This is a genomic window from Bradyrhizobium canariense (genome assembly GCF_019402665.1).
Taxonomy (GTDB): domain Bacteria; phylum Pseudomonadota; class Alphaproteobacteria; order Rhizobiales; family Xanthobacteraceae; genus Bradyrhizobium; species Bradyrhizobium canariense.
Map to the genome: position 1 here is coordinate 56,436 of NZ_VSST01000003.1, position 47,823 is coordinate 104,258.

Below are 47,823 nucleotides of genomic sequence, written 5' to 3' on the forward strand. Positions count from 1 at the left end.
CGCCCTTCGTGTGTCTGGCAGGTAGCGAGATTTACTCGCCGGCCGCTTCGCGCGCGGGCTGCTGGCTCTCGCCCTTGCCCTCGAGGTCTTCGCCGGTCTCCTGGTCGACCACCTTCATCGACAGGCGGGTCTTGCCGCGGTCGTCGAAGCCGAGCAGCTTGACCTTGACCTTGTCGCCTTCCTTGACGACGTCGGAGGTCTTCTGCACGCGCGCCGAGGCGAGCTGGCTGATGTGGACGAGACCGTCCTTGGAACCGAAGAAGTTCACGAAAGCGCCGAACTCCATCACCTTGACGACGGTGCCGTCATAGATCTGGCCGACTTCCGGATCGGAGGCGATCGACTTGATCCACTTGATCGCGGCCTTCATGGCCTCGCCGTCGTTGGAGGCGACCTTCACGGTGCCGTCGTCCTCGATGTTGACCTTGGCGCCGGTCTTCTCGACGATCTCACGGATCACCTTGCCACCGGTGCCGATCACTTCGCGGATCTTGTCGGTGGCGATCTTGAAGGTCTCGATGCGCGGCGCGTATTCGCCGAGCTCGGCACGGGCGTTGGTCAGCGCCTTCGACATCTCGCCGAGGATGTAGATACGCCCATCCTTGGCCTGGCCGAGCGCGACCTTCATGATCTCTTCGGTGATGCCCTCGATCTTGATGTCCATCTGGAGCGAGGTGATGCCCTGCTCGGTACCGGCGACCTTGAAGTCCATGTCGCCGAGATGGTCCTCGTCACCGAGGATGTCCGAGAGAACCGCGAAGCGCTTGTCTTCGAGGATCAGCCCCATCGCGATGCCCGCGGTCGGCCGCTTCAACGGCACGCCGGCGTCCATCAGCGCGAGCGAGGCGCCGCAGACCGAAGCCATCGACGAGGAGCCGTTGGATTCGGTGATCTCCGATACCACGCGCGTGGTGTAGGGGAATTCGTGGTGCGGCGGCAGCACCGGGTGGATCGCGCGCCACGCGAGCTTGCCGTGGCCGATCTCGCGGCGCTTGGTGCCGCCGAGGCGGCCGGTCTCACCGACCGAGTAGGGAGGGAAGTTGTAGTGCAGCAGGAACGTCTCTTTGTACGTTCCCGACAGCGCGTCGATGTACTGCTCGTCCTCGCCGGTGCCGAGCGTGGTCACGACCAGCGCCTGGGTCTCGCCGCGGGTGAACAGGGCCGAGCCGTGGGCGCGGGGCAGCACGCCGACTTCGGCGACGATGTTGCGCACGGTCTTGGAATCGCGGCCGTCGATGCGCTTGCCGGTGTCGAGGATGTTCCAGCGAACGATCTTGGCTTCGAGCTCCTTGAACACGCCGCCGATGCGCAGCTTGTCGTATTTCGGCTCCTGGCCTTCCGGGAAGTAGTGCGCGATCACCTTTTCCTTGACCTTGCCGACCGCGGCGTAGCGATCCTGCTTGACCGGAATGGCGTAGGCGGCGCGCAGTTCCTGCTCGACCATGCCGAGCATTTCCTTTTCGAGCGCCGAATTGTCGATCGTGGTGACCTCGCGCGGCTCCTTCGCGGCCTTTTCGGCGAGCTCGATGATCGCGTTGATCACCGGCTGGAAGTGGCGGTGACCGAACATCACGGCGCCGAGCATGATCTCTTCGTTCAGCTCCTTGGCTTCCGATTCGACCATCAGCACGGCGTCTGCGGTGCCGGCGACGACGAGGTCGAGCTGGGTGTCGACCATCTCGTCGAGCGTCGGGTTGAGGATGAACTCGTCATTGGCGAAGCCGACGCGCGCGGCGCCGATCGGGCCCTTGAAGGGAGCGCCCGACAGGGTCAGCGCAGCCGACGAGGCCACCAGCGCGACGATATCGGGATCGTTCTCCATGTCGTGCGAGAGCACGGTGACGATCACCTGGGTCTCGTTGCGCCAGCCGTCGACGAACAGCGGACGGATCGGGCGGTCGATCAGGCGGGAGACCAGCGTTTCCTTCTCGGTCGGACGACCTTCGCGCTTGAAATAGCCGCCGGGAATGCGGCCGGCTGCGTAGGTCTTCTCCTGGTAGTCGACGGTCAGCGGCAGGAAGTCGACGCCTTCGCGCGGTGACTTCGCGGCAACGACGGTGGCGAGCACCACGGTCTCGCCGTAGGTCGCGACGACGGCGCCGTCGGCCTGGCGGGCGATCTTGCCGGTTTCGAGCTTGAGAGGGCGTCCACCCCAGTCGATCTCGACTGAATGCTTATTGAACATAGAGGTCTTCTTTCATGGGTTCTCGAAAGAAGGACGGGTCGAAAAACAAAAACCATGCGCAAGATTGCGGGACGTTGATCGAAGCGGGCGATCAGCGTCCTGCGATCCTGCCATGGTTTTTGGATTTCGGATGGCGTCCATCCCTTCGGGTCATACGGGCGCCTTGCCCGTTGTGCCCAGCCGCCGGATTGCTGCTGGACTGTCAGTCGGCACGAACGCGAACACCGAAGCGCGGTGTTCGCCCATCATGCCCGGATGCTCGCCGTCAACGGCTCGCATCCGACGCGCACGCAGCCTCGACGAAAAACCTTTAAACAAACGCTTTCGTTCGAAATCACGCGCGAAAACGCGCGCCGGTTGGCGCGCGCAAGAACTCTTAACGACGAATGTTGTGCTTCTCGAGCAGCGCCTTGTAACGCGCCTCGTCCTTCTTCTTCACATAGTCGAGGAGCGAGCGGCGGGTCGAGACCAGCTTCAAGAGGCCGCGACGCGAATGGTTATCCTTCACGTGGGTCTTGAAATGGTTGGTGAGGTTGGCGATGCGTTCCGACAGGATCGCGACCTGAACCTCTGGCGAGCCGGTATCGCCGGCCTTGTTGGCATTCGTCTTGATGACTTCCGCTTTGCGTTCTGCGGCAATCGACATCGGTCAATTTCTCTCGTTGCGATCGGCGCTGGCAGTCAGGCCGGTCAGGTTGAACACACGCTTGGGGATGATTTCGCCATTGCCGACTTCGGCAAGCGCGAGAAGCCGGCCTGCCACCGTGACATAGACTGTGCCGCTACAAGTGGGCGCATCCCGTCCGCGCAACAAAACGGCTTGGCCCCGATGGAGCCTTGCCGCATCAGCCCGAGTGACGGCCAGTGCCGGGATGTCGTCCAGCGCGGTCTCAACGGGCATAAGCGCGTCGGCGAGGCTACCCTCGCCGGACGCGGCTCTATCGCACAAAGCCTCCAACTGATCCAGCGGAATCATGTCGTTCTCGCCAAATGGGCCGACCAGGGTCCGCCGCAGCGCGCAGATATGGCCGTAAGTGCCGAGAATCCGGCCCATATCGCGGGCCAGCGCGCGGACATAGGTGCCCTTGCCGCACTCCGCCTCGAACACGGCCCGGTCGCTATCCGGTTGATCTACAAGGCTTAAGCGGTGAATTTCGACCGGCCGGGGGGCCAGTTCCACGATCTCGCCGTCGCGGGCGAGGTCGTAGGCGCGCTCGCCCTGGACCTTGATCGCGGAATAGCGCGGCGGGATCTGCTGGATCACCCCGGTGAAACGGGGCAGCAGGGCCTCGATGGCCTCCCGGGTCGGGCGCTGGTCCGAGGTTGCGGTCGCCCGGCCCTCGATGTCGTCGGTGTCGCGCTCCTCGCCCCAGCACACCGTGAACCGGTAGCGCTTGCGGCCGTCCATGACGAAGGGGACGGTCTTGGTGGCCTCGCCGAGCGCGATCGGCAGGCCGCCGGAGGCGAGCGGATCGAGCGTGCCGGCATGGCCGGCGCGCTTGGCGTTGAACAGGCGCTTGAGCACGGCAACAGCCTGCGTCGAGGTCATGCCGATCGGCTTGTCGAGCACGACCCAGCCGTGGACGTCGCGGCGATCGCGGCGCGGCTGGTTGCCCTTCTGCTTGTTGGCGCGCGGATCGTTGTTGACGCGGCGCGGCTCCTGGTGCGGCTGAGAATTGCCGCTCACATCCGCAAAATTATTTTTCTGCACGTCGAGCTGATCGGCCTCTTCGCCGCCGATCGTGCCGTGAGCCGGGTCCATCGTCATCGTTCTTCTTCCCGATCCGTATCCGGATCCTGTTCCAGGTCCTTCTGCACCGCGGGTGTTCGCAAAAGCTTCTCGATCCGTTCCGCTTCGTCGAATCGTTCGTCGACGCGGAAGCGAAGGTCAGGTGCAAATTTCAGGTTAACGCGCCGCGCGACCTCGCCGCGCAGGAATTTCTTGTTGCGCTCGAGCGCAGCGAGGACGACCTCGGTGTCGCGGCCACCGAGCGGCATCACGTAGACTGTCGCGAGCTTCAGGTCGGGCGACATCCGCACCTCCGGCACGGTGATGATGTGGCCTTCGAGGTCAGCATCATGCACGCTGCCTTGCGCCAGAATCTCGGCTATCGCATGGCGAACCTGCTCGCCGACCCGCAACTGACGTTGCGAGCCGCCGGACGCGGAACTCTTTTTCTGATGATGGCGGGGCATGGTCTGAAAATCACCTCGTCATGCCCGCGTTTGGGACACGGGCATTGTCATTTGTCTTGCTGAAACGAAGAGGGGTGGATGGCCGGAAAAAATCCGGCCATCGCACTCCCGCAATTCAGTTCAAAAAAGATCCAGGCGCTTCGGTAAGATTTGGACTTACAGGGAGCGCTGGATCGTCTCCACGCGGTAACACTCGATGACGTCACCGGCGCGCATATCGTGATAGTTCTCGAAGGCCATGCCGCATTCCTGACCGGACTGGACTTCCTTCACTTCGTCCTTGAAGCGCTTCAGCGTCGACAGCTTGCCCTCGTGCACGACGACGTTGTCGCGGATCAGACGCACGTTGGCGCCACGTTCCACGGTGCCATCGGTGACGCGGCAGCCGGCGACCTTGCCGACCTTGGAGATGTTGAAGATCTCCAGGATCGCGGCATTGCCGAGCATGGTTTCCCGCAGGGTCGGCGCGAGCAGGCCGCTCATGGCCTTCTTCACGTCGTCCACGAGGTCGTAGATGATGTTGTAGTAACGGATCTCGATGCCGTTGCGCTTGGCGGCCGCAGCGGCCTCCTTGTTCGCACGAACCGAGAAGCCGATGATCGCGGCGTTGAAGCCTTCCGCGAGCGTCACGTCCGATTCCGAGATGCCGCCGACACCGGCATGCAGGATACGCGCGGCGACTTCGTCGGTGCCGAGCTTCTCCAGCGAGCCGAGGATCGCTTCCAGCGAGCCCTGCACGTCGGCCTTGATGATCAGCGGGAATTCCTTGCGGCCCGCCGTCTTCAGCTGAGACATCATCTGCTCGAGCGAGCCGCGCATGCCGGAGATCGAGGCAGCCGCGTTCTCGCGCTTCTGGTGCGCGCGGTAGCTGGTGACCTGGCGGGCGCGGGCTTCGTTCTCGACCACGGCGAGACGATCGCCGGCTTCCGGCGGACCGTTGAAGCCGAGCACCTCGACCGGCACCGACGGACCTGCCTCCTGCACCGTCTCGCCCTGATCCGAGATCAGCGCGCGGACGCGGCCCATTTCAGCGCCGGCGACGATGATGTCACCGACACGGAGCGTGCCGCGCTGGACCAGAACGGTCGCGACCGGACCGCGGCCACGATCGAGCTTGGCTTCGATCACGGTGCCTTCGGCCGGACGATCCGAATTGGTCTTGAGGTCGAGGATGTCGGCCTGGAGCGCGATCATCTCGAGCAGCTTGTCGAGATTGGTCTTGTTCTTCGCCGACACTTCGACGTCGACGACTTCGCCGCCGAAGGATTCCACCTGCACCTCGTGCTGGAGCAGCTCGGTGCGCACGCGCTCGGGCTTGGCGTCGGGCTTGTCGATCTTGTTGATCGCAACAATGATCGGCACCCGCGCCGCCTTGGCGTGGTTGATGGCTTCGATCGTCTGCGGCATCACGCCGTCGTCGGCCGCAACCACCAGCACGACGATGTCGGTGACCTTGGCGCCGCGGGCGCGCATCGCGGTGAACGCGGCGTGGCCGGGCGTGTCGATGAAGGTAATCTTCTTGCCGCTTTCGGGCGACAGCACCTGATAGGCGCCGATATGCTGGGTGATGCCGCCGGCTTCGCCGGAGACGACATTGGCATGACGGAGCGCGTCGAGCAGCGAGGTCTTGCCGTGGTCGACGTGACCCATCACGGTCACCACCGGCGAGCGCGGCTCGGTGTCGGTGGAATCGTCGATGGCGTCGAACAGGCCTTCTTCAACGTCGGACGCGGCAACGCGCTTGACGGTGTGACCAAGCTCCTCGGCGATCAGTTGCGCAGTGTCGGCATCGATCACGTCGGTGATCTTGTGGATCGCGCCCTGCTTCATCAGCATGCGGATGATTTCCACCGCGCGCTCCGACATGCGGTTGGCGAGCTCCTGGATGGTGATCGCTTCCGGAATGACCACCTCGCGGATGAGCTTTTCTTTCGGCTCGTTCGCGGCATGGCCCTTCAGGCGCTGGGTGCGACGGCGGAACGAGGCGATCGAGCGCTCGCGGACGTCGTCGGCATTGAAGGCGGTGACGACCGTCAGGCGGCCGCGCTCCTTCTGCGGGCCGGGCTTGTGGGTGGGCTTGGGAGCGACCACAGGCCGCGCAGCGCCGCCGGGGCCGCGACGGATCTGGCGCGGACCTTCGTCCTCGTCCGGTCCGGCTGCGACAGCGGGGGCGCGGCCCACCGGGCCTCCCGGCCGCTGCGTGGTCGTTCCGGGCCGCGCGGTCGTTGTTCCCGGGCGTGCCGTGGTGGTTGTACCGGGCCGCGCCATCGGCGCTCCGGGCCGCGCTGCAGGAGCGGCCGAGGTCGCCGTTGCAGGGCGGGCCGCGGATTGCGGTTGCTCGCCTTCGCCAAAACGCTTCTTGGCCTCGGTTTCGGCCTTCCGCTTGGCTTCCTCTTCGTGGCGGTGACGCTCCTCCTCGGCCTTGCGACGGGCCTCGGCGGCCTCGCGATCGGCACGCTCGGCGCTTTCGCGGACCGCGCGGCGCTGGGCCTCTTCCTCGGCATGGCGGCGCTCTTCGACTTCGCGCACCTTGGCATCGGCCAGCGCGCTGGCGCGGGCGGAACGTTCGTCCTCGGTCAGCGTACGCAGCACCACACCGGAGCCGGCGTTGCGCGGCGGCGCGGGGCGGGCCGGAGCAGGCTTGGGCGCGGCGGCGGCCGGCGCGGGCTTCGCCACCTCGGCCACCTGCGGCTCGGGGCTGCCGTCGACACGGCGCTTGCCACGCTTCTCGACCACGACCTGCTTGCTACGGCCATGACTGAAGCTCTGGCGCACGGTGCCCGTTTCGACGCGCGGCTTGAGCGATAGCGTCTTGCTCGGAACGCTCAGCTTCTTGTCGCCAGGGGTCTTGGTATCAACCATTAAGCAGTCCTAATCCTGATCTTGTTGTCTTGTGCGTTGCCGCACCGTGCTATCGGGTGGTCGTTGTCTCTCAGAAATCCTGGCCGGGCTTTTCGGCAGTCCTGTCAGCGTCCGCCATCCGGTATCGGACCAGCATCTGGCTACGTGACAGGAATGACTTGCTCGCCGGGCCCGCGAGCAGGGCAGCATGTATCACATTTGACCGGGTAAGTGCCAAATCCAATTCTGTCGATTTTAGTGCGGTGACGACGGGAATCGGCGGCTTGGCGCCGCGATTTCCCTCATTTTGACGCGCCAGCATGTCCAATTTGCGGATTCCGTCCGCGGCCCCGTCGCTGGCATGGATCAGGACCTCGACCGTACCTTCCCGAAGCGCGCTTTCGACCTTGCCGAAACCGGCGATGATCTGGCGCGCCTTGGCCGCAATCCCAAGGGCTTCGACCACGCTCCGGACCAGGAGCGCCTCGAGGTCGGCGGGAAGCGTCTGAGGGATGCGCAGCTCGCGCTTGAAGGCTTTGGTAAAATGGTGACGCCGAACGGCTTCCGCAACCACCTCGCGCGAGGCGGTGACCCACATGCCGCGTCCGGGCAGCTTGCGCTTGAGATCGGGAACTATGTGCCCTTGGGGCGAGACGACGAAGCGGATCAGCTCGTCGATCGGCCGGACCTCGCGGCTGACCGCACACATCCGCATGGTCGCGGACCTTTCGGTCCGCGGTCCATGGTCGAGTTCGGGGTCAGTATCGGCGAGCATCCGGGTGACATCCTCCTTCGCCCTAAGCCGGCTGATCTTCGGTCGCCTCGGCCTCTTCGGCGGGCTTGGCGAGATCGGCCTCGGTGATCCAACCGGCCTTGACGCGGGCCTGCATGATCATCGCTTCAGCATCGTCACGGGAAATTTCGAGGCCGTCGAGCGCGCCCGGATATTTGGTCTGCTCGCCGCCTTCCTTGCGCTCGGTCCAGCCGACCAGATCGTCCGTAGCGCAGCCAGCGAGGTCGTCCACCGTCTTGATGTCGTTCTCGCCGAACTTCACCAGCATCTTCGAGGTGACGCCGGGCACGTCCTTGACGGCGTCCTCGACCCCGAGCTCCTTGCGCCTGGCCTCGAGCTCGGCTTCCAGCTGTTCGAGATATTCACGGGCGCGGTTCTGGAGCTCCTGCGCGGTCTCCTCGTCGAAACCTTCGATGCCGGCGAGTTCCTTGACGTCCACCATCGCGAGTTCCTCGACCGACGTGAAGCCTTCCGACGCCAGCAATTGGCCGACCACTTCGTCGACATTGAGAGATTCCATGAAGACGCGGGTGGAGTTCTCGAAATCGGCCTGGCGGCGCTCCGATTCCTCCTGCTCGGTCAGGATGTCGATGTCCCAGCCGGTGAGCTGCGAGGCCAGTCGCACATTCTGGCCGCGGCGGCCGATCGCCAGCGAGAGCTGGTTGTTGGTGTCGGGCACGACGACCTCGATGCGCTCGCGGTCTTCGTCGATGACGACCTTGGAGACTTCGGCCGGCGCCAGCGCGTTGACCACGAAGGTCGCGATGTCGGGCGACCAGGGGATGATGTCGATCTTCTCGCCCTGCAATTCGTTCACCACCGCCTGCACGCGCGAACCGCGCATACCGACGCAGGCGCCGACCGGATCGACCGAGGAATCACGGGAAATCACGCCGATTTTCGCGCGCGAGCCTGGATCGCGGGCAACCGCCTTGATCTCGACGATGCCGTCATAGATCTCGGGCACTTCCTGCGCGAACAGTTTTGCCATGAACTGCGGATGGGTGCGGGAGAGGAAGATCTGCGGGCCGCGGGTCTCGCGGCGGACGTCGAAGATGTAGGCGCGGACGCGGTCGCCGTTGCGGAACACTTCGCGCGGCAGCATCTCGTCGCGGCGGATGATGGCCTCGCCGCGGCCGAGATCGACGATGACGCTGCCATATTCGACGCGCTTGACGACGCCGTTGACGATGTCGCCGATGCGGTCCTTGAATTCCATATATTGCCGGTCGCGCTCGGCTTCGCGCACCTTTTGCACGATCACCTGCTTGGCCGACTGCGCGGCGATGCGGCCATATTCCAGCGGAGGCAGGGTGTCGGCGATGGTGTCGCCGACCTGGGCACCGGGATTGGCGCGCTGCGCATCCACCAGCGAGATCTGGTTCGAATGGTTTTCGACCGTCTCGACCACCAGCATGTGGCGCGACAGCCGAAGCTCGCCCTTCTTCGGGTCGATCTCGGCGTGAACGTCGGTCTCGCTGCCGTAACGGGCCCGCGCCGCCTTGGCGATGGCATCCTCCATCGCCGCGATGACGATGCCGCGGTCGATCGATTTCTCGCGCGCAACGGCGTCGGCGATCTGAAGCAATTCAAGTCGATTGGCGCTGACTGCCATGGCTAGTCTCCTTCGTCAGGATCGATCTCGCCCCGCCGCGCGCGTTCGGCGGCCAAGCGATGTTTCTTGGTATTGGTCGGAGCCGGCTTTTTCGTCGCGGCCGGCGCCGGCTTCTTGGTCGGTTTGGTGTTCTTGGTCGTTTTTTCGCTGATGCTGGCGTGCGGCGCCGCCGGCGGCTCGAGGCCGAGATTGCGGCGCATCTCGCGTGCCTGGGCCTTGCCGCGGCGCATGGATTCCGCGATCAGCTCGTCGGTCAGCACCAGCCGGGCCTCGGCGATGTCTTCCATCGTCAGGAGAACGTCGGCAGTCTCGCCCGCCTTGACGTCGTCGCGATGCAGATGCACGCGGTCGCCTTCGACGGGGCCGATCGTGCCGCGGAACCGCTTTCGGCCCTCATGGGCGACCGCCATCTCGACCTTCACCAGATGGCCGACATAACGCTCGAAATCGGAGCGGCGCACCAGCGGGCGGTCGATCCCCGGTGAGGAGATTTCCAGCCGATAGGCGCGATCGACGGGATCGGCGACGTCGAGCACTGGCGACAGCGCCCGCGAGATCGCCTCGCAATCCTCGATCTGCATGGAGCCGTCCGGCCGCTCGGCCATAACCTGCACGGTGCAGCCGGATTCCCCGGAAATGCGGATCCGCACCAAGCGGTAGCCCATGCCTTCGAGCACCGGTCCGGCGACCGCGGACACCCGTGCCGCCACGCCCGGCTCGACTACGAGCCTCGGCTCGGCCAGCAATTCGGCATCCGTGGAACCAGGGTTCGGTTCGGTCATGGCAGAGGTCAAGGCGCTCGATATGGTTAAGGCTTGGTTTAAGATCTCAAAGCTCGCTTCGGAACTCTCCCGACAGATCGCCGGGCCGCACATCTTTCACCAAGCCGCGTTCAGGTAATAAAAAAGAGCGGGTCCTTTCGGGCCCACTCTCACTACGCGGATCGTATGAGAAGATGAATTAGCGCTGATATAGCCCTTTCCGTCTTCCCGGACAAGGCCCATGCAGGGCAGGCTGGGCTTTTTGCGCCCTGCCTGCGGCCCCGCGCAACGCTTCCTTCACCTCCGAGGCCTAAATTCCCCGATTGTGGGGCGGCTTGGACCAAGGGCGCACCCGCGGCGTGCCCCGTACGAGTTTGCGTTTTCATGACCGTTGCCACGTCGCTCATTCCCGGACTGGACGATATCGTCAAACGCGGCGACCCGCGGCGTCGCGGCGAGATCGCGCACGCCATCTCCCAATTGTTCTTTCAGGACGCCGAGAACCTCCGTCCCGATGTCATCGATCTCTTCGACAATCTGCTGATCGATCTCGTCCCGCATGCCGAGCTTGCCTCGCGCGTCGATCTCGCCGAACGCTTCTCACGCCTGAGCAACGCGCCCCGGCATCTCGTGAATCAGCTCGCGCGCGAAAACGAAATCGCGGTGGCGGGTCCCGTGCTGCGCCATTCCCCCGTGCTCGACGACGATGCTCTCGTCGAGATCGCGCGACTGAAGGGCCAGGGCCATCTGCTGGCGATGAGCGAGCGCCCCACGCTGTCGGCTGTCATCACCGACGTGCTGGTCGAGCGCGGCGATCGCGACGTGGTGCGCCGCGCCGCCGGCAATTCCGGCGCGGAGTTCTCGCCTGGCAGCTATTCCGAGTTGATCAAGCGTGCCGCGCAGGATGGCGTGCTGACCCTCAGGATCGGCCAGCGTAGCGATCTTTCGGGCGAGAACCTGAAACAGCTTCTTGACGGTACGCTCGACGTCATCCGCCGTCGCCTCTCGAGCGTGGTCAATCCCGTGCGCCAGGTCGAGATCAAGCGCGCCATGGCGGCCATCGAGGAAGCCACGCTGCCGCCGGGCCCGCGTCGCGATTTCTCGGGAGCGCAACGTACGATTCTGGCCTTGCATCGCGGGGGCCATCTTGGCGAGAGCGCGCTGTTTGGCTTCGCGAAGGCCCACAAATACGAGGAGGCGATCGCGTCGCTCTCGGCGATGTCCGGCGTCCGCCTCTCTGTCCTCGACCGCCTGATCACGGGTGACCGCTACGATCCAATTCTGGTTCTGGCACGTGTGCTGAATGTCAGCTGGCCGACGGTGCGGGAGCTGATCCTGATGTGGTACGGCCCGAATCGCACGCCAGCCGATGCCGACCTTGAGCAGGCGCGCGCGAACTTTACTCGGCTGATGCCGACGACCGCAGAGCGCGTCGTGAATTTCTGGCGCAACCGGCAGACGATCTAGACCCGCCTGAATCGCAGATACGCCGCCTTGCGGCCTTCGCGCGTGGCCTTTCGGCCGTAGCGCGTCATCGTGTATCCGTCCCACGGCAGGCGAAAATCATCGGCGCGCTCCGCGAGCCAGACAAAGTCCTGCGAACGCGACAGATGCGACAGCGTCCAGGCGCAATAATCGTCGATGTCGCAGACGAAACGAAATTCGCCGCCGGCTTTCAGCACGCGCGCCATCGCGGCGATGGTCCGGTCCTGCACGAAGCGCCGCTTCCAGTGCCGCCGTTTCGGCCAGGGATCGGGATGGATCAGGTCGATCCGCGACAGCGAAGCCTTCGGCAGCCAGGCCAGGAGCTCGGCGGCATCGCCTGCGAACAGGCGGATGTTGCCGATCTCGGCGGCCTCGATCTGCGCGAGGATCTTCGCCATGCCGTTGACGTAAGGCTCGCAGCCGATGAAGCCGGTTGTGGCGAAGTTTTGCGCTTCTGCCGCAAGATGCTCGCCGCCGCCGAAGCCGATCTCGAGCCGCAAATCGTCGACGGCGGGGCCGAAGAGCTCGCGGGCATCCGCCGGTGCTTCGCGGTCGATGGCGAGCGCAAGGCGCGGCAGCAGATGATCGATCAGCTCGGCTTGGTGCTGCCTGAGCTTGTGGCCCTTGCGGCGTCCGAAGAAGGCGCGCTCGCTGTCCTCGCGATCGGGATCTGATTTGCGCTCACTCATCGTAGCGTCTGGTACAGGCGATGGAGCAGCCGCGCGCGCGGTTCGAGCGACGAGACATAGAGCTGCTCATAATGGGTGTGCGCGCCCTTGCCGTCGACGCCGAGCCCGTCGAGCGTCGCGGTGTGGGCTGCGGTGAAATTACCGTCCGAGCCGCCGCCGGTGTGAACGTCGACCAGCTCGAAGCCGATCTCCGTGGCCACGGTCTTTGCATGTTCGTACAGCGAGGCGCCTGCATTGCTCTTCTCGTAGGGCGGACGATTGAGCCCGCCCGTGACCTTGACGGTGACGCCATCCGTCTTCGATGTCAGGGCGAGGATCTTGCCGACGAATTCATCCGCGTCCTTGAAGCTCGGCACGCGCAGATCGATTTCGGCATGGGCTTCTTCCGGCGTCACGTTGGGCCGCGTGCCGCCGCGCACCACCCCGACATTGACGGTGACGCCGCGCGCCAGATCGTTCATCGCTTCCAGCGCCAGGATGACATTGGCGAGCTCGCGGATCGCGCTGCGGCCATCCTGGGGCCGCGTGCCGGCATGCGCGGGCACGCCCTTGATGAACACTTCGAATCGCCCGACGCCCTTGCGGCCGGTGACGATCTTGCCACCGTCGCGGGCCGGCTCCGTCACCAGCACGTATTTCGCCTTGCGCCCTTCGGTCTCGATGAGTGCGCGAGAGGTGGGGCTGCCGATCTCCTCGTCGGAGGTGAACAGATGGGTGATGCCGAGCGGCGGGCGATCGGCCGTGGCACAAAGCGCGCGAAAGGCGTGATGGGCGATGTAGGCGCCGCCCTTCATGTCGTAGATGCCGGGACCGAACGCGCTGTCGCCTTCGACCTTGAACGGCAGGCGCTCGATGAATCCCATGGGATGAACGGTATCGAGGTGGCTCAGCACCAGGATGCCGGGCCGGTCCTGGCCCCAGGTCGAGCGCGCTACGAGATGATCGCCGCAACCATCGACGCCGGCGATGCGCTCGAGCGTAACAGGGAGATCGCGGTATTGCTCCGCGACCATCGAGACCAGCTTGTTGACCTGTTCAGGCGTGTCCGTTGGCGTCTCGACCTCCACCCAGCGGCGGATGCCATCGAGAATAGTTTGGGAATCGAACCAATTGGAGCTGACCATGAGCGCATCTGTGCCTTTGAATCGCATCATCGAGGAGGACGCGCATCAAAGCGCGGCCGCAAATGACGACATAGGCCAGATTTGACGCAGTCTCAAATCGGATTGAGAGGGCGCGTCAGCGCTTGTCGGGGCCTTCGCGGGCCGCGATCTGCTCGACGAGATCGACGATCGAGCGGCGCATCTTCGAATCCGTGATTCGGGTGAACGCTTTGGTCAAAGCGAGTCCTTCGGAAGTTGCGAGGAAATCCGAGACGTAAGACGGCGATGCGCCTTCCGCGAAGCCGTCCGGCCCCGCCACGCCGCTCGGACCGCCCTCGAACAGGAAGGACACCGGCACCTGGAGAATTTCGGCAATTTGCTGGATGCGGCTCGCGCCGACCCGGTTTGTGCCCTTCTCGTATTTCTGCACTTGTTGGAAAGTCAGGCCCAAAGCTTCACCGAGCTTTTCCTGGCTCATGCCCAACATGATGCGGCGCATCCGCACGCGACTGCCGACATATTTGTCAACAGGGTTGGGCGCTTTCGACATTTCCTCAGCCCTCCAAACATCACCTTCGGCGCAATCAGGAATGCCTCAGGTGTAAGCAACGTCAAAATCAGACCCTGTTATTGGAAAACATTGCGGAGAAATTTAGCAATGCCCACTGTCTTTTGCAGCCGGTGCAGAATGAGGAGGCCGCGTGCAGTCTGTCAACCGTGGGACTACGGTTGTCAAAAGTTATCGGCCGCGGCTGCGTGATCAGGGGCGCCGCTTGGCAACACGTCGGCGGACCGCCAGAAACACGGCGAGCGCGACGAGCATGGCCGCGGGGACATCGCCCACGCGCGCATAGATGGTCGGCGGGATCGCGGCGGGCAGATTTGCATCCAAAACGCCTTCGATCCCGAGACCGAGGCTGGCGACGATGCGTCCCACCGGATCGATCACTGCGGAAACGCCGGTATTGGCGGAGCGAACCAGCGGCAATCCGAGCTCGATCGCGCGCATCCGCGCCTGTTCGAGGTGTTGGTAGGGGCCGGTCGAGATTCCGAACCAGCCGTCATTGGTGAGGTTCACGATCCAGCCCGGACGCTCATTGCGTCCAGCCACCTCGCCGGGAAAGATTGCTTCGTAGCAGATCAGCGGCAGCGCGGACGGTGCGCCGGGGACCGGTAGCGCATGCCGCACGGTGCCGGGAATGAAGCCACCGCGCACACGCGTGAGTTGCTCGAAACCGAGCTTCTCCATCAGACCCTGGTAGGGAAGAAACTCGCCGAACGGCACCAAATGCAGCTTGTCGTACATAGAGAGCACGCTGCCGTCGTGGTCGATCACGTAGATCGAATTATAGGCGCGGGTGATCGGCGTGCCCCGCGGCAGGTCGGGCGCGCGGACCGAGCCCGTGATCAGCACCGTGCCCTTGGGCAGAAGCTCCGCGATTTGCGCCATCGCATCGGCTTCGCGAGTGAGGAAGAACGGAAAGGCGGATTCCGGCCAGATCAGGATGGTGGCATCGCGCACGCCGGTCGATTGCGGCCCGGAGGCGCGGTCCGACAAGGCCAGATATTTCTTCATCACCTCCGCCTTGGCGGCGTAGTTGAATTTCGCGTCCTGCTGGAGATCCGGCTGCATCAGGCGCAACTTGGTGCCCGCGACCATCGTGGTCGGATGCAGCGACAGGCGGATCGCGCCGAAGATACTCATGACCAGCAGGAGCGCCAGGGCCGCGGCCGGTGCGCGCCACGCCAGGCGGCGATCGGGCGTGCGGTCGATCAGCGCCGCGGGGCTTGCGAAGATCGCAACCGTCAGGAACGTCATGCCCCAGAGGCCGATCAGCGACGCCGTTTGTGCCAGCGGCAGCGGCTCGGACAGCGCATAACCGAACGCGTTCCAGGGAAAGCCGGTCAGCGCATGACCGCGCAGCCATTCGGTGATGGTGAGACTTGCCGCGAGCGCAAGCACGCGCGTGGCGTTCTTGGTCCAGAGCAGGCGGGCGAGCGCAAAGCCCATTGCCGTGAAGATGGACAGATAGGCCGGCAGGCCCAGCACGGCGAACGGCGTCAGCCAGGCGAACACATCGGCATCGACGAAGAAGGCGTAGCCGATCCAGTAGAGGCCGGGCACGAAATAGCCGAGGCCGAACCAGTAGCCGGTCAGCGCCGCGGCGGGGACGCCGCGATATCGGCCGGCGCCGGCGCCGTCGATCAGCCAGACCAGCACCGGGAAGGTGATGAAAAGCACCGGGAAGGCGTTGAACGGCGCCAGTGCCAGCACCGAGAGCGCACCGGCAGCCATCGCGACGAGCGCGCGCTTCCATCCCCAGGTCAGGATGATGGCAAGCGCGATCTGGCGAAATCGCTGGAAAGGGCTCACTGCGGACCGGTCCCGTCGCTTGGCGGCGGGGTGGGCGTGTCGCTGGCCGACGGCTGGCTGCCATCCGGCGCAGCCTCGCGGCGCCGGCTTTCGCGCTGGGTGCGCGGCGCGGGGCGCTCCTTTCGCGTCGAGATCCGCAGTCGCTTGACCCGGCGCGGATCGGCATCGAGCACCTCGATCTCGTAATGGCCGGGGCCCGAGATCACCTCGCCGCGCACCGGCAGGCGCCCGACGAAGCTGACGAGATAGCCGCCCAGCGTCTCCACTTCCTCGCCGGCCTCCCCGGTGACGAAGTCCTCGCCGATCACGGTGCGGACGTCGTCGAGGCTGGCGCGGGCGTCGGCGATGAAGGCGTTGTCGGGCAGCCGCACGATCGAAGGCGGCTCGTCGCTGTCATGCTCGTCGTCGATCTCGCCGACGATCTGCTCGACGATGTCCTCGAGCGAGACCAGGCCGTCGCTGCCGCCATATTCGTCGACCACCAGCGCCAGATGGATGCGAGTGGCCTGCATCTGCGCGAGCAGGTCGATCGCCCGCATCGACGGCGGCACGTAGAGCAGCTTGCGGATGATGCGCGCTTCTTCGAGCGGCAGCGCGAGATCGACCGTACGCAGATCGAGCCCGGCCGGCAGCGGCTTCTTGCGCTTGGCTTTCGTGACCCCCGACACGCGCGCACGCGCGGTCATGAAGGCAAGCAGATCGCGGATATGGACGATGCCGACGGGATCGTCGAGCGTCTCGTTGTAGACCACAAGGCGCGAATGGCCGGCGCTCTCGAAGCGGTCCATCAACTCGCCGAGCGGGATGTCGCGCTTCACCGCGATGATGTCGGCGCGATGCACCATGACATCGGCGATGCGACGCTCGTGCAGGCCGAGGATGTTGCGCAGCATGGTGCGCTCGACCGTCGAGAAGCCGGTGTCGTCGGGCGTCGTGGCGTCGAGCACGACCTGGAGGTCGTCGCGTACCGAACCCGCCTTCCAGCCGAACAGGCTGCGAATGGCACGCAGTAGCCAACCTTCCGCGGTCGGGCGCATCACCTCGCCTGAGGTCACCACGACCGGTAAATTGGCCGTGTTGCGCGGATTGTCGTGAATCGGGTCCGAATCCGGCATCTCAATGCGTCCCTGGGCGGTCGGCATAGGGATCGGGAATGCCGAGATGAGCCAGGATCTCTCGTTCGAGCGCTTCCATTTCCTCGGCGTCGTCTTCGTTTTCGTGGTCGTAGCCGACCAGATGCAGGAAACCGTGCACGGCGAGATGGCTCAAATGATGATCGAACGGCTTTTGTTCCTCGTCCGCCTCACGCCGCATGGTCTCGTAGGCGATCGCGATGTCGCCGAGCATGCGCGGCGCATCGCCCGGTTTCCATTCGCCTTCCGGCTGCAGCGCGGGAAACGACAGCACGTTGGTCGGCTTGTCGATGCCGCGCCAGTTGCCGTTCAGCGTGCGGATGCCGGCATCATCGGTCAGCATCACCGCCACTTCCGCCTCCGCAACGTCTTCGTCGACATTCTCGGCGGCGGCCGCCACGGCGCGCTGGATCACGGCCTCGGATTCGGGCTCCCGCTGCCAGCAATCGGCGACGACGAGGACCTCGGTGATGGGAAAGTTGGGGTGTGACATTGTCCTTGTTCCGAACGAAGGGGCGCCGTGTCCGCGCCCATATGGTCCGGTTGCTGCCTCGTCAGGATTTACCGGCGGCCGGCCGCTGCGGCGCCCCTTCGTAGGCGGAGACGATCCGCGCCACGAGCTCGTGGCGGATCACGTCTTCGGCCTTGAAATGAACTTGCGCAATGCCTTCGACGCCGCTCAGCAGGCGCGTCGCTTCGGCGAGGCCCGAGGTCTGGCCGTTCGGCAAGTCGATCTGCGAGGGATCGCCTGTCACGATCATGCGGCTATTCTCGCCGAGGCGGGTCAAAAACATCTTCATCTGCATCGACGTGGTGTTCTGCGCCTCGTCCAGGATGATGGCCGCGTTGGTCAGCGTGCGGCCGCGCATGAAGGCGAGCGGCGCGATCTCGATCTCGCCGGTCTGCAGCGCGCGCTCGACGATGCGCGCGTCCATCAGGTCATAGAGCGCGTCGTAGATCGGGCGAAGATAAGGATCGACCTTCTCGCGGAGATCGCCGGGCAAAAAGCCGAGCCGCTCGCCGGCTTCCACCGCCGGGCGGGACAGGATGATCTTGTCGACTTCCTTGCGCTCGAACAGTTGCGCGGCATGCGCGACCGCGAGCCAGGTCTTGCCGGTGCCGGCGGGGCCGATGCCGAACACCAGCTCGTGGCGCTTCAGCGCGCGGATGTAGGAATCCTGCGCCGCCGTGCGCGCGCGCACCGGGCGCTTGCGCAAATTGATGCTGTCGAAGGTGGATTTGGCTGACTTGGCGTCGAACTCGAACAGCGAGCCCTGCGCGATCACGGCACGGATCGCGCCCTCGACCTCGCCCTGGTCGAGGTCCTGTCCCTTCACGGCCTGGGCGTAGAGCGTCTCCAGCACGCGGCGCGCGGCATCGCAGCCGTCACGCGAGCCGCCGATGGTGATGTGATTGCCCTTGGAATCGACGACGACACCGAGCCGCCGTTCGATCTGTGCCAGATGCTGGCCGTAAGGGCCGACCAACGCGGATGCGGCGCGGTTGTCGTCGAAGTCGATGACGACCTGGGTCTCGGGCGGAACCTGCATGTCGCGGTCAAATTTGCGGCTGGGAGCGATGGAAGAAGACGAATCCGATGCGCTTTTGGGCAAGGGTTCAGGCTCCAGTGGCGATGGGCGATAAAGCGGGCTCGTGCGCCATGGCGAGCTCGCCGAGGAAGCTGTAGCGTTCGAGGCTGTCGATCCGGACCGGCAGGATTTGTCCGATGATGTCGGGCGAGGCCATCACATGCGCGGGCTGGAGGAAGGCGGTCCGGCCGACGATCTGGCCATCCCTGCGGGCCGGACGCTCGAACAGCACATCGACGGTTGAGCCAATCGCAGCCTTGTTGAAGGCCGATTGCTGGCTGTCGATCAGTTCCTGGAGCCGCTCCAATCGCTGGTCCATCTCGGAGGGGGACACCGTCTCCTGCATATCCGCGGCCGGCGTTCCCGGCCGGGCGGAGTATTTGAACGAATACGCAGCAGCGTAGCCGATTTGCGTGACAAGCGCGAGGGTCGCGAGAAAATCTTGCTCGCTCTCGCCCGGGAAGCCGACGATGAAATCTGATGAGAAAGCAATGTCTTGGCGTGCGGACCGGAAACGGTCGATGACATCAAGATAATCATCGGCGGTATGTTTCCGGTTCATGGCGGCCAAAATCCGGTCCGAGCCCGACTGCACCGGCAGGTGCACGAAGGGCATCAGCGCGCCGAGATCGCGATGGGCTGCAATCAGACTATCATCGACATCGCGAGGATGGCTGGTCGAATAGCGCAGCCGCGCGATGCCCGGGAGTGCCGCGAGGTGCTCCAGCAGCCTGCCGAGCGGCCAGCTTTTTCCGTCCGGTCCCTCGCCGTGATAGGCATTGACGTTCTGTCCGATCAGCGTGAGCTCGCGTACGCCGTTCTCAGTGAGCCGCTTTACGTCATCGACGATCTTTGCCACCGGCCGCGAGACTTCCGAGCCACGCGTGTAAGGCACGACGCAGAAGGTGCAGAACTTGTCGCAGCCTTCCTGCACCGTGACGAAAGCGGAAATGCCGCGGGCGCGGATCGCGCCGGGCTTGGGCTGCGCGAGGAAGCCGAACTTGTCCTCCGCAGGGAATTCGGTCTCGACGGCGCGGCCTTCATTGCCGGCGCGCTTCAAGAGCTGCGGCAAATGATGATAGCTCTGCGGTCCGACCACGACGTCGACGGCGGGTGCACGGCGCACGATCTCCTCGCCCTCGGCCTGTGCCACGCAGCCCGCGACCGCGATTTGCATGGTGCGTCCGTCGCGCGCGGCGGCGTCCTTGGCGACGCGCAGGCGGCCGAGCTCCGAATAGACCTTTTCCGAGGCCTTCTCGCGGATATGGCAGGTGTTGAGGATGACGAGGTCGGCGTCGTCAGCGCTGGCCGTCTCCACGAATCCTTCCGGGGCCAACGTGTCCACCATGCGCTGGGCATCGTAGACGTTCATCTGGCAGCCATATGATTTGATGTGCAGCTTGCGCGGCGGCGTCATGGAACCCGGGAATGAGGTGGGAGGACCGCCCTCAGATATAGGCTGAGGCCGTGGAAATCCAGCGATTGGGGGCCTTTTCGGTCGTCATTCCGGGGCGGGACGCAGTCGCGAACCGGAATCCAGAGGTTTTGGCACGAGATTCCGGGTTCGATGCCGGCGCATCGCCCCGGAATGGCGCCGAGAGGAGGGATTCAGCCCGCCAGAGTGTCCGCAGCGACCCGCCGGACCAGCTCCGGCAATTGCCGCATATCGTCGAACGTCAATCCGGCCCCCGCGCTCCGTAGTCTTTCGGCGTGGCCTGGCGGGCAATGGCTGCCACCGTGAAAGCCCAGCACGGTCATCCCGGCGGCATGCGCGCCGGTCACCCCGGGGACGCTGTCCTCGACCACAAGACACCGCTCCGGCGCGACATTCATCTGCGTTGCGGCGAATAGAAAAAGATCGGGCGCGGGCTTGCCGCGTGCGACCTGGCTCGCGGAAAAGATGTTCGGAGCGAGCAGATCGTAGAGACCGGCGCAGGTGAGGCCGTGGTGGATCTTCTCCGGCGTGCCGCTCGACGCAACGCATTTGGGCAAATCGATTGCGCCAATCGCTGCGGCCACATGGGTGATCGGCTGCAAATCGCTGGCATAAAATTGCAGCGTCGCCGCATTCACCTGGCTTTCGAGATCATCGGGAAGATTGCGGCCGATCTCCTGTTCGACCATTCGCCGTGCGTCTTTCTCGGATACGCCGAGGAAGCGGACCAGCACCTGCTCCGATGTGATCGGATAGCCGTGCCGGGACAGCACATCCGCATGCGCGCGACAGGAGATCACCTCGCTGTCCACGAGCACGCCATCGCAATCGAAGATGACGAGATCGATCGCCACTTAACTTGTGGGTTTGTCGTCGTCGAGCGGGACGCAATAGAGCTCGAGCCGATGATCGACCAACTTGTAACCGAGCTTGCGGGCGATCTCCGCCTGGAGCTTCTCGATCTCCTCGGAGGTGAACTCGATCACCTTGCCGTCGCGCAGGTTGATGAGGTGGTCGTGATGGCTGTCGCGCATCTGCTCGTAGCGCGCGCGGCCTTCGCGGAAATCATGGCGCTCGATGATGCCCGCATCCTCGAACAGTTTGACGGTACGATACACCGTCGAGATCGAGATCTTGTCGTCGACCGCGACACAGCGGCGGTACAGTTCCTCGACGTCGGGATGATCGACCGCCTCCGCGAGCACGCGGGCGATGACACGGCGCTGCTCGGTCATGCGCATGCCGGTGGCGGCACAGCGCGCCTCGATGCCGGACGCCTTGGAAGCGGGGGAAGGTTTAAGACCAGTCATGTAATGTCCGCCTGACGGGGCGCTTTCTGCCATCAATGTTACGACAAGTCACGTCGCATCAGAAGTGCGTTCAATTGTTCCCCGCTCGGCTGCTTATAGTAGCGTTCGCGCCGTCCGACCACCACGAATCCGGTCCGGTCGTAGAGCCGCCGCGCCGGCTGGTTATTTTCCTCGACCTCGAGAAATATTGTGCGCACGCCGCGTCCTGCCAGGTGGCCGAGATGGGTCATGAGCAGCGTGCGAGAGAGGCCGCGTCCGCGATGGGCCTGGTCGACCGCGATCGAGAGGATCTCCGCTTCGTCCGCGCCGATCCGCGATACCGCGAAGCCCACGGTGTTGCGGCCGAGGCGCAACCGGTGCACCAGCGTGTTGCGCTCGCTGAGCATGCTCTCGAACTCGCCTTCGCCCCAACCGCGCGCGAACGAGGCGCCGTGGAGCTGCGCGAGCCGTGCGACGTCGCGCGCGACAGCCGGCTCGACGACGGGCGTGCCGCCGCGCCACCATTCCGAGAACCAATTCATCATGAGCTTGCGGCTTGCGCTGCAAGCGGCAGTTGCGCGGGCGGCTTTGCGTCGGGCGCCCGCAGATAGAACGGCCGCGCCGGATTTGTCGCGGGATCGGCCGCGGCGCCAAGCCATGCCACCCAGCCGATGTCGGGCGCGGGCTGCGCGTCGACCGCGACCGGCTGCGGCATATCTGTCGGCCAGCGCTCAGCGAGGATCTTCGCGGCATTGCCGACCAGATGCGGCGCGCCGAATTGCGAAGCCGCGATCGCTTCGTCGATGGGAGCGACGCCCGGCCGCACCAGCTGACTGCCGTCACCGGCCACGATCTGGAAATAGACGTGGTCGTGCCGCGCGTCGATCGCCGAGATCACCGGCGCCGCTCCGCTCTGGCCGACGACGGCGGCGGCATAGGCCGACAAGGTGGTCAGGCCGACGGCGGGCCGCTTCGCAGCGAGCGCAAGGCCGCGGGCCGCCGAAATGCCGACGCGCAGGCCGGTGAAACTTCCGGGGCCCATGGTGACCGCGATGCGGTCGAGCGCGGTGAAGGCGAGATTGGCTGACTGCATCACGCGCGCGATCATCGGCATCAGCGCTTCGGCGTGGCCGCGCTTCATCAGAAGCTGCTCCTGTGCGAGGAGCTGGCCGGAATCGGTGTCGAGAACGGCAACCGCGCACGCTTCCAGCGCGGTATCGATGGCGAGGATCAGCATGGAACGATCGTAGCACCATCTGTCATGGAATACTCGCCATCATGGCCGGGCTTGTCCCGGCCATCCACGCCTTTGCGGACCAGCCTACATCGGCCGGACTTCGACCACGTCGGGGACGAAGTGCTTGAGCAGATTCTGGATGCCGTGCTGGAGCGTCGCGGTCGATGACGGGCAGCCGGCGCACGAGCCCTTCATGTTGAGATAGACGATACCGTCCTTGAAGCCGCGGAAGGTGATGTCGCCGCCGTCATTGGCAACCGCCGGGCGCACGCGGGTCTCGATCAGATCCTTGATCATGTCGACCGTCTCGGCATCGGCCTCGTCGAAGAATTCGTCCTCGTCGTCGAGATCGGCATCGCTCGCGGCGGCACCGTCGGCGAGCAGCGGCGCGCCGGACATGTAGTGCTCCATGATGGCGCCGAGGATCGCGGGCTTGAGCTGTTGCCATTCACCGTTCGCCTTGGTCACGGTGATGAAGTCAGATCCGTAGAACACGCCGGTGACGCCGGGGACCTCGAACAGCTTTTCGGCGAGCGGCGAGCGCGCAGCCGATTCGCGGTTGGCAAATTCCATCGGTCCGCCGTCGACCACGACGCGGCCGGGAATGAACTTCAGCGTGGCGGGATTGGGAGTGGCTTCGGTTTGAATGAACATCGTTTTCTCCAGACGTCGCCGGTTCAAGGCCGGCGCGTGCTCTATCCACTAGCAGATGGCGACGGCGAACGCACGGTCAAGGGGTAAGTTGGCCGTTCACCTGTTATATCAGCGGGTTAGTGTAGGGGTGCCAAACTCCCGCGGCGTCATGGCCGGGAGCCCGGGCATGACGAGCGCCTGAGTCTACGACAGCGAATCCACGCTCTGGTCGCTCAGCGCGCCGGAAATGACCGTCACCGGCACCGGGAACGTGCCCAGCGCGTGCGCCAGCAGGTTGACCAAGGGCCCCGGGCCTTCCGCGCCCGGATTCGCGGCGAGCACCAGCATGGCGATGTCGGGGTCCTCGTCGATCACCGCCAGCAGCTGTTCCATGGCGGCGCCCTCGCGGATCACCCGTTCCGGCGTGATCGCAGCGATGCCGTTGGCGCGGCCGGCGGCACGGTCGAGCGCGGCTTCTGCCGCCTCCTGCGCCTCGGCGCGCATGATGTCGGCGACCCCCAGCCATTCCTGGCTCTGCTGTTCGGGCTCGATGATGCGGAGCATCACCACGCCGCCGCCGGCGCGGATCGCCCAGCGGCTGGCGTAATAGACCGCGCGATCCCATTCGGCGGTGTCGTCGACGATGACGAGGCATTTGGGCTTGTGACCCGGCTCGAAGCAAAGTCGCTTGCTGGTCATGCATGTCCCGGAATGTGCACGGCTGACATGCTGCCACACTCCGTCTCGCTTGGGGAGAGCAGAAGCGGCCGGCGCGTGGCGTCGGCCGCGGTTTCGCGAACGCGCCTCAGCGCCGGCGAATGAAGCCGACGATGTCCTTCGAGAGCTTCATGGTCTCGTCGGCGATCGCGCGCGCGCGGTCGGCGCCGTCGTTCAGGGTCGCGTCGATATGGCCGGGGTCGGCGACGAGGCGCTTCATCTCGCCGGCGATCGGCGCGAGTTTCGCCACGCACAGCTCCGCCAGCGCGTTCTTGAAACTGGAGAACTGGCCGCCGCCGAACTCGCGCAGCACGTCGGCCTTGGCGCGGCCCGAGAGCGCGGCAAAGATGCCGACGAGATTATCGGCCTCGGGGCGACCTTCCAGGCCCTTTTCCTCAGACGGCAGCGGTTCCGGATCGGTCTTCGCCTTGCGGATCTTCTGCGCGATGGTGTCGGCATCGTCGGTCAAGTTGATGCGCGAATTGTCGGAAGCATCCGACTTCGACATCTTTTTGGTGCCGTCGCGCAAGCTCATCACGCGCGTCGCCGGTCCCGTGATCAGGGGTTCCGGCAGCGGGAAGAACAGACCGTCGTTGGCGCCCTGCGCGCGGATGGAATCGCCGAAATCATTGTTGAACTTCTGCGCGATGTCGCGCGAGAGCTCGAGATGCTGCTTCTGGTCCTCGCCGACCGGTACATGGGTGGCGCGATACAGCAGGATGTCAGCGGCCATCAGCACGGGATAGTCGAAGATCCCGACCGAGGCGTTCTCACGGTCTTTGCCGGCCTTCTCCTTGAACTGGGTCATGCGATTCAGCCAGCCCATGCGCGCGACGCAGTTGAAGATCCAGGCGAGCTCGGCATGGCCCGAGACCTGGCTTTGGTTGAACACGATGTGCTTCTTGGGATCGATGCCGCTGGCAATGAACGCCGCGGTCACCTCGCGGGTGTTGCGCGCGAGCTCGGCCGGGCCGCCCCAGACGTCCATGCCCATCGTGATCGCGTGCATGTCGACGACGCAATAGATGCAGTTATGGGTTTCCTGCATCTTCACGAAGTTGACGATGGCGCCGAGATAATTGCCGAGGTGCAGATTGCCCGTCGGCTGGACGCCCGAAAAAACCCGTTCAACGAATGCCATGGCAGCTTCCCTGCAAGATACGGGGCGTCGTTTCCAACAGCGACGCTGCCCCGTCAAGGGAATTTCGCTAAACTCAGGCGCCGGGATCGGGCTGGGCGGGCCGCTTCAAGGCACCGGCCGCCTCGCGCCAGGACGCGACGCCGAGGATTTGCAGGAGCAAGCCATAGACGACGATTCCGGCGGCGATCTGTGATCCCAGCGCAATCAAGCGGATGAGCCCATGGGCCTGTGAAGGCAAGAGGCCCGCGGTCAGCCACAGCAGGCCGCCCATGGCGAGCGCGGCGAGCACGATTCGCGGCAGCCGCTTGCGGGCGGCGGCATCGACCGAGAAGCCGAATTCACGCGTGCCTTTCCGGAGCAGCGAGATCGCACTGCTCCAGGCGCCGGCGGCAATGCTGGCGGCGATCCCGCTTGCGCCGAAGAAATGACCGAGCAGGATCGCGAGCGCGACCGCGACCACGAACCCTTTGGCAGTCGCAAGCAGCGGCGTCATGGTGTCGCCGCGGGCAAAATAGGCCGGGGACAGCGCCTTGATCAGCACATGAGCCGGCAGCCCCAGCGCCAGCCACATCAGGGCGCGCGCCGTGGCCGCGCTGTCCTCCGCGCCAAAGGCGCCGTGTTCGAACAGCAGCCGCACGATCGGTTCCGCCAGCACGATCAGGCCGAGCGTCGCCGGCAATGCCAGCCCGGTCGCGAGTTCCAGCGCGCGCGATTCCGCATGCGCAACCGCATCACGGTCGCCACTCCTCACCGCGCGCGTCAGCTCCGGCACCAGCACGGTACCCATGGCGACGCCGACAATGCCAAGCGGTAGCTCGATCAGGCGGTTGGCGAAATAGAGCCAGGAGACCGCGGCGGGCGTGGCGGACGCGATGATCGCGCCGGCCACCATCAGCCATTGCGGGCCGGAGCTTGCGATCATGCCCGGGATCGCCTTGGCGAAGAAGCCGCGCATGTCCTTGTCGAAGCTCACGCGCAGCGGGGTCGCCAGGCGCGCACTTCGCTGCGACAGCAGCATCAGGAGCTGCAGCAGGCCGGCGATGCCGACGGTGGCCGCCAGCATCCACGCGGCGAAGGTCGCATCGGCGTGGCCCAGCAGGAGTGCTGCGATCGCGGCGATCAGCGCGATGTTGAACAGCAGCGGCGAGAACGCGGTGAGTGCAAAGCGCCCCTGCGCGTTGAGCACGCCCATCAGCACCGTGACGGGTCCCGCGAAGGCGAGATAAGGCAGCATCAGCCGCGCATTCTGGACCGCGAGATCGAGCGATGCGCTGCCGACGAAGCCCGGCGCGATGATCATGATGATCAGCGGCATCAAAAGTGCAATCACGACCGAGATTGCGATCAGGCACGCGCTGACGGTGCCGAGCACGCCTCCCGCGAACGCCGCCGCAGCCGCCTCGCCTTCGCGGTCACGAACGCGCAGCCAGGCCGGGATCAACGCCGCATTCAGCGCCCCCTCGCTGAGCAGGCGCCGCACCACATTGACGAGCTGAAATGCCGCGAGAAACGCGTCCGCCACGGCGCCGGTGCCGAGCAGCGCCGCGATCAGGGAATCGCGTGCAAAGCCCAGCAGCCGTGAAGCCAGTGTCCCCGTCGAGACGGTCAGGAAGGAGCGGATCATCGGAACTGCATAATACCGTTGCTTGCCCGTGAAGGGCCGGTCGTGATAGGCCGCGAGCCAGATTTCAGACCGACAGGAAGCGGATTTCCGCGGGTATCGCAATCCGCCAAACAGGATCAAGGTGAATGGCTGACGTGAAATATGACGTTCTCGGCATCGGCAACGCGCTGTTCGACGTGTTGGTCAAGACCGACGAAGCCTTTCTGGGCAAGCACGGCATGACCAAGGGCAGCATGTCCCTGATCGACGAGGCGCGGGCCGCCGCCATCTACAAGGACATGGGTCCGGCGACGGAAGTTTCCGGCGGTTCGGCTGCCAACACCATTGTCGGCATCGGCAGCCTCGGGGCCCGCGCCGCCTATGTCGGCAAGGTCAAGGACGACCAGATCGGGAAGCTCTACGTCCACGACATCCGCGCGGCCGGCGTCGCCTTCAACACGCCCGCGGCGAAGGACGGTCCTGCGACCGGCTGCTCCTACATCCTGGTGACCGATGACGGCGAGCGCACCATGAACACCTATCTCGGCGCCGCGCAGGATTTGTCGCCCGCCGACATCGACCCGGCCGAGATCGCCGCGGCCGGCATCGTCTACCTCGAGGGCTATCTCTGGGACCCCAAGAACGCCAAGGACGCCTTCGTCAAGGCGGCCAAGATCGCCCATGATGCCAAGCGCAAGGTGGCGCTGACATTATCGGATTCCTTCTGCGTCGATCGTTATCGCGACGAGTTCCTGGGGCTGATGCGCAACGGCACCGTCGATATCGTCTTCGCCAACGAGTCCGAGCTGCATTCGCTCTACCAGACCTCCGATTTCGACACCGCGCTCAAGCAGTTGCGCAACGACGTCAATCTCGGCGTGGTCACCCGCAGCGAAAAGGGCTGCGTGGTGGTGACGCCAACTGATGCAGTCGCAGCGCCGGCGTCTCCGATCGCAAAGCTCGTGGACACCACCGGCGCCGGCGATCTCTTCGCTGCCGGCTTTCTGTATGGTCTAGCGCGTAACCTGTCCCACAAGCAGTGCGGCGAGCTCGGCGCGCTCGCAGCCGCCGAAGTGATCCAGCACATCGGCGCGCGTCCGCTTGTGTCGCTGAAGGAGCTCGCCGGGCAGCGCGGGCTGACGGTTTAACGCGGCCTCTCTCCCCGTCGTTGCGAGGAGCGCAGCGACGAAGCAATCCAGACTGCCTCTGCGGAAAGATTCTGGATTGCTTCGCTGCGCTCGCAATGACGATGGGGTTGGCAACCTACGCAGTCTTCGCGGCTTTCAGCCCAAGCCGTTGCTCCACGTCGTCGCGCATCAGGAATTTCTGGATCTTTCCGGTTACGGTCATCGGAAACTCGTCGACGAATTCCACGTAACGCGGAATTTTGTTGTGGGCGATCTGGCCGTCGCAGAAGGCGCGCACCTCTTCCATCGTCAGCGTCTCGCCGGACCTGACCCGGATCCAGGCGCAGAGCTCCTCGCCGTAGCGGGTATCGGCAACGCCGAAGATCTGCACGTCCTGAATCTTGGGATGGCGGTAGAGAAATTCCTCGATCTCGCGGGGATAAAGGTTCTCGCCGCCGCGGATCACCATGTCCTTGATGCGGCCGACGATGTTGCAATAACCCTGGTCGTCGATGATGGCGATGTCGCCGGTATGCATCCAGCCGTTGGCGTCGAGCACATCGGCGGTCTTCTCCGTCTCCTCCCAATAGCCCAGCATCACGCTGTAGCCGCGGGTGCAGAGCTCGCCCCGTTCGCCGCGCTTGACGATCTTGCCGTCGAGATCGACGATTTTGACCTCGACGTGCGGATGGATTCGTCCGACTGTCGAGACGCGGCGATCGAGCGGATCGTCGACGGCGCTCTGAAAGCTGACCGGGCTCGTCTCGGTCATGCCATAGGCGATCGTGACCTCGCCCATGTTCATCTCGCTATTGACGCGCTTCATCACCTCGATCGGGCAGGGTGCACCGGCCATGATGCCGGTGCGCAGCGATGTCAGATCGAAGCTTGAGAATTCGCCGTGGTCGAGTTCGGCGATGAACATCGTCGGCACACCGTACAGCGCGGTGCATTTTTCCTGCTCGATCGTCCGTAGCGTCGCGAGCGGATCGAACCCCTCGCCGGGATAGACCATCGTCGCGCCGAGCGTGACGGAGGCGAGGTTGCCCATCACCATGCCGAAGCAATGATAGAGCGGCACCGGAATGCAGATGCGGTCCTGTTCGGTCAGGCGCATGGCGCGGCCGACGAAATAGCCGTTGTTGAGAATGTTGTGATGGGTCAGCGTCACGCCCTTGGGCGATCCCGTCGTTCCACTGGTGAACTGGATGTTGACGGCATCGTCGAACTGCAGGGAGGCACCGAGCGCGGCGAGCTGCTCGCGGTGCAGGGGTCCGGCCATGCCGGCGACCTCGTCGAACGGAATCGTGCCCGGGCAGGCGGGGCCGCCGATCTGAATCACGATGCGCAAGGCCGGTAGCCGCGCGGCGTGCAATTGCCCGGGCTTGGCGCTCGCGAGCTCCGGCAACAGCGTGTTGAGCATGTCCATGTAGTTGCTGGTCTTGAACGCCGTCGCGGTGACGATGGCGCTGCATCCGACCTTGTGAAGCGCGAATTCCAGCTCGCTCAGCCGGTAGGCCGGATTGATCGTCACCAGGATGAGACCGGCCTTGGCGGCGGCGAACTGGGTCAGCGTCCATTCCGGCCGGTTCAGCGACCAGATGCCGATCCGTTCGCCGCGTTCGAGGCCGAGCGCGACAAAGCCGGCGGCGAGTGCGTCGACCCGCGCGGCAAACTCCGTCCATGTCCACCTCACGCCGTGGCTGGGCGAGACCAGCGCCTCGCGATCGCCCCAGCGCCGCGCGGCCTGATCGAGGCTGCGCCCGATCGTGTCGCCGAGCAGCGGCGTGTCGGAGATGCCGCAAACGTAACTGTCGGCTTTGTCTGCCAAGATCGTGTCCTCCAGTCAGGTGCGTGGACGGCCGGGACAACAAGCCCGGCCGTCACGCGTCGTGAGAGCTAGGCGCGCCTTAGGCCGCCTTCTGCCCGCTGCCAGCATCGAGTCCGGCATAGACGCCGCGCTCGAAGCCGGCAAAAGCCTCGAGACACTTTGCATCGGCGAATGGCAGCAGCTGCATCAGGATCACGCCGGTGACGTCGCGCGCCGGGTCGATCCAGTAGTAGGTGTTGGCGAGGCCCGCCCAGGCGAGGCTGCCCGCGCTGCGCCCCTCGGCGGTCTTGGCGGTGTTGATCATGAAGCTGAGGCCCCACTTCTTCACCTGCTCCGGATAGAGATCGACGTCATTGGTGTACATCGGCGCCGCCGTGGTCATCTTGCCCATGGCGAGATCGCCGATGTGGTTCTGCCCCATCGTCGCGACGGTCTCGGCTTTCAGCACCTGATTGCCGTTGCCGCGACCCTTGTTCAGGATCATCTGGGTAAACCTGATGTAATCGGCCGCGGTCGAATAAAGGCCGCCGCCACCCATGTGGAATTCCGGCTCCTGCTCGAGCTCGAACGGGATCGCGGCGAGCTGGCGATCCTCGCCGCGCGCATGCATGCCGACCAGGCGCTTGCGCATGTCGTCGGTGATCTTGAAAGCGGTATCGCTCATGCCGAGCGGTGCGAACAGATTATCGCGCAGATAGGCATCGAGGCGCTTGCCGCTGGCGGCTTCCACGGCCTTGCCGACGAAATCGATATTGGTGCCGTATTCCCAGCGCGTGCCTGGGTCAGTCATGATTGGCGTCTTCAACGCGGCGTTCTGACAGGTGGTGATGGCGGGGATGCCGTTCTTGTCCAGATAGACCGCGAGATCGCCGTTCCACATGTTGTAGCAGAAGCCTGCCGTGTGGGTCATGAGCTGGCGCAGCGTGATTGGCCCCTTGGCCGGCCGTAGCTTGGCCTCGCCCTTGGCATCGAAACCTTCGAGCACCTGCGGCTTGGCGAGATCGGGCAACACATCGCCGATGGGTGCATCCAGCGACAGCTTGCCCTGCTCGACGAGCTGCATCGCGCCGGCTGATGTCACCGCCTTCGTCATCGATGCGATCCAGAACACGCTGTCGGCGGTCATCGCATCCGGCTTGGACAGGTCGCGTTTGCCGAACGCGCCCTGATACAGCACGTCGGTACCGCTGGCGGCGATGGCGACGACGCCGGGAATCTCCCTGGCCTCGCTCTTCTGGCGCAGAATCTGGTCGATCTCAGCTTTGCCTTGCATCCGCGTTTCCTCCGGTTTGATTATTGTTGGAAGCGATCGATTGTCCTCCCGCGTGCGCCGCGCGGCAAGCACATCCACGTACCTGCCGCGGTCGCGATGTCGTGACTTGACGGTCGGCTCCCCGCGCACGACGACAAGGCGGCTGAACTACAACACACCGTCACAATCTGCGGTGGATGGCCGCAGCCAGCCGTGACCGTGGATGGGTGCTGGCGATATGTTTCGACTGTTTGAAGCACTTGAAACATTTTGTGAGCTGCGGCGTTCAGCTCTCGGCCGATCGGCGGCCAACGTTAAGACTTGATGCAAATTTCGCGGCCGCCCACCGGCCGCGAGGGGGGACCTCAGATGATTTCGACCTGGAGCGAATGGAAGCGCTATCCCCGTCCCGGACGGGGCGGGAACCTGGAAGCGCCGATCGCGCCCGGGATCTACGAGGTCCGTATCGCCGGCACCGGTGCGCTCTATTCGTTCGGCGCGGTCGACAATCTGGCGCAGGCGCTGGCGCTGTTGCCGGTCGGTTCAAAGTCATGGTTCGGCCGCCGCAACGCGTCCGACGTCCCTGATCTCGAATATCGGACCTGCGCGACCTCCTCGAAGGCCGACGCCAAGGCCGCCGCCGAGCGCATGATCGGGCGGCGCGAGACCTATCTGAGCGGCGCGGCGTAACTCCGCCGCTCCGAGCCTGGCTCCCAGCAGATGTGCGTTGCGGGACGGTGCATTGCGCGCCGCTTCTCCCTATATTCCGGCCGAACCGGAACAGCCCGCAAAAGCCCCTTGGGAGTAACGCCATGACCCCGACCGCCGCCGCACGTGCTCAGCACGCCACGTCCAATCTGCGCGACCGGTTGAAGGACCCGTCGCTTCTGAAGGAGGCCTGCTATATCGACGGCGCCTGGGTCGGCTCGCCGGTCTTCGCCGTCAACAATCCCGCGACCGGCGTCGAGCTCGCAAAGGTTCCGCAGCTTTCGGCCGATGACGCCACCAGGGCGGTCGAAGCCGCCGAGCGCGCCTTTCCGGGCTGGGCCAAGCACACCGCCAAGCAGCGCTCCAATATCTTGCGCAAATGGTTCGAGCTGATCATCGCCAACCGCGAGGACCTCGCTCTGATCCTCACCTCCGAGCAGGGCAAGCCGCTTGCCGAAGCCCTCGGCGAAGTCGACATCGGCGGCGCCTATGTCGAATTTTTCGCCGAGGAGGCCCGCCGCGTCTATGGCGAGACCATTCCGACGCAGCGGCCGGATGCGCGCTTGCTCGCGATCAAGCAGCCGATCGGTGTCTGCGGCGCGATCACGCCGTGGAATTTCCCGAACTCGATGATCACGCGAAAGGTTTCGCCGGCGCTTGCGGCCGGGTGCACCGTGGTGCTGAAGCCCGCCAATGAAACGCCGCTGTCGGCGCTGGCGCTTGCCGCGCTCGCGGAGAGAGCCGGCGTGCCCAAGGGTGTGTTCAACATCGTCACCGGCGATGCAGCGCCGATCGGCAAGGTGCTGTGCGAGCATCCGGCCGTGCGTTTCGTCGGCTTCACCGGCTCGACCGCGGTCGGCAAGATTCTCTACCGGCAGGCCTCCGTCGGCGTGAAGCGGCTCGGGCTCGAGCTCGGCGGCAACGCGCCGTTCGTGGTGTTCGACGACGCTGATATCGATGCGGCGGTCGAAGGCGCCATCGTCTCGAAATACCGCAACATGGGCCAGACCTGCGTCTGCGCCAACCGCCTCTACGCCCAGGACAAGATCTACGACGAGTTCGTGCAGAAGCTGTCGAAGAAGGTCGCGGCGATGAAGATCGGCGACGGCACGGAAACCGGCGTCACGCAGGGCCCGCTGATCAATTTGAAGGCGGTCGACAAGGTCGAGCGCCACATTGCGGACGCCGTCAAGCGCGGTGCCAAGGTCGTCACCGGTGGCAAGCGCAGCGAACTCGGGCGCTCGTTCTTCGAGCCGACGGTGCTCTCCGACGTCAAGCCGGACTCGCTGGTGGCGCAGGAGGAAACCTTCGGACCGCTCGCGCCGGTGATCCGCTTCAAGGACGAGGCCGACGTGATCGCGATGTGCAACGCCTCCCCGTTCGGATTGGCGTCGTACTTCTACTCCCGCGATCTCGGCCGCGTCTGGCGTGTCGCCGAAGCGCTGGAATCCGGCATGGTCGGCGTCAACACCGGCCTGATCACCACCGAAGTCGCGCCCTTCGGCGGTGTCAAGGAAAGCGGCCTCGGCCGCGAAGGCTCGCATCACGGCATGGAAGAATATGTCGAGATCAAATACGTGATGATGGCGGGGGTGTAAGGGCTCGCCATCATTCGCGGACGTGATAAACGCAATGCCCCCTCCAGGGTCGTCCTGGCGAAAGCCAGGACCCATTACCCCAGCGAGGCGTTTGGCGAAGATTGGTGGTCCGGTACTTCCACCGCCTGCGATAGATAGATTCCGCGGTGTGGGTCCTGGCTTTCGCCAGGACGACATCCAAAGTGTGGTGCGCTAGTTGCGCTACGGCCTCGCTAGCGCCTCAACACCGCGATCGTGCGGTTCGCAAAGGTCAGCCGCTCCGCCATCACCGACACGAAATAGGTCAGCAGCTTGTGGCTGAGCGCGGGATCCTCGGTCTTGATGGCGTCGAACTGGTGCGTATTCAGCACGTAGAGCACGCTGTCGACCTCGGCCTGGATCGTGGCGCTGCGCGGTGTCTGTGACACCAGCCCCATCTCGCCGATCGTGGTATAACGGCCGAGGCTGCGCACGCGCGTGGTGCGGTCGTCGTCGGCCGGGATCATGATGCCGACGCGGCCGTCGAGGATGAAGTGCATGGAATCGGCGGGGTCGCCGGCCTGCACGATGACCGCGCCGGCTTCGACCTCGATGCGCTGGCAGCGGCGGATCAGCTCGTCGGCGCCATCCTCGCTGCCGAGCATTCGCGTGAACCAGTCGCGCAGGCTGGCTTCTTCCTGTGCCAGCTCCTGATGTTGCGAGATGAGCTCGTTCTCGCACCATTCCAGCGCGCGATCGAGCTCGGGGATGATGGTGACGCCCTCGCCGACGAAGTCGCTGGAGCGCAGCACCTTCTCGGCCGCAGCCGACAGATGCACCAGGATCAGCTCGACGCCGAGTTCGCCGGCGCTGCGCTTGATCTGGGCAAAGCTATAGGCGGCCGATGAATCGACGCCAGTGACGAGCTTGAAGTCGAACAGCAGATAGCGACATTCGGGGCGCTCCTGAAGCAGACGCTTGACGTGCTGGTAGAGCCGGTTGGCCGAGCCGAAGAACAGATAGCTCTGGAGATTGAGGCCCTGGATCTTGCCGCCATGGGCCAGCAGCACGTCCTGATCGTCGCGCGAGCGATCGAGCGAGGAGCGGTACTCCGAGCCGTCGAAACTGTATTTGATCGACTCGACCCGCGCTGCGCTGAACGCAAACGTCGCGCAGCCGATGATCACGCCGATCAGGATGCCCGGTACGAAACCCCAGGCGACGATGATCGCGATGATGGCGATCAGCGACAGATATTCCAGCTTCGACAGCCGCTTGCGCGACTCGATGATCCATTTGTGCAGCTGGTCGGCGCCGAGATAGAGCAACAGGCCGCCGAGCACGAATTTGGGGATGAAGCCGAGCAGCTCGGGTGCGACGGCGAGCACCAGCAGCGACAGCGCTGCGGCCGTGAGGCCTGACAGGCGCCCGCGGCCGCCGCTGGAGAAATTAAGCATCGAGCGGCTGGTCGAGCTGCAGCCGGGATAGCCGCCCAGCATGCCGGTCAGGATATTGGCGGCGCCGGTGACGTTCAGCTCACACTCCAGATTGGCTTCGCGATGCGTGGCCACCTCGATGCCGGTGGTGTTGAACAGCGTGCTCGATGCCGTGACGAAGATGACGGCGACGACATTGCCGAGCAGGTCCGGTATGACAAACCAGGGATAGCGGGCGAGATCGTCGGTGTGCCAGGGCAGCACGAAGACCGCTTGCGGTGGGGACTGAAAGGTCCAGCCCAATGTGTGCGCCTCATCGAAGGAAACGCCGGTGATCCAGAACGCCAGATGCGCGGTGAGCACGCCGCCGACCAGGATGATCGGCAGTCCGAACGGGCTGCGCGAGCGGTGCCAGGTGAGATACAGCACCAGTGCCATCGCACAGGCGGCACCCAGCTCCAGCAGGATGGTGCGGTTGGCGAAGTGCGACAGTGTCGCCAGTTGCAGCGGGTGGTCGGTGATCACCCGGACCGCACCCATGACGATGAGAAGTCCGGTTGCGCCCAGGAAGCCGCCGACCACTGGATAAGGCACGTAGCGGATGGCGCGGCCAAGCCGCGTCAAGCCCAGCCCACACAGCACCAATCCCGTCAGCATCGTCGACAGGCCGAGCGTGATCAGGATCGGTGACAGCAACGGCGCCGACAGGTGCGCCGTCTCGATGCGTTCGACCACCGAGGCCGCCAGGATACCCGTCACCGCGGCGGTCGAGCTGTCAGGGGCTGCAATCGCGAAGGGCAGGGAGCTGCCGAACCCGACGACGGCCGCAAGCACCGCGGAGCTGACGAAAGTGGCCGTGATGCCGTAGGACAGATAGGGCGACAACGGCCCCGCGAAGATCAGCAGCGAGTAGGACAGTCCGAACGTGACGGTCAGGACGCTGGCGGCGCTCCCGCCCAATATATCAGTCAGCGCACGCTTGAGGGCCGGAGTGAGCCCGGCCGACGGAGTGAAGCCAATTGCTGGATCTGTCACGCCGTAACACTCGCTCGTGAATATTTCCCTCCGAGAGGTAGACGACTGCGAGCCTAGCGCAACAGGATTCTTGCAGGCCGGAAGTATCCGACGGTTTAGTGGCTATGTTGTTGCTTAAATCTGCGCGAATTCGGCGTCGTCCTGGCGAAAGCCAGGACCCATTACCCCAGGGAGGAGTTTGGCGAGGATTGGTCGTTCGGGATTGGCACCGCCTGCGATCGGAACACCTCGCGGTATGGGTCCTGGCTTTCGCCAGGACGACCATAAATAGCGGGGCTAGATCTTCAGTTCGCTTCCCGTCACGCGGCGATACGCTTCCAGATACCGCTTGCTGGTCGCGTCCACCACGCTTGCGGGCAAAGGCGGCGGCGGGGCGTCGCCGTTCCAGCGGCCAGCGCGGCGCTCGACGTCGAGATAGTCGCGCAGCGGCTGCTTGTCGAAGCTCGCCTGCGGCTGGCCGGGTTTGTAGGCGTCGACGGCCCAGAACCGCGAACTATCCGGCGTCATGGCTTCGTCGATCAGGATGATGCGGCCGTCCTTGTCGCGGCCGAATTCGAACTTGGTGTCGGCGATGATGATGCCCTGCTCGCGGGCGAGCTCCTCGCCGAGCGTGTAGATCGCGCGGGTCATGCTCTCGAGCGTGTAGGCCGTCTGGTCGCCGACGACCTCGCGCATCTTCGCGACGGTGATGTTCTCGTCATGGCCGGTCTCGGCCTTGGTCGCCGGGCTGAAGATCGAAGGCTCCAGCTTCTCGCTCTCGACCAGACCTGCTTTCAGCTTCTCGCCGGCCAGCGTGCCGCTTGCTGCATATTCCTTCCAGGCCGAGCCCGAGAGATAACCGCGGATCACGCATTCGATCGGAAACACCGTGGTGCGGCGGCACAGCATGGCGCGGCCGAGAATTTCGGCGCGATGCGGCTTCAACGCCGGCACGGCGGCGATGATCTCGTCGGTGTCGGCGCTGATCATGTGATGCGGCACCACGCCTTCGAGCTCGTTAAACCAGAACGCGCTGATTTGCGTCAGAACCGCGCCCTTCATCGGGATGGTCTCGCCCATCACGACGTCGAAGGCGCTGATGCGGTCGGTGGTGACGAGCAGCAGGCGGTCGTCGTCGACGGCGTAGATATCGCGCACCTTGCCGCGCCCGATCTTGGGCAGCGGCAGGTCGCTGGAGAGCATGGTGGTCATCGGCAGAACTTTCGGAGCAAGGCCTTGCGACAGGACATCCGGCCGCGCCTGATCGCGCGACCGGAGACCGGGATAGCCTATTCCGGCAGCGGAATGAACTCATGTTCCTGCGGAACTGCGGCGAAGCGGCCGGTTTTCCAGTCCTGCTTGGCCTGCTCGATCCGCTCCTTACTGGAGGAGACGAAATTCCACCAGATGTGGCGCGGGCCCTCCAGGGCGTCGCCGCCCAGAAACATCATCCGCGTGGCCTTGAGCGCCCTCACCGTGATGCGGTCGCCCGGACGGAAGATTAGCAGTCGCGGCCCCTCATAGCGCTCGTTCGCGATCTCGACCTCGCCATCGACGACGTAGATGGCGCGCTCCTCGTGATCGGGATCGAGCGGCACGATCGCGCCCGCGACCGCCGTGACCTCGGTATAGAACCAGGGCGACACCATCGAAACAGGCGAGGTGACGCCGAAGGCCGAGCCCGCGATCACCTTCGCGGTGAAGTCGCGCTCGGAGACCATCGGCAGGTCACCCGCGCCGTAGTGCTGGAACGACGGTGCGATCTCTTCCGATCCGGCCGGCAGCGCGATCCAGCTTTGCAGGCCCAGCATCTTCTGCCCCGAGGCGCGCTGCACATCCGGCGTGCGCTCGGAATGCGCGATGCCGCGGCCGGCTGTCATCAAATTCATCGCGCCGGGCTGGATCTCCTGGATGTTGCCCTCGCTGTCGCGATGCATGATCGCGCCGTCGAACAGATAGGTGACGGTAGCAAGCCCGATATGCGGGTGCGGCCGTACGTCCATGCCCTTGCCGGAGACGAATTGCACCGGCCCGAAATGATCGAAGAAGATGAAGGGTCCGACCATCTGCCGCTTGCCGTGCGGCAGCGCGCGCCGCACCGCGAAGCCGTCGCCGAGATCGCGCGTGCGCGGCACGATGACGAGATCGAGCGCATCGCAGGACATGGGATCGCCGAGCACGGGATCGTTCGAGGGTTGCCAGCTCATGGTAGGGCTCCTTTTGGCTTTTCGAGCTAAATCGTAGCAGGATTTCGTGCGGCCGTCGCGGCTAAGCCTGGGCCACACACTCCGCCGTCATCGCCCGCGAAAGCGGGCGATCCAGTACGCCGCGGCCTATCGGTTCGATCACTGCCGTCTCGGCGTACTGGATCGTCCGGTCAAGCCGGACGATGACAGCTGTGGTGCGGATGGTGCTTGAAAACATACGCCTGACGAAGGATGTTTGGCTGATGTCAACCGCGACCCATCGCATCACCCGATGACCCTTGCCGCAACCGAGCTCGCCTTTCGCGCCGCCGCCGTGGCGCTGCTGCTGGTGCTGGCAGCGTCATTGCTCTCGGATTTCCGCAATGTGCTGGCAGCCCGGCTCGGTGCAGCCTTTGCGCTCGGCTCGGCCGCGCATGCTGTGAGCTATTCCGTCGGAACTTCATCGCTGGTCCCGGCATGGCATGCGCCGCTGATCGCGGTGTCGACCGGCAATATCGTGGTGTTCTGGCTGTTCACGCGCGCATTGTTCGACGATGAGTTTCGCCTGCGCCGGTGGCACGGATTGACCTGGGGGTTGGTGACAGCGTTCAGCTTCGTCAGTTGTCTCTGGATCGCACCCGGCGGACATGTCCGGTTCGCCGTCACCGCGGTGAACCTGATTGTGCTCGGCTTCATTGCGCTCGCGATCAGGCAGACGATCGGCTCATGGTCGGCCGATCTGGTCGAGCGCCGCCGCCGTGTTCGCATCTTCATCGTCTGTGCTGCCGCGCTCTATGGCGGATTGAACGCGCTGCTCCAGATCCTTGTCGCCGGCAGCGAGGTCGGCGATGTCGCCAACACCGTCAACGCCGGCGTGCTCGCCGGCATCGTTGTGGCCATCGTCTATGCGATGATGCGGGTCGACGGCGCCGACCTGTTTCCGGCCGCCGCGGAGGCTGCGCCGGCGATCGCGGCGAGCCAGCCTGTGGGCGAGGACGCCGCCGACCAAAAGCTGATCGACGCCCTGATGCGGCTGATGGCGCACGAGCGGATCTATCGCCAGGAGAACATCAGCATCGGCGTGCTCGCGGGCCGGCTGAAAATTCCCGAATACCGGCTCCGTCGGCTGATCAACCAGGGGCTCGGCTACCGAAATTTCAATGTGTTCCTGAACAACCACCGGATCGAGGAGGCCAAGGCCGCGCTGGCCGATCCCGCTCAGGCCGAGGTCCCCGTCATCACCATCGCGATGGACTCTGGCTTCCAGTCGCTCGGCCCTTTCAACCGCGCCTTCAAGGCCGTGACCGGCGTGACGCCGACGGAATACCGGCGGCTCAAGGTGAATGCTGTCTAGGCCTTAGTGCACTGAAATATCTAGAGTATCTCAGAATCGGCGAGCGTCTCGCGGTTTCCAGCTACGCCGTTTTCCAAATTCGGCGAGCGGGCATCGCGTGAATGCCGCTTCGTCTCCGGCACACGCCTCAAGCCGGAGCAAGCCCGTGACCCGCCGCAAGATTGTCCTTCTCACCGCCACCATCGTCTTTGCCGGCCTCGCGCTCGGCGCGGTTCGCGCCCATGACGTGCCCAAGGTCGCCACCGGCTTCATCGCCGACGTGCTCTGTTCCGAGACGTTTGTCTCGGGCCTCGATGTCAGGCGTAATTTGACGGAGACCATTGATGCGATGCCGGGCGCCGGTTTGCTCACCTGGGCGATGGACTATCAGGTCGATCGCGCGCGCAAGGACGTTACGGTGACGCTGTTCGGCATTGGCCGCAGCCATGCCGTGTATCGCGAGGGCCTCGGCTGCACGCTTGAGCACGGTGCGGAGATTGCCGACGTCCGGCTGCCGCCTGATGACAGGCAGCCGGCGTTGTTGCCCGAGATCGCCGGCCCCGCAATCGTGTCGCCGCAAAGCCCGGAGCTGTCAGCCGCGCTCGATCGCGCCTTCGCTGAGCCGACATCGCCGCCATTCCGCCGCACCCGCGCAATCGTCGTCATGAAATCGGGTCGCGTCATCGCCGAGCGCTATGCGGACGGCATCGGACCGGAGACGCCGCTGCTCGGCTTCTCCATGACCAAGTCCGTGATCTCGGCTCTCACCGGGATTCTCGTGCGCCAGGGCAGACTGAAGCTGGACGGGCCCGCACCGGTCGCCGCCTGGACAAATCCGGACGATCCGCGTCACGCCATCACCCTCGATCAATTGCTGCGCCACACCGCGGGCCTGGCGCTCGGCAGCTCGCTGCAGGCCTCGCTCGGCTCGGCGTTCGAGCCGGTCAATCGCATGAAATTCGTGGAGGCCGACATGGCCGCCTATGCCGCGAGCATGCCGCTTGCGACCGCGCCGGGCACCGTGTGGAATTATCACGATGGCAACACCATCATGCTCGCGCATCTGATCCGCAAGGCCGCCGGCGGCAATTCCGAAGGAGCGCTTGCCTTCGCGCACCACGAATTGTTCGTGCCGCTCGGCATGCGCCACGTCACGCTCCAGTTCGACGGCGCCGGCACGATCAAGGGGTCGAGCGAGATGCTCGCATCCGCGCGCGACTGGGCGCGGTTCGGCCAGCTCTATCTCAACGACGGCGTCGCCGGCGGCAAGCGCATCCTGCCCGAGGGCTGGGTGAATTATTCGGTGTCGGCGACGCCCAATGCCTGGGTCGGTATCGGCGCCGGCTTCTGGACCAACCAGGGCGACAGCTTTGGCGCGACCTTCCGCGTCGAGCACGGCTGGCCGCGTGATGCCTTCTTCGCCAAGGGCACGATCGGGCAGTACACGATCATGATTCCCTCGGAACGTCTGGTGATCGTGCGGCTCGGCCGTTCGCCAAACTGGCCGCCGGAAGCGGACGGTGTGTTTGATCTGGTGCGCGACGTGATTAAGGCAGCGCGCGACAAAGGGAAGGTGGCGGGGGCGAACTGAGGTGCTCTCTTCCCTTCTCCCCTTGCGGGAGAAGGTGGCGCGAAGCGCCGGATGAGGGGTATGCTTCTGCGAATGCAATTGTGAGAGGTGTGCTCGCGGAGAGAACCCCTCACCCGTCTCGCCGCTATGCGGCGAGCCACCCTCTCCCGCAAGGGGCGAGGGTGCACCGCTCGTGTAGCGCAATTCTACTAGCGCCCCAGCTCCGTCGCCTTCGCCACGCGATCGAACCGCTCCAGCGTCATGATGGCGTCCGCGAATTTCTCCGCGCGCGCGTTCAGCACCGGGCGGGCCAGGGTCAAAAACTTCTGCTGCATCGCCCGCGCATCGGGGAAGGAGGTCGGCTCTCCCGAGGGATCGGCATAGAGCCGCTCGTGCACGCCGTCGTCCGTCGTGATACTCACGCGCGCGCCAAAGGGGTGAGTGCGGCCGACTTCGAGACGATCGTCCTGTACCACGTCGAACTTGTCGGCGAGCGCGTCGATGGCTGCGTCCCCAAGGCGGGTGTAGTCGTCCCAGCCAAATGACCCCTGATCGAGCGCGAGCGCGCCGGTGAAGAACATCGAGAACTGGCCGCCGACGATCGAGGTCGGGTGCCGCTTGGTCGCGGCGTCGCCGGTGAGCGTGATGCCGTTGCGATGCAGGCCGATCTCCACCCGCTTGACCTGATCGGGTGTCAGATTGTGCTCGCGCCGCATCGCGATCAGCGCGTCGATCGCGGCGTGGGTATAGCGGCAGCTCGGATACGGTTTGACGCCGATCTTCATGGTCTCGTAGGTCTTGCCGAGCTCGGCGACCGCCTTGTCGGGATGCGCATCGTCGGTGTAGCCGGCGAGCAGGCCATGCTTGCCCTCGACGGATTCCGTCGCGCCGACGAAATCGTTGCGCGCCAGCGTCGCGGCGATCACGCCATTCATCGCGGCGGCGCCGACCTGGTAGCGTTTGTTCCAGGCGCCATTGACCAGGAATTGCAGCGAGCCCGCGGCTTGGCTGCCGGCGACTCCGAAGGCGGCGATGAGCTGTTGCTCGGAGAGGCCGAACAGTTTGCCGGCGGCCGCGGCTGCGCCATAGGTGCCGGCGGTGGCGGTCGGATGGAAGCCGCGGGCATAATGCGAGGTCGGGTCGAGCGCGTTGCCGAGCCGGCAGCAGACCTCATAGCCCGCCACGATCGCAGTCAGCACGTCGCGGCCCGACGCGCCGACCATCTCGCCGACGGCGAAGGCGGCCGGAACCACCGGCGCGCTCGGATGCAGCGAGGAATCCGCATGCGTGTCGTCGAAGTCGAGCGAATGGCCGAGGGCGCCGTTGAGCAGCGCCGCGACCGCCGGCGTCCAGGTCTTGGTGTCGCCGAACACGGTGGATTCGCCCTTGGTATCGAGCGCAAGCGCCTCCAGCATCTTCAGGATCGAGGGGGTGGATTCCGCTTCGCTGCGGGCGCGGATGGCGCTGCCGAGGAAGTCCAGCGTCAGGACTTTTGTCCGATCCAGCACTTCCGCCGGAATATCCTGGAATTTCAGGTTGGCGACATAGGCGGCGAGCGTTGCGGTTTCGTGAGCCATCGTGTTTCCTCGTTTTGGCGCGCAAGTTAGGCGGGCTGATTTGGCCTTTCAAGCGGCCTCGGGGCTGCGGGCATCAGCTATGCTTTTGGCTGGCTTACGAGGGTTGGACGGGGATACGCGACCATGGCATTCGCAGGAGAGCTGTTCGACCGGGTCTGGTCGCGAAAGACCCAATTGGGGCTGGCGGTCCGGGTCACGGTGGCGGCCACCGGCGCCTACGCGCTCGCCACCGCGCTGCATCTCTTGTTGCCGCTCTGGGCCGTCCTCACGTCCATCATCGTGACCCAGATGAGCGTCGGGCGCTCGCTGAAGGCGACGCGCGACTACATGCTCGGCACCATCGGCGGCGCGATCTATGGCGGCGCCATCGCAATCCTGATCCCCTATTCCGGTGAACTGGGCTTGCTGGGTCTGCTGGTGCTGGCCGTGGCGCCGCTTGCCTTTGTGGCATCGATCTATCCGAATCTGAGCTCTGCAACGGTGACGGCCGTGATCGTGCTCGTGCTTCCCTCGATGCATCACGCCGATCCCATGGCCTCGGCGATCGATCGCGTCAGCGAAGTCGCGGTCGGCGCGGTGACGGGGCTGCTCGTCTCCTTCCTGGTGCTGCCCTCGCGCGCGGTGCGGCAAATCCGCGCCAGCGCGGCAAAACTGCTCGAATTGATCGCGGAGGCCTTCACCGAATTGCTCGCGGGCCTGACGCGCGGCCGCGACAATGACGCGCTGCATCGGATTCAGGACGGTATCGGCACCGCAATGGTGGGCATGAATACCATTGGCGCCGAAGCCGAGCGCGAGCGCTCGGCGCGATTGTCGAGCGGGCCGGACACCGGCCCGTTGTTGCGCACGATCTTGCGGCTGCGCCATGACGTTGTGATGATCGGCCGCTCGACCGTGGTGCCGTTGCCGGCCGAGGTGCAGACACGGCTTGCCGCGCCGCTGACGGAAGTCTCGACCGTGATCGCGCGCTTCCTGCGTTCGGCGGCCGCAGCCTTGCGCGAGGGCGCCGGCGCGCCGCCGATCCACCCCGTGCATGTCGCGCTTCAGCACTATGCCGAGGCAGTCGCCGCCGTGCGTCAGGATGGCCTGATCCGCGGCCAGCCCAGCGACACCGCGGAGCGCTTCTTCGCGCTCGGCTTTTCGCTGGAGCAGATGCACCAGAATCTCTGCGATCTCGATCGCGTCGTCGGCGAATGGTCGGAGGCCGCGACCGACAAGCCCGCGCGCGTGGCGGAGTGAGCTAGCGCCGCGTCAGGCCCTTGTCCTGCATGCGCCAGACCAGCAAATCGATGCGGTCCTGGCCGAAGAACGGCTCGTTCTCGAACACGAAGGTCGGCACGCCCCAATGGCCGGAGGCGGCGTGGTCCTTCTCGTTCTCCGTGATCACCTGCTCGTAGCGATCCGGGTCGGCGGTGATCGCGGCATCCATCGCGGCGAGATCGAAGCCGGCCTTGTCGGCGGCGCGCGCAAGATGATCGCGTTCGTTCCAGCCCGCCACCGAGCCGTCCCACAGCACGCGGGCGATCGCGTCGGTGAATGCGAGCGAGCGTCCCTCGAGCTGCGCCATGGCACCAAGCCGGGTCAGGCGGTGGATGTAGGGTTGCTCGGCCGCGACGTCGAATGTTGTCTTGTCCTGGACGATCGGATCCGGCCTCGGAAAGCGGAACGGAATGCCCTCGTGCTGCGCCACGCGCGTGCTGTCGAGCACCACATAGCGAATGAAGTTCGGGCTGGCCTTCTTGAAAAACCCGGGCACTCGGACTGCGAGCGGATAGACCGGCCGCAAATTCACCGCCAGATCGTAGTCTTCGACGAGCTTCAGCGTCTTGGGCAGCGCCAGATAGCTGAACGGGCTGCGAAAGGAGTAGAAGAGGTCGACGGAGAGCGTCACCGGGCCGGCTCCGCAATCCGCCCCATCATGCTGCGGGCCACAAGCTTGTGGAAGGGCGTGATGAGCGCGAGGTAGGCGCGGCCCAGCCGATTGTTGGTCCGCACCAGCGTGGTCAAGGTGACGTGGCGCGGCACCGCTTCGCCGGCCACATCGACCACGATGCGGAAGTCGAGATGATAATCATTGAACCCGGCGACCAGCTGCTCCGGCGTTTCGCTCAGCACCGGAAACAAGCCGATCAAACCGCCCGGCGCTGGCGTGCCCTCGCCCGATGTCTTCAATCCAAATGGCGTCACCAGAATGTTGCGCAGGCGTGTCAGTGCACCGATCCAGCGCGGTCCCTGCAACACCATCCTGGTGCAGGCCTCGCGGGCATTCACCGGTGCTGTGCCGATCTCTACGCGAAAGGCGTCGATGAACTGCGCACCGGCCAGCAGCGTGCCGGCGTCAACATCGGGGGTAACTTCGCGGACAGTCCCGTTCATCCCGCCAGTCTGCGCGTCAGCATCCGGAAGCGCAAGATCAGAAGTCCGGCATAGACGAACGATCCGATCGACAGTCCGATCCAGACACCGACCGCGCCGAGATCGGCGTGAAAGGCAAGCCACCAGGCGATGGGAAAGCCCACGCACCAATAGCCGATCGCGGCGAATACCAACGTCATCCTAGTGTCATTGATGCCGCGCAGCGCGCCGCCCATGATGGTCTGGATGGCATCGGCAATGAAGAAGGTCGCGCCGACCAGCAGCAGCGTTGCGGTCAGCTCCACGGTCGCCATGCTGGCTTCGCTGCTGCCGAAGAACAGCCGTCCCAGCTGATAGCGGCCGAGAATGATCGCAACGGTCAGCGCCGAGACGAACGCGATCCCGATCACGGCGGCGACGAGACCTGCGCGCTTCACTGCGGCCGGGTCGCCGCGGCCGAAGGCGTGGCCGACCCGCACGGTGGCCGCCATGCCGATGCCGAGTGGGACCATGAACAGCACGGCGGTGACCTGGAGCGCGATCTGATGCGCCGCGAGCGCAGTGATCGAGATCAACCCCATCAGCAGCGCCGCCGAAGAGAACAGGCCATATTCCAGCAGCAGCGAGAACGAGATCGGGGCGCCGATCGCGATGAGTTTGCGCATCAGGGGCCAGTCGATTCGCCAGAGATGGGCAAGCGGACGATAGTCCGCGAACGGCTTGCGCAGCCCCGCAATGGCGAGCGTGGCGACGAACGTGCCGAGATTGACGATGGTGGTCGCAAGCCCCGCGCCGAACAGGCCGAGCTCCGGCAGGCCGAACAGGCCGTGGATCAGGGCGTAGACCAATGCGGCATTGACGGGGATCGCCGCGAGCGTGATCCACAGCGGGGCCTGCGGCCGGTTCACCGCGCTCATCATGCTGCGCAGCGCGATGAAGCCGAGCGCCGGCGCGATGCCCCAGGCGAGGCCATTCAGATAACGCTGGGCGAGCGCGGCCGAGTGCGGCGCCTGACCGAGTGCGACCAGGATGTGCTCGCCATAGAGCGGCGAGGCCATCATCGGCAGCGAGATCAGCAACGCGACCCACAAGCCGACGCGCAAGGAGCGGCGGATGCGTCTGATATCGCCGGCGCCAAAGGCCTGCGCGACCAGCGGCGACACCGCCGCCATCAATCCGAGCCCGAAGGTGAAGCTGACGAAATAGACCGTATGCGCCAGCGCTGCTGCTGCGACCGCGCTCTCGCCGAGCCGCCCGATCAGCGCGAGATCGGTCGTGATCATCGCGATCTGCCCGAGCTGCGTCAGCATCATCGGTACGGCCAGCCGCAGCGTCTCGACGAATTCGTCGGCGAGAGGATTTGGCGGCACGCCGGCTTGCGGCTGCGAACGAGGCTGGATGGTGTCGAGCATGGCCGGGTCAATAGCACAGCCGGGCGACGAAAACATGGCCTCGCGCGTGTCCCGGACGCGCTGCAGCGCGAAGCGATGCTGCGCAGAGCCGGGACCCAGAAAATCGCGAGCGCAGTTCTCAGCCGCATGGGCCCCGGCTCAGCAGCGCATCACTGGCGTGCTGCGCTGCGTCCGGGGCACGAGACCATTCTTCGATCTCGAGCTGGAAAGCGCCTCACCCCTTCCGCTCGGGCACGCGCCTGATCTTCGCGCCGAGCGCATTCAGCCGTTCGTCGATGCGCTCGTAGCCGCGCTCGATCTGGTCGGCGTTGTTGATGGTCGAGGTGCCCTCGGCACAGACGGCCGCGAGCAGCATGGCCATGCCGGCGCGAATGTCGGGTGAGGTCATCGTCGCGCCGTGCAGCCGGCTTGGACCGGCAATGATGGCGCGATGCGGATCGCACAGCACGATGCGCGCGCCCATCGCGATCAGCTTGTCGACGAAGAACATCCGCGATTCGAACATCTTCTCGAACATCAGGATCACGCCCTCGCATTGCGTGGCGGTGACGATCGCGATCGACATCAGATCGGCGGGGAAGGCCGGCCAGGGCTGGTCCTCCAGCTTCGGCACGTGGCCGCCAAAATCGTCCTGGATCTTCAGCGTCTGGTTGGAGGGCACGATGAGATCGTCGCCCTCGATGCGGCAGACGATGCCGAGCCGCTCGAATCCCATGCGGATCGAGCGCAGATGCTCGACGCCCGCGCGCACGATGCGAAGCGGCGAACGCGTCACGGCTGCGAGCCCGATCAGCGAGCCGACCTCGATATGGTCGGGCTGGATCCGGTAGGTCGCGCCGCCCAGCGTCGCCGGACCGTGCACAATCATGGTGTTGGTGCCGATGCCCTCGATCTCAGCGCCGAGCGCAACGAGGAAGTTGGCGAGGTCCTGCACATGCGGCTCGGACGCGGCGTTGCGCAAATAGGTGGTGCCTTCGGCGGCGACGGCTGCGACCAGCGCGTTCTCGGTCGCGGTCACGCTGGGCTCGTCCAGGAACACGTCGGCGCCGGTCAGCTTCGAAGCGCGGAATTCGAGCCGGTCGGTCGCGGTGACCTTGGCTCCCAATTGCTCGAGCGCGAGCACATGCGTGTCGAGCCTTCGGCGGCCGATGACGTCGCCGCCGGGCGGCGGCAGCATCACTTCGCCGCAGCGGGCGAGCAGGGGGCCCGCGAGCAGGATCGAGGCACGGATGCGGACGCACAAGTCCGGATCGAGATCGGCCGCGCGGATGCTCTTGGCGTGAATATGAAGCGTATTGCGGGCGGTCCATTCCGCGGCAGCGCCGACCGAGCGGATCAGTTCGACCAGCGTCTCGGTGTCACGGATCCGCGGCACGTTTTCCAGCGTCACCGGATGCTCGGTGAGCAGGGCTGCCGCGATGATCGGCAGCGCGGAATTCTTGTTGCCGGACGGCTCGATCGAGCCCGAGAGCCGGTGACCGCCCTCGACGATGTACTGGATGGGCGCCACGTGGTCTCTCGCTGTGTTTTTGGGTGGGGCGGCTGGTTTGGAGGCGGAAACTACCGAGAATTGAGCGCGGGAGCAATTCTGCACTTGTCGCGGCTCGATCGCTTCGCAGCCCCGACACAGGTGCGCTCCCTCTCCCG

General features: G+C 65.0%; 41 protein-coding genes. 7 read left to right on the forward strand and 34 right to left on the reverse strand.

Translation table 11 applies throughout. The features are described from left to right. Positions 1-31: 31 nt before the first annotated feature. The 8 genes from pnp to rimP all read right to left on the reverse strand — a co-directional run bounded on the left by pnp (position 32) and on the right by rimP (position 10,412). Complete coding sequence (gene pnp / locus FXB41_RS01335; protein ID WP_007598347.1) at positions 32-2,185, reverse strand: polyribonucleotide nucleotidyltransferase; 2,154 nt, start codon at positions 2,183-2,185, stop codon at positions 32-34. Between the two features lie 376 nt (positions 2,186-2,561). After that, positions 2,562-2,831: a 30S ribosomal protein S15 gene (rpsO, locus tag FXB41_RS01340; protein ID WP_007598346.1), complete on the reverse strand. Its 270-nt coding sequence runs from the start codon at positions 2,829-2,831 to the stop codon at positions 2,562-2,564. A 3-nt stretch (positions 2,832-2,834) separates the two neighbouring features. After that, on the reverse strand, positions 2,835-3,953 hold the full coding sequence (gene truB / locus FXB41_RS01345; protein WP_007598345.1) for a tRNA pseudouridine(55) synthase TruB: 1,119 nt from the start codon (positions 3,951-3,953) through the stop codon (positions 2,835-2,837). Continuing rightward, a complete protein-coding gene (rbfA, locus tag FXB41_RS01350) occupies positions 3,950-4,381 on the reverse strand; it encodes a 30S ribosome-binding factor RbfA (protein ID WP_007598344.1) in 432 nt (143 codons plus the stop codon). The genes truB and rbfA overlap by 4 nt, the downstream gene beginning before the upstream one ends. 156 nt (positions 4,382-4,537) lie before the next feature. Next, positions 4,538-7,243, reverse strand: a complete 2,706-nt coding sequence (infB, locus tag FXB41_RS01355) for a translation initiation factor IF-2 (RefSeq protein WP_219678861.1) — start codon at positions 7,241-7,243, stop codon at positions 4,538-4,540. Between the two features lie 70 nt (positions 7,244-7,313). After that, positions 7,314-7,997 carry an RNA-binding protein gene (locus tag FXB41_RS01360; RefSeq protein ID WP_219678864.1) on the reverse strand — a complete coding sequence of 228 codons (684 nt, stop codon included), beginning with the start codon at positions 7,995-7,997 and terminating at the stop codon, positions 7,314-7,316. Positions 7,998-8,019: 22 nt separating this feature from the next. Then, positions 8,020-9,630, reverse strand: coding sequence for a transcription termination factor NusA (nusA, locus tag FXB41_RS01365; protein WP_007603900.1), 1,611 nt, complete (start codon positions 9,628-9,630; stop codon positions 8,020-8,022). A 2-nt stretch (positions 9,631-9,632) separates the two neighbouring features. Continuing rightward, positions 9,633-10,412 carry a ribosome maturation factor RimP gene (rimP, locus tag FXB41_RS01370; RefSeq protein ID WP_035993842.1) on the reverse strand — a complete coding sequence of 260 codons (780 nt, stop codon included), beginning with the start codon at positions 10,410-10,412 and terminating at the stop codon, positions 9,633-9,635. 363 nt (positions 10,413-10,775) lie between these two features. Between rimP and FXB41_RS01375 the strand changes: the two genes are divergently transcribed. Continuing rightward, positions 10,776-11,858 carry a DUF2336 domain-containing protein gene (locus FXB41_RS01375; RefSeq protein WP_219678867.1) on the forward strand — a complete coding sequence of 361 codons (1,083 nt, stop codon included), beginning with the start codon at positions 10,776-10,778 and terminating at the stop codon, positions 11,856-11,858. Here the strand turns inward: FXB41_RS01375 and trmB are convergent. The 16 genes from trmB to murJ all read right to left on the reverse strand — a co-directional run bounded on the left by trmB (position 11,855) and on the right by murJ (position 26,840). After that, positions 11,855-12,565, reverse strand: coding sequence for a tRNA (guanosine(46)-N7)-methyltransferase TrmB (gene trmB / locus FXB41_RS01380; RefSeq protein ID WP_219678871.1), 711 nt, complete (start codon positions 12,563-12,565; stop codon positions 11,855-11,857). The genes FXB41_RS01375 and trmB overlap by 4 nt on opposite strands. After that, positions 12,562-13,719 (reverse strand): M20 family metallopeptidase, encoded by a 1,158-nt coding sequence (locus tag FXB41_RS01385; RefSeq protein ID WP_219678874.1) that lies wholly within the window; start codon positions 13,717-13,719, stop codon positions 12,562-12,564. Before FXB41_RS01385 ends, trmB begins: the two co-directional genes overlap by 4 nt. An 85-nt stretch (positions 13,720-13,804) precedes the next feature. Continuing rightward, entirely contained in the window at positions 13,805-14,218 is a 414-nt protein-coding gene (locus tag FXB41_RS01390; RefSeq protein WP_007598327.1) for a helix-turn-helix domain-containing protein, read from the reverse strand. 210 nt (positions 14,219-14,428) lie between these two features. Next, positions 14,429-16,042 carry an apolipoprotein N-acyltransferase gene (gene lnt / locus FXB41_RS01395; protein WP_219678875.1) on the reverse strand — a complete coding sequence of 538 codons (1,614 nt, stop codon included), beginning with the start codon at positions 16,040-16,042 and terminating at the stop codon, positions 14,429-14,431. Then, on the reverse strand, positions 16,039-17,157 hold the full coding sequence (locus FXB41_RS01400; RefSeq protein WP_246648501.1) for a hemolysin family protein: 1,119 nt from the start codon (positions 17,155-17,157) through the stop codon (positions 16,039-16,041). The genes lnt and FXB41_RS01400 overlap by 4 nt, the downstream gene beginning before the upstream one ends. Position 17,158: 1 nt before the next feature. Continuing rightward, positions 17,159-17,668, reverse strand: coding sequence for an rRNA maturation RNase YbeY (gene ybeY / locus FXB41_RS01405; protein ID WP_219678881.1), 510 nt, complete (start codon positions 17,666-17,668; stop codon positions 17,159-17,161). A gap of 61 nt (positions 17,669-17,729) precedes the next feature. Next, on the reverse strand, positions 17,730-18,788 hold the full coding sequence (locus FXB41_RS01410; RefSeq protein ID WP_219678884.1) for a PhoH family protein: 1,059 nt from the start codon (positions 18,786-18,788) through the stop codon (positions 17,730-17,732). 4 nt (positions 18,789-18,792) lie between these two features. After that, positions 18,793-20,181 (reverse strand): tRNA (N6-isopentenyl adenosine(37)-C2)-methylthiotransferase MiaB, encoded by a 1,389-nt coding sequence (gene miaB / locus FXB41_RS01415; RefSeq protein WP_219678888.1) that lies wholly within the window; start codon positions 20,179-20,181, stop codon positions 18,793-18,795. A gap of 191 nt (positions 20,182-20,372) precedes the next feature. After that, entirely contained in the window at positions 20,373-21,053 is a 681-nt protein-coding gene (locus tag FXB41_RS01420; protein ID WP_219678889.1) for an HAD family hydrolase, read from the reverse strand. Then, positions 21,054-21,509 (reverse strand): Fur family transcriptional regulator, encoded by a 456-nt coding sequence (locus tag FXB41_RS01425; RefSeq protein ID WP_007598312.1) that lies wholly within the window; start codon positions 21,507-21,509, stop codon positions 21,054-21,056. Between the two features lie 38 nt (positions 21,510-21,547). Further along, positions 21,548-22,033: a ribosomal protein S18-alanine N-acetyltransferase gene (gene rimI, locus FXB41_RS01430; RefSeq protein WP_219678890.1), complete on the reverse strand. Its 486-nt coding sequence runs from the start codon at positions 22,031-22,033 to the stop codon at positions 21,548-21,550. After that, positions 22,030-22,725 (reverse strand): tRNA (adenosine(37)-N6)-threonylcarbamoyltransferase complex dimerization subunit type 1 TsaB, encoded by a 696-nt coding sequence (tsaB, locus tag FXB41_RS01435; protein ID WP_219678893.1) that lies wholly within the window; start codon positions 22,723-22,725, stop codon positions 22,030-22,032. The genes rimI and tsaB overlap by 4 nt, the downstream gene beginning before the upstream one ends. Positions 22,726-22,809: 84 nt before the next feature. Next, complete coding sequence (locus FXB41_RS01440) at positions 22,810-23,379, reverse strand: NifU family protein (protein WP_219678898.1); 570 nt, start codon at positions 23,377-23,379, stop codon at positions 22,810-22,812. A gap of 183 nt (positions 23,380-23,562) precedes the next feature. Next, a complete protein-coding gene (locus FXB41_RS01445; protein ID WP_219678900.1) occupies positions 23,563-24,057 on the reverse strand; it encodes a universal stress protein in 495 nt (164 codons plus the stop codon). Between the two features lie 106 nt (positions 24,058-24,163). Beyond that, the gene (trpS, locus tag FXB41_RS01450; protein WP_219678902.1) at positions 24,164-25,216 is read right to left on the reverse strand and encodes a tryptophan--tRNA ligase; all 1,053 of its coding nucleotides are present in this window, start codon (positions 25,214-25,216) and stop codon (positions 24,164-24,166) included. Positions 25,217-25,289: 73 nt separating this feature from the next. After that, positions 25,290-26,840 (reverse strand): murein biosynthesis integral membrane protein MurJ, encoded by a 1,551-nt coding sequence (gene murJ, locus FXB41_RS01455; protein ID WP_219678905.1) that lies wholly within the window; start codon positions 26,838-26,840, stop codon positions 25,290-25,292. Between the two features lie 125 nt (positions 26,841-26,965). On the opposite strand from murJ, the gene FXB41_RS01460 reads away from it, so the two are divergent. Further along, positions 26,966-27,967, forward strand: coding sequence for an adenosine kinase (locus FXB41_RS01460; protein WP_219678907.1), 1,002 nt, complete (start codon positions 26,966-26,968; stop codon positions 27,965-27,967). Between the two features lie 115 nt (positions 27,968-28,082). Here FXB41_RS01460 and FXB41_RS01465 read toward each other — a convergent pair whose 3' ends face one another. Further along, positions 28,083-29,777, reverse strand: a complete 1,695-nt coding sequence (locus FXB41_RS01465) for an AMP-binding protein (protein ID WP_219678909.1) — start codon at positions 29,775-29,777, stop codon at positions 28,083-28,085. Positions 29,778-29,856: 79 nt separating this feature from the next. Next, on the reverse strand, positions 29,857-31,050 hold the full coding sequence (locus FXB41_RS01470) for a serine hydrolase domain-containing protein (RefSeq protein WP_219678911.1): 1,194 nt from the start codon (positions 31,048-31,050) through the stop codon (positions 29,857-29,859). 348 nt (positions 31,051-31,398) lie between these two features. On the opposite strand from FXB41_RS01470, the gene FXB41_RS01475 reads away from it, so the two are divergent. Both FXB41_RS01475 and FXB41_RS01480 read left to right on the forward strand, forming a co-directional pair. Continuing rightward, positions 31,399-31,719, forward strand: coding sequence for a hypothetical protein (locus FXB41_RS01475; RefSeq protein WP_219678914.1), 321 nt, complete (start codon positions 31,399-31,401; stop codon positions 31,717-31,719). Between the two features lie 122 nt (positions 31,720-31,841). After that, positions 31,842-33,335 (forward strand): NAD-dependent succinate-semialdehyde dehydrogenase, encoded by a 1,494-nt coding sequence (locus tag FXB41_RS01480; RefSeq protein WP_219678916.1) that lies wholly within the window; start codon positions 31,842-31,844, stop codon positions 33,333-33,335. A gap of 212 nt (positions 33,336-33,547) precedes the next feature. On the opposite strand, the gene FXB41_RS01485 is transcribed toward FXB41_RS01480, so the two are convergent. From FXB41_RS01485 to FXB41_RS01495, 3 genes are all read right to left on the reverse strand, one after another. After that, positions 33,548-35,764: an SLC26A/SulP transporter family protein gene (locus FXB41_RS01485; protein WP_219678919.1), complete on the reverse strand. Its 2,217-nt coding sequence runs from the start codon at positions 35,762-35,764 to the stop codon at positions 33,548-33,550. A 276-nt stretch (positions 35,765-36,040) separates the two neighbouring features. Then, positions 36,041-36,955, reverse strand: a complete 915-nt coding sequence (locus FXB41_RS01490) for a phosphoribosylaminoimidazolesuccinocarboxamide synthase (protein ID WP_219678921.1) — start codon at positions 36,953-36,955, stop codon at positions 36,041-36,043. Between the two features lie 77 nt (positions 36,956-37,032). Then, positions 37,033-37,950, reverse strand: a complete 918-nt coding sequence (locus FXB41_RS01495) for a pirin family protein (protein ID WP_007598296.1) — start codon at positions 37,948-37,950, stop codon at positions 37,033-37,035. Between the two features lie 271 nt (positions 37,951-38,221). Here FXB41_RS01495 and FXB41_RS01500 point away from each other — a divergent pair, with 271 nt between their 5' ends. Then, positions 38,222-39,283: a helix-turn-helix domain-containing protein gene (locus FXB41_RS01500; RefSeq protein ID WP_219678932.1), complete on the forward strand. Its 1,062-nt coding sequence runs from the start codon at positions 38,222-38,224 to the stop codon at positions 39,281-39,283. A 145-nt stretch (positions 39,284-39,428) separates the two neighbouring features. After that, positions 39,429-40,853 carry a serine hydrolase domain-containing protein gene (locus FXB41_RS01505; protein WP_219678923.1) on the forward strand — a complete coding sequence of 475 codons (1,425 nt, stop codon included), beginning with the start codon at positions 39,429-39,431 and terminating at the stop codon, positions 40,851-40,853. 188 nt (positions 40,854-41,041) lie between these two features. Here FXB41_RS01505 and FXB41_RS01510 read toward each other — a convergent pair whose 3' ends face one another. Continuing rightward, positions 41,042-42,409 carry an MmgE/PrpD family protein gene (locus FXB41_RS01510; RefSeq protein WP_219678925.1) on the reverse strand — a complete coding sequence of 456 codons (1,368 nt, stop codon included), beginning with the start codon at positions 42,407-42,409 and terminating at the stop codon, positions 41,042-41,044. A gap of 123 nt (positions 42,410-42,532) precedes the next feature. Here FXB41_RS01510 and FXB41_RS01515 point away from each other — a divergent pair, with 123 nt between their 5' ends. Continuing rightward, on the forward strand, positions 42,533-43,648 hold the full coding sequence (locus FXB41_RS01515; RefSeq protein ID WP_007598281.1) for an FUSC family protein: 1,116 nt from the start codon (positions 42,533-42,535) through the stop codon (positions 43,646-43,648). A 1-nt stretch (position 43,649) separates the two neighbouring features. Here the strand turns inward: FXB41_RS01515 and FXB41_RS01520 are convergent, their stop codons facing one another. The 4 genes from FXB41_RS01520 to murA all read right to left on the reverse strand — a co-directional run bounded on the left by FXB41_RS01520 (position 43,650) and on the right by murA (position 47,686). Next, positions 43,650-44,300 (reverse strand): 2-hydroxychromene-2-carboxylate isomerase, encoded by a 651-nt coding sequence (locus FXB41_RS01520; protein ID WP_219678927.1) that lies wholly within the window; start codon positions 44,298-44,300, stop codon positions 43,650-43,652. Continuing rightward, a complete protein-coding gene (locus tag FXB41_RS01525; protein WP_219678929.1) occupies positions 44,297-44,785 on the reverse strand; it encodes a DUF2867 domain-containing protein in 489 nt (162 codons plus the stop codon). Before FXB41_RS01525 ends, FXB41_RS01520 begins: the two co-directional genes overlap by 4 nt. Beyond that, positions 44,782-46,176, reverse strand: a complete 1,395-nt coding sequence (locus FXB41_RS01530) for an MATE family efflux transporter (RefSeq protein ID WP_007598278.1) — start codon at positions 46,174-46,176, stop codon at positions 44,782-44,784. Before FXB41_RS01530 ends, FXB41_RS01525 begins: the two co-directional genes overlap by 4 nt. A gap of 214 nt (positions 46,177-46,390) precedes the next feature. Beyond that, the gene (murA, locus tag FXB41_RS01535; RefSeq protein WP_007598277.1) at positions 46,391-47,686 is read right to left on the reverse strand and encodes a UDP-N-acetylglucosamine 1-carboxyvinyltransferase; all 1,296 of its coding nucleotides are present in this window, start codon (positions 47,684-47,686) and stop codon (positions 46,391-46,393) included. Positions 47,687-47,823: the final 137 nt, after the last annotated feature.

Excerpts from the sequence above, each read along its gene's own strand:
- trmB (WP_219678871.1), bottom strand. The coding sequence starts at position 12,565 with ATGAGTGAGCGCAAATCAGATCCCGATCGCGAGGACAGCGAGCGCGCC.
- FXB41_RS01460 (WP_219678907.1), top strand. The coding sequence starts at position 26,966 with ATGGCTGACGTGAAATATGACGTTCTCGGCATCGGCAACGCGCTGTTC.
- nusA (WP_007603900.1), bottom strand. The coding sequence starts at position 9,630 with ATGGCAGTCAGCGCCAATCGACTTGAATTGCTTCAGATCGCCGACGCC.
- miaB (WP_219678888.1), bottom strand. The coding sequence starts at position 20,181 with ATGACGCCGCCGCGCAAGCTGCACATCAAATCATATGGCTGCCAGATG.
- infB (WP_219678861.1), bottom strand. The coding sequence starts at position 7,243 with ATGGTTGATACCAAGACCCCTGGCGACAAGAAGCTGAGCGTTCCGAGC.
- rimP (WP_035993842.1), bottom strand. The coding sequence starts at position 10,412 with ATGACCGAACCGAACCCTGGTTCCACGGATGCCGAATTGCTGGCCGAG.
- truB (WP_007598345.1), bottom strand. The coding sequence starts at position 3,953 with ATGACGATGGACCCGGCTCACGGCACGATCGGCGGCGAAGAGGCCGAT.
- FXB41_RS01480 (WP_219678916.1), top strand. The coding sequence starts at position 31,842 with ATGACCCCGACCGCCGCCGCACGTGCTCAGCACGCCACGTCCAATCTG.
- FXB41_RS01470 (WP_219678911.1), bottom strand. The coding sequence starts at position 31,050 with ATGCAAGGCAAAGCTGAGATCGACCAGATTCTGCGCCAGAAGAGCGAG.
- FXB41_RS01525 (WP_219678929.1), bottom strand. The coding sequence starts at position 44,785 with ATGAACGGGACTGTCCGCGAAGTTACCCCCGATGTTGACGCCGGCACG.
- FXB41_RS01360 (WP_219678864.1), bottom strand. The coding sequence starts at position 7,997 with ATGCTCGCCGATACTGACCCCGAACTCGACCATGGACCGCGGACCGAA.
- FXB41_RS01440 (WP_219678898.1), bottom strand. The coding sequence starts at position 23,379 with ATGTTCATTCAAACCGAAGCCACTCCCAATCCCGCCACGCTGAAGTTC.
- rimI (WP_219678890.1), bottom strand. The coding sequence starts at position 22,033 with ATGATGAATTGGTTCTCGGAATGGTGGCGCGGCGGCACGCCCGTCGTC.
- FXB41_RS01390 (WP_007598327.1), bottom strand. The coding sequence starts at position 14,218 with ATGTCGAAAGCGCCCAACCCTGTTGACAAATATGTCGGCAGTCGCGTG.
- murJ (WP_219678905.1), bottom strand. The coding sequence starts at position 26,840 with ATGATCCGCTCCTTCCTGACCGTCTCGACGGGGACACTGGCTTCACGG.
- FXB41_RS01375 (WP_219678867.1), top strand. The coding sequence starts at position 10,776 with ATGACCGTTGCCACGTCGCTCATTCCCGGACTGGACGATATCGTCAAA.
- ybeY (WP_219678881.1), bottom strand. The coding sequence starts at position 17,668 with ATGTCACACCCCAACTTTCCCATCACCGAGGTCCTCGTCGTCGCCGAT.
- trpS (WP_219678902.1), bottom strand. The coding sequence starts at position 25,216 with ATGGCATTCGTTGAACGGGTTTTTTCGGGCGTCCAGCCGACGGGCAAT.
- FXB41_RS01400 (WP_246648501.1), bottom strand. The coding sequence starts at position 17,157 with ATGCCGGATTCGGACCCGATTCACGACAATCCGCGCAACACGGCCAAT.
- rbfA (WP_007598344.1), bottom strand. The coding sequence starts at position 4,381 with ATGCCCCGCCATCATCAGAAAAAGAGTTCCGCGTCCGGCGGCTCGCAA.
- FXB41_RS01530 (WP_007598278.1), bottom strand. The coding sequence starts at position 46,176 with ATGCTCGACACCATCCAGCCTCGTTCGCAGCCGCAAGCCGGCGTGCCG.
- FXB41_RS01425 (WP_007598312.1), bottom strand. The coding sequence starts at position 21,509 with ATGACTGGTCTTAAACCTTCCCCCGCTTCCAAGGCGTCCGGCATCGAG.
- FXB41_RS01445 (WP_219678900.1), bottom strand. The coding sequence starts at position 24,057 with ATGACCAGCAAGCGACTTTGCTTCGAGCCGGGTCACAAGCCCAAATGC.
- FXB41_RS01490 (WP_219678921.1), bottom strand. The coding sequence starts at position 36,955 with ATGACCACCATGCTCTCCAGCGACCTGCCGCTGCCCAAGATCGGGCGC.
- FXB41_RS01495 (WP_007598296.1), bottom strand. The coding sequence starts at position 37,950 with ATGAGCTGGCAACCCTCGAACGATCCCGTGCTCGGCGATCCCATGTCC.
- FXB41_RS01475 (WP_219678914.1), top strand. The coding sequence starts at position 31,399 with ATGATTTCGACCTGGAGCGAATGGAAGCGCTATCCCCGTCCCGGACGG.
- FXB41_RS01500 (WP_219678932.1), top strand. The coding sequence starts at position 38,222 with ATGACCCTTGCCGCAACCGAGCTCGCCTTTCGCGCCGCCGCCGTGGCG.
- FXB41_RS01385 (WP_219678874.1), bottom strand. The coding sequence starts at position 13,719 with ATGATGCGATTCAAAGGCACAGATGCGCTCATGGTCAGCTCCAATTGG.
- tsaB (WP_219678893.1), bottom strand. The coding sequence starts at position 22,725 with ATGCTGATCCTCGCCATCGATACCGCGCTGGAAGCGTGCGCGGTTGCC.
- pnp (WP_007598347.1), bottom strand. The coding sequence starts at position 2,185 with ATGTTCAATAAGCATTCAGTCGAGATCGACTGGGGTGGACGCCCTCTC.
- rpsO (WP_007598346.1), bottom strand. The coding sequence starts at position 2,831 with ATGTCGATTGCCGCAGAACGCAAAGCGGAAGTCATCAAGACGAATGCC.
- FXB41_RS01510 (WP_219678925.1), bottom strand. The coding sequence starts at position 42,409 with ATGGCTCACGAAACCGCAACGCTCGCCGCCTATGTCGCCAACCTGAAA.
- FXB41_RS01515 (WP_007598281.1), top strand. The coding sequence starts at position 42,533 with ATGGCATTCGCAGGAGAGCTGTTCGACCGGGTCTGGTCGCGAAAGACC.